Source organism: Micromonospora sp. NPDC049836 (assembly GCF_044465125.1).
In the GTDB taxonomy this organism is placed as follows: Bacteria; Actinomycetota; Actinomycetes; order Mycobacteriales; family Micromonosporaceae; genus Micromonospora.
Map to the genome: position 1 here is coordinate 1 of NZ_JBITLH010000019.1, position 55,241 is coordinate 55,241.

Annotated in this window: 53 protein-coding genes and 1 tRNA gene (1 of these 54 running past the window's edge); 29 read left to right on the forward strand and 25 right to left on the reverse strand. The window is 72.9% G+C overall.

Annotated elements, in window-relative coordinates; genetic code table 11:
- Window positions 1–214: 214 nt before the first annotated feature.
- Entirely contained in the window at window positions 215–706 is a 492-nt protein-coding gene (locus ACIBPB_RS31145) for a hypothetical protein (RefSeq protein ID WP_396842922.1), read from the forward strand.
- Between the two features lie 24 nt (window positions 707–730).
- Here ACIBPB_RS31145 and ACIBPB_RS31150 read toward each other — a convergent pair whose 3' ends face one another.
- From ACIBPB_RS31150 to ACIBPB_RS31160, 3 genes are all read right to left on the reverse strand, one after another.
- Window positions 731–1,495, reverse strand: coding sequence for a hypothetical protein (locus ACIBPB_RS31150; RefSeq protein WP_396842923.1), 765 nt, complete (start codon window positions 1,493–1,495; stop codon window positions 731–733).
- An 88-nt stretch (window positions 1,496–1,583) separates the two neighbouring features.
- Window positions 1,584–2,114, reverse strand: a complete 531-nt coding sequence (locus ACIBPB_RS31155; RefSeq protein WP_396842924.1) for a GNAT family N-acetyltransferase — start codon at window positions 2,112–2,114, stop codon at window positions 1,584–1,586.
- 14 nt (window positions 2,115–2,128) lie between these two features.
- Window positions 2,129–3,442 (reverse strand): XRE family transcriptional regulator, encoded by a 1,314-nt coding sequence (locus ACIBPB_RS31160; protein WP_396842925.1) that lies wholly within the window; start codon window positions 3,440–3,442, stop codon window positions 2,129–2,131.
- Window positions 3,443–3,847: 405 nt separating this feature from the next.
- Here ACIBPB_RS31160 and ACIBPB_RS31165 point away from each other — a divergent pair, with 405 nt between their 5' ends.
- From ACIBPB_RS31165 to xerC, 6 genes are all read left to right on the forward strand, one after another.
- Entirely contained in the window at window positions 3,848–4,060 is a 213-nt protein-coding gene (locus ACIBPB_RS31165) for a helix-turn-helix transcriptional regulator (RefSeq protein ID WP_396842926.1), read from the forward strand.
- 420 nt (window positions 4,061–4,480) lie between these two features.
- Complete coding sequence (locus tag ACIBPB_RS31170) at window positions 4,481–4,912, forward strand: hypothetical protein (RefSeq protein ID WP_396842927.1); 432 nt, start codon at window positions 4,481–4,483, stop codon at window positions 4,910–4,912.
- A complete protein-coding gene (locus tag ACIBPB_RS31175) occupies window positions 4,909–5,163 on the forward strand; it encodes a hypothetical protein (protein ID WP_396842928.1) in 255 nt (84 codons plus the stop codon). The genes ACIBPB_RS31170 and ACIBPB_RS31175 overlap by 4 nt, the downstream gene beginning before the upstream one ends.
- Window positions 5,160–6,653 carry a replication initiator gene (locus ACIBPB_RS31180; RefSeq protein WP_396842929.1) on the forward strand — a complete coding sequence of 498 codons (1,494 nt, stop codon included), beginning with the start codon at window positions 5,160–5,162 and terminating at the stop codon, window positions 6,651–6,653. The genes ACIBPB_RS31175 and ACIBPB_RS31180 overlap by 4 nt, the downstream gene beginning before the upstream one ends.
- Before the next feature lie 80 nt (window positions 6,654–6,733).
- Window positions 6,734–6,949, forward strand: a complete 216-nt coding sequence (locus tag ACIBPB_RS31185; protein ID WP_357824237.1) for a helix-turn-helix domain-containing protein — start codon at window positions 6,734–6,736, stop codon at window positions 6,947–6,949.
- Complete coding sequence (gene xerC, locus ACIBPB_RS31190; RefSeq protein WP_396842930.1) at window positions 6,946–8,106, forward strand: tyrosine recombinase XerC; 1,161 nt, start codon at window positions 6,946–6,948, stop codon at window positions 8,104–8,106. The genes ACIBPB_RS31185 and xerC overlap by 4 nt, the downstream gene beginning before the upstream one ends.
- A gap of 69 nt (window positions 8,107–8,175) precedes the next feature.
- Here xerC and ACIBPB_RS31195 read toward each other — a convergent pair.
- Window positions 8,176–8,247: transfer RNA gene (locus ACIBPB_RS31195), tRNA-Val, on the reverse strand.
- 50 nt (window positions 8,248–8,297) lie between these two features.
- The gene (locus ACIBPB_RS31200) at window positions 8,298–8,831 is read right to left on the reverse strand and encodes a TIGR02611 family protein (protein ID WP_396842983.1); all 534 of its coding nucleotides are present in this window, start codon (window positions 8,829–8,831) and stop codon (window positions 8,298–8,300) included.
- A gap of 272 nt (window positions 8,832–9,103) precedes the next feature.
- Here ACIBPB_RS31200 and ACIBPB_RS31205 point away from each other — a divergent pair, with 272 nt between their 5' ends.
- The gene (locus ACIBPB_RS31205) at window positions 9,104–9,535 is read left to right on the forward strand and encodes an SsgA family sporulation/cell division regulator (RefSeq protein ID WP_007457244.1); all 432 of its coding nucleotides are present in this window, start codon (window positions 9,104–9,106) and stop codon (window positions 9,533–9,535) included.
- Window positions 9,536–9,604: 69 nt separating this feature from the next.
- Here the strand turns inward: ACIBPB_RS31205 and ACIBPB_RS31210 are convergent, their stop codons facing one another.
- On the reverse strand, window positions 9,605–10,384 hold the full coding sequence (locus ACIBPB_RS31210) for an SDR family oxidoreductase (RefSeq protein ID WP_396842931.1): 780 nt from the start codon (window positions 10,382–10,384) through the stop codon (window positions 9,605–9,607).
- A gap of 160 nt (window positions 10,385–10,544) precedes the next feature.
- On the opposite strand from ACIBPB_RS31210, the gene ACIBPB_RS31215 reads away from it, so the two are divergent.
- The 4 genes from ACIBPB_RS31215 to ACIBPB_RS31230 all read left to right on the forward strand — a co-directional run bounded on the left by ACIBPB_RS31215 (window position 10,545) and on the right by ACIBPB_RS31230 (window position 13,059).
- Entirely contained in the window at window positions 10,545–11,456 is a 912-nt protein-coding gene (locus ACIBPB_RS31215) for a helix-turn-helix transcriptional regulator (protein ID WP_396842932.1), read from the forward strand.
- A gap of 7 nt (window positions 11,457–11,463) precedes the next feature.
- A complete protein-coding gene (locus tag ACIBPB_RS31220) occupies window positions 11,464–11,919 on the forward strand; it encodes an Rrf2 family transcriptional regulator (RefSeq protein WP_357327778.1) in 456 nt (151 codons plus the stop codon).
- A 317-nt stretch (window positions 11,920–12,236) separates the two neighbouring features.
- A complete protein-coding gene (locus ACIBPB_RS31225; RefSeq protein ID WP_357327775.1) occupies window positions 12,237–12,416 on the forward strand; it encodes a DUF4236 domain-containing protein in 180 nt (59 codons plus the stop codon).
- Window positions 12,417–12,534: 118 nt separating this feature from the next.
- A complete protein-coding gene (locus ACIBPB_RS31230; protein ID WP_396842933.1) occupies window positions 12,535–13,059 on the forward strand; it encodes a potassium channel family protein in 525 nt (174 codons plus the stop codon).
- On the opposite strand, the gene ACIBPB_RS31235 is transcribed toward ACIBPB_RS31230, so the two are convergent.
- Both ACIBPB_RS31235 and ACIBPB_RS31240 read right to left on the reverse strand, forming a co-directional pair.
- Window positions 13,019–13,927, reverse strand: a complete 909-nt coding sequence (locus tag ACIBPB_RS31235; protein ID WP_396842934.1) for a hypothetical protein — start codon at window positions 13,925–13,927, stop codon at window positions 13,019–13,021. The genes ACIBPB_RS31230 and ACIBPB_RS31235 overlap by 41 nt on opposite strands.
- Window positions 13,928–13,973: 46 nt before the next feature.
- On the reverse strand, window positions 13,974–14,495 hold the full coding sequence (locus ACIBPB_RS31240; protein ID WP_396842935.1) for a VOC family protein: 522 nt from the start codon (window positions 14,493–14,495) through the stop codon (window positions 13,974–13,976).
- 50 nt (window positions 14,496–14,545) lie between these two features.
- Here ACIBPB_RS31240 and ACIBPB_RS31245 point away from each other — a divergent pair, with 50 nt between their 5' ends.
- Both ACIBPB_RS31245 and ACIBPB_RS31250 read left to right on the forward strand, forming a co-directional pair.
- Window positions 14,546–15,007 (forward strand): MarR family winged helix-turn-helix transcriptional regulator, encoded by a 462-nt coding sequence (locus ACIBPB_RS31245; RefSeq protein ID WP_396842984.1) that lies wholly within the window; start codon window positions 14,546–14,548, stop codon window positions 15,005–15,007.
- Between the two features lie 57 nt (window positions 15,008–15,064).
- The gene (locus ACIBPB_RS31250) at window positions 15,065–16,834 is read left to right on the forward strand and encodes a tetratricopeptide repeat protein (RefSeq protein ID WP_396842936.1); all 1,770 of its coding nucleotides are present in this window, start codon (window positions 15,065–15,067) and stop codon (window positions 16,832–16,834) included.
- A gap of 44 nt (window positions 16,835–16,878) precedes the next feature.
- Here ACIBPB_RS31250 and ACIBPB_RS31255 read toward each other — a convergent pair whose 3' ends face one another.
- Both ACIBPB_RS31255 and ACIBPB_RS31260 read right to left on the reverse strand, forming a co-directional pair.
- Entirely contained in the window at window positions 16,879–18,366 is a 1,488-nt protein-coding gene (locus ACIBPB_RS31255) for an ATP-binding protein (protein WP_396842985.1), read from the reverse strand.
- 77 nt (window positions 18,367–18,443) lie between these two features.
- Window positions 18,444–19,100: a response regulator transcription factor gene (locus ACIBPB_RS31260; RefSeq protein ID WP_046565518.1), complete on the reverse strand. Its 657-nt coding sequence runs from the start codon at window positions 19,098–19,100 to the stop codon at window positions 18,444–18,446.
- Between the two features lie 95 nt (window positions 19,101–19,195).
- Between ACIBPB_RS31260 and ACIBPB_RS31265 the strand changes: the two genes are divergently transcribed.
- Window positions 19,196–20,356: an outer membrane lipoprotein carrier protein LolA gene (locus ACIBPB_RS31265; protein WP_396842937.1), complete on the forward strand. Its 1,161-nt coding sequence runs from the start codon at window positions 19,196–19,198 to the stop codon at window positions 20,354–20,356.
- 281 nt (window positions 20,357–20,637) lie between these two features.
- Complete coding sequence (locus ACIBPB_RS31270; RefSeq protein ID WP_396842986.1) at window positions 20,638–22,857, forward strand: HelD family protein; 2,220 nt, start codon at window positions 20,638–20,640, stop codon at window positions 22,855–22,857.
- Window positions 22,858–22,962: 105 nt separating this feature from the next.
- On the opposite strand, the gene ACIBPB_RS31275 is transcribed toward ACIBPB_RS31270, so the two are convergent.
- A complete protein-coding gene (locus tag ACIBPB_RS31275) occupies window positions 22,963–23,385 on the reverse strand; it encodes a hypothetical protein (RefSeq protein ID WP_396842938.1) in 423 nt (140 codons plus the stop codon).
- A 369-nt stretch (window positions 23,386–23,754) separates the two neighbouring features.
- Between ACIBPB_RS31275 and ACIBPB_RS31280 the strand changes: the two genes are divergently transcribed.
- Window positions 23,755–24,132, forward strand: coding sequence for a hypothetical protein (locus tag ACIBPB_RS31280; RefSeq protein ID WP_396842939.1), 378 nt, complete (start codon window positions 23,755–23,757; stop codon window positions 24,130–24,132).
- A 63-nt stretch (window positions 24,133–24,195) separates the two neighbouring features.
- On the opposite strand, the gene ACIBPB_RS31285 is transcribed toward ACIBPB_RS31280, so the two are convergent.
- From ACIBPB_RS31285 to ACIBPB_RS31295, 3 genes are all read right to left on the reverse strand, one after another.
- On the reverse strand, window positions 24,196–25,152 hold the full coding sequence (locus ACIBPB_RS31285) for a sporulation protein (RefSeq protein WP_396842940.1): 957 nt from the start codon (window positions 25,150–25,152) through the stop codon (window positions 24,196–24,198).
- Window positions 25,153–25,348: 196 nt separating this feature from the next.
- On the reverse strand, window positions 25,349–26,125 hold the full coding sequence (locus ACIBPB_RS31290; RefSeq protein WP_396842941.1) for a DeoR/GlpR family DNA-binding transcription regulator: 777 nt from the start codon (window positions 26,123–26,125) through the stop codon (window positions 25,349–25,351).
- A 27-nt stretch (window positions 26,126–26,152) separates the two neighbouring features.
- Window positions 26,153–28,219 carry a beta-galactosidase gene (locus tag ACIBPB_RS31295; protein ID WP_396842942.1) on the reverse strand — a complete coding sequence of 689 codons (2,067 nt, stop codon included), beginning with the start codon at window positions 28,217–28,219 and terminating at the stop codon, window positions 26,153–26,155.
- A gap of 279 nt (window positions 28,220–28,498) precedes the next feature.
- Here ACIBPB_RS31295 and ACIBPB_RS31300 point away from each other — a divergent pair, with 279 nt between their 5' ends.
- From ACIBPB_RS31300 to ACIBPB_RS31315, 4 genes are read left to right on the forward strand one after another with little or no spacing between them, the layout of a single operon-like run.
- Window positions 28,499–29,830: an ABC transporter substrate-binding protein gene (locus ACIBPB_RS31300; RefSeq protein WP_357326712.1), complete on the forward strand. Its 1,332-nt coding sequence runs from the start codon at window positions 28,499–28,501 to the stop codon at window positions 29,828–29,830.
- A 24-nt stretch (window positions 29,831–29,854) separates the two neighbouring features.
- Window positions 29,855–30,811, forward strand: a complete 957-nt coding sequence (locus ACIBPB_RS31305; RefSeq protein WP_357326715.1) for a sugar ABC transporter permease — start codon at window positions 29,855–29,857, stop codon at window positions 30,809–30,811.
- Window positions 30,808–31,716 (forward strand): carbohydrate ABC transporter permease, encoded by a 909-nt coding sequence (locus ACIBPB_RS31310; RefSeq protein WP_396842943.1) that lies wholly within the window; start codon window positions 30,808–30,810, stop codon window positions 31,714–31,716. Before ACIBPB_RS31305 ends, ACIBPB_RS31310 begins: the two co-directional genes overlap by 4 nt.
- Window positions 31,713–33,950 carry an alpha-galactosidase gene (locus ACIBPB_RS31315; RefSeq protein ID WP_396842944.1) on the forward strand — a complete coding sequence of 746 codons (2,238 nt, stop codon included), beginning with the start codon at window positions 31,713–31,715 and terminating at the stop codon, window positions 33,948–33,950. The genes ACIBPB_RS31310 and ACIBPB_RS31315 overlap by 4 nt, the downstream gene beginning before the upstream one ends.
- Before the next feature lie 73 nt (window positions 33,951–34,023).
- Here the strand turns inward: ACIBPB_RS31315 and ACIBPB_RS31320 are convergent, their stop codons facing one another.
- On the reverse strand, window positions 34,024–34,953 hold the full coding sequence (locus ACIBPB_RS31320; RefSeq protein ID WP_396842945.1) for a CU044_5270 family protein: 930 nt from the start codon (window positions 34,951–34,953) through the stop codon (window positions 34,024–34,026).
- Window positions 34,950–35,597, reverse strand: a complete 648-nt coding sequence (locus tag ACIBPB_RS31325; protein WP_396842946.1) for an RNA polymerase sigma factor — start codon at window positions 35,595–35,597, stop codon at window positions 34,950–34,952. The genes ACIBPB_RS31320 and ACIBPB_RS31325 overlap by 4 nt, the downstream gene beginning before the upstream one ends.
- A gap of 409 nt (window positions 35,598–36,006) precedes the next feature.
- Between ACIBPB_RS31325 and ACIBPB_RS31330 the strand changes: the two genes are divergently transcribed.
- Entirely contained in the window at window positions 36,007–37,008 is a 1,002-nt protein-coding gene (locus ACIBPB_RS31330) for a polysaccharide deacetylase family protein (protein WP_396842947.1), read from the forward strand.
- 132 nt (window positions 37,009–37,140) lie between these two features.
- Here ACIBPB_RS31330 and ACIBPB_RS31335 read toward each other — a convergent pair whose 3' ends face one another.
- Both ACIBPB_RS31335 and ACIBPB_RS31340 read right to left on the reverse strand, forming a co-directional pair.
- Window positions 37,141–38,529 (reverse strand): cellulase family glycosylhydrolase, encoded by a 1,389-nt coding sequence (locus tag ACIBPB_RS31335; protein WP_396842948.1) that lies wholly within the window; start codon window positions 38,527–38,529, stop codon window positions 37,141–37,143.
- Window positions 38,530–38,842: 313 nt separating this feature from the next.
- Window positions 38,843–40,912, reverse strand: coding sequence for an NACHT domain-containing protein (locus ACIBPB_RS31340; protein WP_396842949.1), 2,070 nt, complete (start codon window positions 40,910–40,912; stop codon window positions 38,843–38,845).
- 230 nt (window positions 40,913–41,142) lie between these two features.
- Between ACIBPB_RS31340 and ACIBPB_RS31345 the strand changes: the two genes are divergently transcribed.
- The 3 genes from ACIBPB_RS31345 (at window position 41,143) to ACIBPB_RS31355 (ending at window position 43,768) form a co-directional block, all read left to right on the forward strand.
- Window positions 41,143–42,105, forward strand: coding sequence for a TIGR03557 family F420-dependent LLM class oxidoreductase (locus ACIBPB_RS31345; RefSeq protein WP_396842950.1), 963 nt, complete (start codon window positions 41,143–41,145; stop codon window positions 42,103–42,105).
- On the forward strand, window positions 42,102–42,971 hold the full coding sequence (locus tag ACIBPB_RS31350) for an alpha/beta fold hydrolase (protein ID WP_396842951.1): 870 nt from the start codon (window positions 42,102–42,104) through the stop codon (window positions 42,969–42,971). The genes ACIBPB_RS31345 and ACIBPB_RS31350 overlap by 4 nt, the downstream gene beginning before the upstream one ends.
- Window positions 42,972–43,135: 164 nt before the next feature.
- On the forward strand, window positions 43,136–43,768 hold the full coding sequence (locus ACIBPB_RS31355; RefSeq protein WP_396842952.1) for a GAP family protein: 633 nt from the start codon (window positions 43,136–43,138) through the stop codon (window positions 43,766–43,768).
- Window positions 43,769–43,777: 9 nt separating this feature from the next.
- On the opposite strand, the gene ACIBPB_RS31360 is transcribed toward ACIBPB_RS31355, so the two are convergent.
- The 6 genes from ACIBPB_RS31360 to ACIBPB_RS31385 all read right to left on the reverse strand — a co-directional run bounded on the left by ACIBPB_RS31360 (window position 43,778) and on the right by ACIBPB_RS31385 (window position 49,043).
- A complete protein-coding gene (locus ACIBPB_RS31360) occupies window positions 43,778–44,581 on the reverse strand; it encodes an endonuclease/exonuclease/phosphatase family protein (RefSeq protein ID WP_396842953.1) in 804 nt (267 codons plus the stop codon).
- Window positions 44,582–44,591: 10 nt separating this feature from the next.
- On the reverse strand, window positions 44,592–46,082 hold the full coding sequence (locus ACIBPB_RS31365) for a phosphatase PAP2 family protein (protein ID WP_396842954.1): 1,491 nt from the start codon (window positions 46,080–46,082) through the stop codon (window positions 44,592–44,594).
- A 79-nt stretch (window positions 46,083–46,161) separates the two neighbouring features.
- Window positions 46,162–47,163: a YihY/virulence factor BrkB family protein gene (locus tag ACIBPB_RS31370; RefSeq protein ID WP_396842955.1), complete on the reverse strand. Its 1,002-nt coding sequence runs from the start codon at window positions 47,161–47,163 to the stop codon at window positions 46,162–46,164.
- The gene (locus ACIBPB_RS31375; RefSeq protein ID WP_357326758.1) at window positions 47,156–48,160 is read right to left on the reverse strand and encodes a diacylglycerol kinase family protein; all 1,005 of its coding nucleotides are present in this window, start codon (window positions 48,158–48,160) and stop codon (window positions 47,156–47,158) included. The genes ACIBPB_RS31370 and ACIBPB_RS31375 overlap by 8 nt, the downstream gene beginning before the upstream one ends.
- A 101-nt stretch (window positions 48,161–48,261) precedes the next feature.
- Window positions 48,262–48,813, reverse strand: a complete 552-nt coding sequence (locus ACIBPB_RS31380) for a Clp protease N-terminal domain-containing protein (protein ID WP_396842956.1) — start codon at window positions 48,811–48,813, stop codon at window positions 48,262–48,264.
- On the reverse strand, window positions 48,810–49,043 hold the full coding sequence (locus ACIBPB_RS31385; RefSeq protein ID WP_046565558.1) for a helix-turn-helix domain-containing protein: 234 nt from the start codon (window positions 49,041–49,043) through the stop codon (window positions 48,810–48,812). The genes ACIBPB_RS31380 and ACIBPB_RS31385 overlap by 4 nt, the downstream gene beginning before the upstream one ends.
- Window positions 49,044–49,144: 101 nt before the next feature.
- Between ACIBPB_RS31385 and ACIBPB_RS31390 the strand changes: the two genes are divergently transcribed.
- From ACIBPB_RS31390 to ACIBPB_RS31405, 4 genes are all read left to right on the forward strand, one after another.
- Complete coding sequence (locus ACIBPB_RS31390) at window positions 49,145–49,945, forward strand: PP2C family protein-serine/threonine phosphatase (protein ID WP_396842957.1); 801 nt, start codon at window positions 49,145–49,147, stop codon at window positions 49,943–49,945.
- A 153-nt stretch (window positions 49,946–50,098) separates the two neighbouring features.
- Window positions 50,099–50,929, forward strand: coding sequence for a universal stress protein (locus tag ACIBPB_RS31395; RefSeq protein WP_396842958.1), 831 nt, complete (start codon window positions 50,099–50,101; stop codon window positions 50,927–50,929).
- Window positions 50,930–51,055: 126 nt separating this feature from the next.
- A complete protein-coding gene (locus tag ACIBPB_RS31400; protein WP_396842959.1) occupies window positions 51,056–53,458 on the forward strand; it encodes a phosphoketolase in 2,403 nt (800 codons plus the stop codon).
- Window positions 53,455–54,321 carry a universal stress protein gene (locus ACIBPB_RS31405; RefSeq protein ID WP_396842960.1) on the forward strand — a complete coding sequence of 289 codons (867 nt, stop codon included), beginning with the start codon at window positions 53,455–53,457 and terminating at the stop codon, window positions 54,319–54,321. The genes ACIBPB_RS31400 and ACIBPB_RS31405 overlap by 4 nt, the downstream gene beginning before the upstream one ends.
- 27 nt (window positions 54,322–54,348) lie before the next feature.
- Here the strand turns inward: ACIBPB_RS31405 and ACIBPB_RS31410 are convergent, their stop codons facing one another.
- Window positions 54,349–55,241: the end of a heavy metal translocating P-type ATPase gene (locus ACIBPB_RS31410; RefSeq protein ID WP_396842961.1), read on the reverse strand. The gene runs 1,492 nt beyond the window's last position; only the last 893 of its 2,385 coding nucleotides appear in the window; the start codon falls outside the window, past its right edge — the gene reads right to left on this strand; its stop codon occupies window positions 54,349–54,351.

Genomic DNA, 55,241 nt, shown 5'->3' on the forward strand with positions numbered 1-55,241 from the left:
AAACCCGTCTACGATGAGCCCACCGAATCTTCCCTAGGCCACTCCGTCAACCATCAGCTGGGACGAAAACGTCAAGCCTCAGGTGGGACTCGACACGCCGGAGCGTCCCTTCACGCGACGTGCTCGACAACGGCATCGGATCAGTCGCTTGAGATGAGGCACCGGCGCGCGACTGAAAGCAGACCATTGCGGTGCCAACCTGTAGCCTGGACCGATGGACCCTACCGTCCAGGTTGCTCTGTATGGCGTGGCCGGCACCACGCTCGCCGCTCTTGCTGGGGTCGCCGGCACCGTCTTCGGCCCCCTGCTGGCAGGACGGCAATCCGCGCGGGTGGCAAGGAATGGTCAGCTTAGAGACCTCCGCCACGCGCTGTATCTGAAGGCTTTGGCCTACGTCGAAGACGTTGAGGCAAGGCTTGACCGCATTTCAGAACCAATGGCTGATAACCGAGGTTTCGCTTCGACCGTCGCCACCCGTGGAGAGATCACCGCAGAACTGCGTCTACTGGCCGAGTCCGACGTTCTCGACGCCTGGGTGAAACTCGTAGCTGCCGACATCGACCTGGCGTACCGAGAGAATTACGATGACTCGTTAAGACACGGCAATCTTGTCGGAGGCAACGAACCCATGGTGAGAGATGTCGTAAGTGCCGTAGCCAACTTTCGGCAGGCAGTCCGCCGAGCCGTCGGCAGCGACAGTCTTTGACAGCAGCATCTAACGGTTGAGGAGTTAGGAGTTGGCGCGGCGCAAGCCTTCGAAGGCAAGAAGGGCGCGCCCGACAATTCGAACGACGCGGCGGGTAGCCCCGAATGCCGTCGCCTCGCTTCCCTCCACCAACGCAAGGCTCCGACCCGATTCATCGAACGGGGCTTGTTGCTTGGCTCCCAACATCAAGGCCCACTGCTTCGCGTGCGCATAGCCCGAGTAGAGCCGGTATATGAACTGTGCCCGTACCCCCTCCGCGACCTGCTCGTACCGGTCAAAGAGTTCCACCGTGGCGGGAACGGAAACCGAAAGAACCTCCTGCCCCTTGCGGTTGGTAGTCGTGAGTCCCGCCCTTGCCGCCTCATCCATCAGGTCCTTCAAACGGTCAATCGCAAGCTTGCCTGGCGGCGTCACTTCGGTACGCCCTATCGAGTCCTCAAGCTTGCGACGTTCCTCGAAGTCTGCTGCCTGAGCGGCGACGCCTCGCGCACGCCTGTCCTCGACACTGCAGCTAGCCTCGGTTAGCCAGTAGGCAAAGAGAGCGGACTCGTGGGCGGTACGCAGCAGGGACAAATGTGCATAGGCGGGCATGTACCCGGCTGCCAACAACGCCCGCCATGCCTGCAGGTGGTCTATCGCCGCCCCCAGCGCCGTCGCCGCTTGGTCGAAGGCGTAGCCGTCAAGGCGGCTAGCCCGAGCGCGATCCGCTGGACTATTCAGCGCGGGAGGTGTCATAACGATGATGTCCAAGCGGCGTGCCAAATCGTCTATTTTGGCCACGTCCGCCATCAACGCGTCGTATAACTTGCGATCTATAGGAGTCCATACGGGATCGCCGGGTTGGTGCAGAGGGGACATGTTCACTCCCGAAGGATGCTCACCACTCATTTTCGAGGACCGAGTATAGGAGCGAGTCCCGCCAGGCTCCGTTGGTGAAGACGTGGTCACGGATTTGGCCTTCGTATTGCATGCGAAGCCGCTGCGCCACTGCGATTGACGCGGTGTTGTCAGGGCCGATGGCAGCGGAGATCCGGTGTAGGCCCAGTTCCCGGAAGCCGAAATCGATCAGGGTCTGTGCCGCGTCGGTGGCGTAGCCGTGACCCCACTGGTCGGCGCGAATAGCGTAGCCAAGCTTGGCGGCCTTCACCCCGTCGAGCCCGAGTCTGGCGAAGCCGATTAACTCGTCTCCTGGCAGCGTCACCGCTAGGTAATACTCGTTGCGGGGCTCTGACTTGGCGCGGGAGACGGCTCCTTCGATCATCGCCGTCGCAGCTTCAAGGTCGCGGTTGTCGAACGAGAGCCACTGGGTCACGCGCTCGTCGCCTACGAGGGCAAGAGAAGGGGCCGCGTCGTCGCTGCGGAACTCTCGTAGGATGACGGCGCGGCCCTTCAACGTCACGGGGTACATGCCCCGATCTTGCCCTACCTGGGAAGTGCCTTCAGGGGCGTGCTGGTGAAGTCCTCGATCTGCTGGAGCAGGTCACGCCCCTCGACCGACAGCCCAGCGCGGGTGACGGCCTGGTGCACGCGCTGCACCGAGTGGATGATCCCGTTGATGCGCTGGCTCGGCGGCAGTTCAAGCACCGGCCGGACGGCCTCGACGGCGCCCTCCAGATCCCGCGCGGCAATCCGTGCGATCGCCAGGTCTGAGTGTGATCCGGCCTGGTCACCGAAGGCCCAAGCAGGGTCGTTCGGGTTGGCGTAGGCGTTGACGGCGCGGGTGGAGAAGTCGACCGCCTGGTCGGCCTCGTTGGGGAGCCAGGCGAGGGCGTCGGCGGCGTAGTAGAGCGTGCGGGGCTGGTTGAACGTACAGATGCCGCCCAGTTCGTCGACCTCGTCCGGCTCGACGCGGTTCCACGCCTCCTCGGCTGCTCGGATCGCGCTGAGGGCCTTGGCGCTGTTGCCGAGTGCGGCGTAGCCGCGGGCTGCGCTGACCGGCAACCACACGGAGGTCGTGCCTGCGGTGCCGACGGCGATGTTGGTGCCCGCCTCCGCGTATCGGACGGCCTCGGCGTACCGGCCAGCCCAGTAGGCGACCATGGATTGGAGGCCGCGAAGCCAGGCCCTCAGCCCGTTGTGGTCGGCCTGGTCGGCGCAGAGGACGGCGGTGCGCGCTTGCAGCATCGCGGCATGCGGGTCAGCGAGGTCGTGGGACGCCTTGGCAAGGAGCCCGCTCGTGACGGCGGTGAGGAAGTGCAGTTGCCGGGCCTGTTGCGGCGTCTGCCTCCGCTCCAGTAGGGCGAAGAGGGTGTCCTGGGTTTCGACCATGTCGCCGAGCAGTTCGGTGAGTGGGCGCTGCGGGTAGGCCAGCGCCAGGCGCTGGACGTCGTCGCGGAGCTGCTCGACCGCTTCCGGGGTTGTGCTTTCGGCGGCGAGGAGGGTGAAGCGTCGGGCTCGTTCGGCTGCCATTCTGATCAGACTCCTTTCGTTGCCGGGTGACGGCAGCACCAATGAGCCGTCGTCGGTAGCCGGCTGGGCTATGACAAGTTCCGGAGTCCAGGGCCGGAGGAGTTCTTCGAGCGGCATGCCGAACATCGCCTGTAGCGCTCGCCTGGTGGCGGGCGTTGCGCCGGCAGAACCTCGCTCGCCTCTGGCCAGTCGGCCGAGGTGACGGGCGCTGATCGCGGCGGGCTCCTCAAGGCGGAGGAAGGCGTCGGCCATTTCCTCGTAGGTGCGCTCGCGTTGCTGGATGAGGTACTCCAGCATGGTTCGGGGTGCGCGGCGTGTGCTTGCCACCTGTTCCCCTCCTCGCTCTGAGCTCCTACGTCGACGGTCGCGCATTGCATGGCGTCCCTCAACGGATGTCCTCCGGTTGTCCGCCGGTGGTCCGTCAGAGGTCCTGACGGGGGCCTCGATAGGTCCTGGTCGATCACGCCACTCTCAGTGTGAGCCAAAGAGGCACACCGTGACGAGCGGGTAGCGACGGGGAGGGCAGCGCCATGGCTAGTTCTCTGCTGATGCCAGCGATCGCCATGATCGTTGGGACGGCTCTGCTGAGCTTGCAGATCTACATCATGATCCGGATCAACCACGGCGCTACCCGAACCCGGCGGCGGGAGGTTCGTAAGACCAGCGGAAGCGGGGCGAGGGGCAGCATTCGCTACAGCGTCGGTGCTGCCCCGTCCCGTATCCTGAGCAGTGATGACTACGGCGACCGATCCCACCGAGCTGCCCGACGACTGGTGGACAGCGGCGGAATGCGCCGCCTACCTCGGGATCGCGCGCGGCACCTGGACGGCGTACGTGGCCCGGGAGCAGGCACCCGCCCCGGATCGGATGTTCGGCCGTTCCCCTGCCTGGCGGCCCAAGACCGTCAAGACCTGGGCGCAGTCGCGCCCGCGCCACAGCAAATAGCTTCGATCCTTCCGTCTACAGCACCGGTGCTGTAAAGTCGGCTTCAATACAGCACCGGTGCTGTATGCAAGTGAAATAGGTGGCCCCAGCGAGTTGCACCTCGCTGAGGCCGGGCGCATCGGTTCCCCTGCGAAAGGACCACACGATGCCTGTTCAGCGTACCCGCGTCCCTGTCACTGCCGCCTCTGGTCACCCCACCTCGGCGCGTGCCGCCATCCTGTCCCTGTCGGGGCTCTCGGGCGCGTACGTCGCTTCGACCCCTGCTGAGGCTCCCGGACTGCGACCCGTCACCTACCCGATCCCCGTCCCCGACTCTGCTCCTGTCTCGTGCGCCGATCCCTTCAACCCGGGCTGTTCCTGCCCTGCCTGCCTGTCCTGCACCGTTGACGACGGCTTCGTCGTCACCCTCTTGGGTCGGCGGTGATCGCGATGACGGTCACTGCACTGCGGCCTTCCTCCCGTCGGCCGTTGCCGGTTGATGTGGAGTCGCTGTCGCTGCGGGAGTTGGAGGTGGCGTTCTACGTCGCTGACTACCACCGCACGCCTGAGGAGATGGCGGCTGGTGGTGACGTGCTGCGCATGGCCGCCGCTGTCACGGCCGCTGTGGCTGATCTCGGCATCGACCTGATCCGTGAGGTCGCGGACCTGTTCGAACAGGTCACCGTGCGCGGTGACATCGGTTTGCGGGACCGGCTGACCCCGGACCGCGTCCGGCTGTCCCACGCTCAGGGCACCGCCCGGTGCCTGCGCCGGTTGCTGACCGGTTCCGGCTCGGCCCTGGACACCGCTCGCACCGTCGAGCGCTGGCAGATGGCCTTGACCGGTGCCGAGTCTGAGGCGGTGGCGGCATGATGACCGTCGCCGTGATGCACCCGGCCCGGCAGCGTCGTCTGCTGCGCGGGTGGGAACCCGTCCAGCTCATCGGCCGCATGCGTATCGAGGCGGCCAAGGACGGCGTGATTCTGCCCAAGACGTACTTGCTGGTGCGTCTGCTGTTCCTGTGGGAGAACCACCGTCTCCCGCTGCCCGGCTACTACGCCAGTCTGCTCACCCGCATCCTCGGTGAGCTACCCACCGCCACCGACGCGCGGAGTGCCGCGTGACGGTAACCGCAACACCTGTTCTCCCGGGCGACCTCGGTCGCCCGGGACCACACCCCCACGTCTTCACCCGCCGGGCCGTTGACGCCGCCGACACGGGCAGGCTCCGCGCCCAGGACCCGAACTACTTCGCCTGGCTCGACCACGTGCGCCCGGCCGCCGCCTGCACCCGCCCGGTACGGCTGACCGGCGAGTGCGCCACCATCAACCCCGCCACCGGGGAACTGCTGTCGTTGGCGTCGACTGAGGACATGCCGGACGGGCAGATCTACAAGCCGTGCGGCAACCGCCGCGCCGCCGTCTGCCCCTCCTGCGCCGAGGTCTACCGCCGCGACGCCTTCCAGCTCATCCGCTCCGGCCTGATCGGCGGTAAAGGCGTTCCCGCCGCCGTGGCCGGCCACCCGGCCGTGTTCGTCACCCTGACCGCCCCCTCGTTCGGAGCGGTGCACACCCGCCGCACCAGCAAGACCGGCCAGGCCATCCCCTGCCGCCCCCGCCGCACGGAAGCCCTCTGTCCGCATGGGGTGGACCTGCGTTGCCAGCGGCTGCATGCCGCCGACGAGAAGTGCCTGGGGACGCCGCTGTGTCTGGACTGCTACGACCACCACGCCCAGGTCGTCTTCAACGGCCAAGCCGGGGAGCTGTGGCGGCGCACCACCATCGCCATCCGGCGGCACCTCACGAAGACTGCTCGGGCGTTCGGGCTCCCCGCGGCCTCCTTCCGCCTCTCCTACGGCAAGGTCGCCGAGATGCAACGACGCGGCGTCGTGCACTACCACGTCATCATCCGCCTCGACGGCATCGAACCCGACTGCCCCGGCGCGATCGTCGCCCCACCCGCCCCGCTCGGCCTGCTCGACCTCGTCGCCGCCGTCGAGCACGCCGCCGCCTCCACCCGCTTCACCACCGACCCGCACCCACACCAACCGGCCGGGTGGGCCATCGGCTGGGGCGACGAAGGCAAAGGCCGCTACGCCGACATCCGCCCGGTCCACATCGCCGGGGACGGCGACATCACCGACGCCATGGTCGCCGCCTACCTCGCGAAATACGCGACCAAGAGCACCGAGGCCACCGGCCACGCCTGCGGCCGTCTCAACGCCGACACCATCGACCTGTACGCCAACCCCGACGGCACCCACCCCGAACGTCTCATCGACGCCGCCTGGACCCTCGGCGGCGCACACGGCTGGACCCGCCTACGCCGATGGGCGCACATGCTCGGCTTCGGCGGCCACTTCCTCACCAAAAGCCGCCGGTACTCCGTCACCTTCCGCATCCTCCGCGATGCCCGAGTGGTGTGGCGCCGCACCGTCGAGCACGACCAGGACCACGAGCACGACGCCGAGACGACGGTGGTCATCAACACCCTCGCCTACACCGGCACCGGATGGCTCACCACCGGCGACGCCCTCCTGGCCAACACCGCCGCCGCCATGGCCCGCGAACGAGCCGAAGCCGCCCGCGAAGCCCTCCACGAGCACCACGGCTGACACGTACGTGTCAACCAACCCACCCCGCTTGACACGTACGTGTCAACACCCGCGACCCCTCACAGGAAGGACCACCCCGTTTGACCGCACCCGCCGTCGCGCCGGACAAGGCGCTGTACCGGATCACCGAGGCCATGCGACTGCTCAGCCTGTCCCGGACCGTGATCTACGAACAGATCCGCGCCGGTCGGCTACGCACCGTCCGACAGGGCCGTACCCGCCTCGTTCCCGCTGCCGCGATCACCGCCTACGTCGACCTGCTCGAACTGGAAGCCATGAAAGGAGGCACCCGATGACCACCCGCCGCGCCCGAGGAGAAGGCGGCCTGCACTGGGACGAAGCCCGGCAACGCTGGATCGCCACCGTCACCGTCGGCTACACCCCGGCGGGCAAGCGCATCGTGCGCAAAGGCAGCGGCAAGACCAAGACCGAAGCCCGCGCCAAACTGCGGGAGAAGATCCGCGACTACGAAGACGGGCTCGCCATCGCCGAGCACCACTACACCGTCACCGAAGCCGTCACCGACTGGCTCACCTACGGACTCAACGACCGATCCGCCGGAACGAAGACCAAGTACGAGATCCTGTGCCGCACCCACATCATCCCGGCGCTCGGCGCTCGGAAGCTGCGCGAGCTTCGCGCCCAGGACGTCGACCGGTGGCTAGCCGACAAGGCCACCACCCTCAGCACCCGCACCCTCGGTGAACTTCACGGGTGCCTCAACCGCTCGGTCAAGCGAGCCATGGCCCGGGACAAGGTGAAGCGCAACGTCGTCGCGCTGTGCACCGTCCCGCGCGGCCAGGAGGGCAGGCCCTCCAAGTCACTCACTCTTGCCCAGGCTCACGCGGTGCTGAACGCCGCCGAGAGCACACGGCTACACGCCTATGTGGTGCTGTCGCTCCTCACCGGAGCGCGCACCGAGGAACTGCGTGCCCTGCGCTGGGATCACGTCGACCTGGACGGTCGACCCAACCTCGACCCGCCGTTGCCGCCTTCGGTGCAGGTGTGGCACTCCGTTCGGGCTGGCGGCGACACCAAGACGAAGAAGTCACGACGGACGCTCGCCCTTCCCCAGCGATGCGTCACCGCGCTGCGGCTTCACCGCGAACAGCAGAACCGCGATCAGGTTGAGGCCGGAAAGGACTGGCAAGCACTCGGCCTGGTCTTCACAACGGCTGTCGGCACTGCCCTCGACGCGGCCAATGTCCGCCGGGCCTTCCGCCGCGTCGTCGCCCTGGCGGACCTCGACCCGTCAGGCTGGACGCCACGCGACCTACGGCACAGCTTCGTGTCGCTGCTCTCCGACAACGGCGTTCCGTTGGAGGCGATCGCTGACTTGTGCGGCCATTCCGGGACCACCGTGACCGAGAAGGTCTACCGGCACCAACTTCGGCCGGTTCTCCTCGGCGGGGCACAAGTCATGGATGTGATCTTCGGGCCTGCGAACCGGTAGTCACTCAGTTAGTAACTCAGGAATGGAGAGAGGCCCGGATCATCAATGTGATCTGGGCCTCTACCTGCGTGGGCGATACTGGGATCGAACCAGTGACCTCTTCGGTGTGAACGAAGCGCTCTCCCGCTGAGCTAATCGCCCTCAGCGCGGATGACTCTACCTGATCGTCGACGCGGACCAAAAACCGGGCCTCAGTGCGTCGCGAGGTAGTGCATGGCGCGGGCGACCAGGTCGATGCCGAGGCTGTACTTGAGCGACGCCCAGACCACCGCGGAGACGAACACCAGCCCGACGGCGCCGAGCAGGAAGCGTACGGACAGTGATCGACTGGTCACCCAACGGGTCCAGGCCTGGACGTTGCGGCGGGTGAAGGCGAGCAGCCGGCGGGCCCAGTGGAATTCGACGGCCCAGACGCCGAGACCGGCGATGACCAGCAGCCAGCCGGGCCCGGGCAGCGGGATGAGGGCGATGCCGACGGTCACGATGATCGCGCCGAGGACGGCGATGAATATCTTGAGGGCGATCCGGCCGGTGGGGTTGGCCCGGATCAGTTCGAGGGTCAGGTGCGCGCGGGCCCGCCAGCCGCTGCGGCGCCGTTCCACGACGAGGCCGCGTTGACCGGGTTCGACAGGCACTTCGTACCCCCGCCTTTCGGCTGTTCGGGCCGCTCCTTTCGGCGGGTCGGCCATGGTCACGAAGGGTTCCTCTGTGGAGCCGAGGATCATTTCCACCCCCAGTGTCGCGCGGGACCGTCACCCCTGCTGAGGACTGGACGTTACCGGAGTAAGTCGACGACTGAACCACCCGTTGCCGGGCGGGATCATGGACTGGGCGAAGCGGAAATCCTACAAGAATTTTCATGTTCTCGGCGGCGTTCCGACACCCTTCCCACCACTGGGTGAAGTCAGCGTATGGCGGAGCGTAGCCAGGAGTAGCACCTGAGTATGGGAAAAGCGGGACACGCGCGTTCCGCAGCGGTGCCGGGGGGAGAACGTCAATGAGTGTCATCCGACCGACGACCGTAGAGGTCGAGACGTCGCTAAGGCTCGTCGCGCCTGACGCCACCGCATTGCCGGTGCGTGCCAGTCTGCGTTACGACCCTGCTGACCCGTATGCGGTCCATGTCCTGTTCCACGCCGAATCCGCCGGCGGTGAGGCGGTGAGCTGGTCGTTCGCCCGCGAACTGCTGGTCACCGGGCTCGACGAACCGGCCGGCATCGGCGATGTCCGGGTCTGGCCGTGGGCCACCCCGCGCGGCGACTTCGTCGCGCTCGCGCTGTCGTCCCCGGACGGCAACGCCCTCTTCGAGGTCCCGCGCAGCGTGCTGGTGCGCTTCCTGCGCCGGACCTACGTCGTCGTGCCGCGCGGCCGGGAGGCCGAGCACCTGGACGTCGACACCGCGGTGAACCGGCTGCTCGCCGGTCGCTGACACGGCAACCTCCCGGGGCCGCGCGGATCTGCCGAGTCCGCGCGGCCCCGGGCCGTCGCCGTACGCCGGTCAGCCGTGCGTGGTGATCCCGCCGTCGACCGGGATGACCGCCCCGGTCAGGTACGCGCCGGCGCGCGAGGCCAGGTAGATCGCCGTGCCCGCCATGTCCTCCGGCCGGCCGATCCGGCCCAGCGGCACCTGCTGCTCGATCGCGGCCCGGGACGCGGGGTCGTCCAGCGCGAACGCCATCATCTTGCTCTCGAACGGCCCCGGCGCGATCGCGTTGACGGTGATCCGCTCGCCGGCGAGCTGGTGGGCGAGGCTGCGGGTGAGCATGTGCACGGCTGCCTTCGTCGCCGAGTAGGCGTACACCTCCATCCACGGCACGCGGATGCCGTCGATCGAGCCGATGTTGATCACGCGGGCCGGGTCGTCGGGGTCGGCCGCGCCGCGCAGCGCCGGCAGCAGCGCCTGGGTGAGCCGGAAGACGGCCTTGACGTTGACCGCCCAGAGCTTGTCGAAGGCGCTCTCCGGGTACGACTCCAGCGGCGCGCCCCAGGTGGCGCCGGCGTTGTTCACCAGCACGTCGAGCCGGTCGCCGGTGTGCTCCCGCACGGCGGCGGCCAGCCCCAGCGCGCCCTCGTCGTGGCTCAGGTCGGCCGGCAGCGCCTCGCAGGACCCGGCCGCGGCCAGTTCCTTGGCCACCGCCTCGCAGACCTCGGCCTTCCGCGAGGAGATGATGACCTTCGCGCCGGCCGCGACGAAGCCGCGGGCGATCATCAGCCCGATCCCTCGTGAGCCACCGGTGACCAGGACCGTCTTGCCTTCGACCGAGAACAGATCCGTCATGCCCATCCCATCGCGAGTCGGCGGGGGTCGCGGACGTCTCCGCGGACCCAGGCGCTACCGCTCGGTAACCTAACCGTCCCGCGTCCGGCCGGACAAGCCGCCCTGACCGGGGGAAACCGTCGGGGTGCAGGATGCACCGGGGGCGGTTACCGTCGAGTCGATGGTCACTACCGGACATCTCTCCTCGGCCAGCCGCACCGACCTGCCCCCGTTCGGGCGCGACGACCACCTCGACATCGTGGCGCTGCGTGACCTCGCCCCCGGGCCCGGCTGGTCCCGGCCGGTGCTGCTCGACGCGGAGCTGCTGATCCTGGTCACCGGCGGTCACGGCACCGCCGAGCTGGATTTCCGCGCGCTGCCCTGCCGGCCCGGCACGCTGCTGCGCGCGCACCCCGGCCAGGCACTGCGCTGCGTCGGCGGGCACCTCGACGCGACCGTGGTGCGCTGGGGCGCCGGCACGCTGCGCGGGCTGGACGTCGACCCGGACGCGGTGCCCGCCTACCGGCAGCTCGCCGGCGAGGACGAGGACGCGGTGATCAGCGAGGTGACCCAGCTCGCGGTGGACGCCGAGCGGCACGCCGGGGTGCCGGCCGCGGCGGCGCTGCTGCGGCACCAGCTCGCGGTGCTGCTGCTGCGGTTGACCCTGCTGCCCGGCGCCGCGGACCGTCCGGCCCCCCGGCCGGAGCGGGAGACCTTCGAGCGGCTGTGCCGGGAGGTGGAGCGCGGTTACCGGCACACCCGCCGGGTGGAGGACTACGCGGCGCAGCTGGGCTGCTCGGTGCGTACCCTGACCCGGGCCTGCCTGGCGGTGACCGGGCGCAGCGCCAAGCAGGTCATCGACGAGCGGGTGGCGTTGCAGGCCAGCCGGCTGCTGGCCGCCACCGACGAGCCGATCGCCCGGATCGGCCGCCGGCTCGGTTTTCCCGAGCCGACCAACTTCGGGCGCTTCTTCACCCGCGAGGTCGGGGTGAGCCCGGGCGCGTTCCGGGCGGGCCGGGAGCGGCCGATCCCGGTCCGGGTGGTGCGGCCCCGCCCGCCCGCCGACTCCCCCGCCGCGCCGGGGCGGGCATGATGGCAGGGTGCAGATCTCCGCGCGTGGTGACTACGCGGTCCGGGCGGCCCTGAGCCTGGCCACCGCGTACCCCGCCCTGCTCTCCACCCAGGCCATCGCGACCGAGCAGGACATGCCACGCAAGTTCCTCGAGGCGGTCCTGGCGGACCTGCGCCGGGCCGGCATCGTGCGGGCGCAGCGCGGCGCCGAGGGCGGCTACACCCTGGCCCGGCCGCCGCGCGAGATCACCATCGGGCAGATCCTGCGCGCCGTCGACGGCCCTCTCGCCGGGGTACGCGGGCTGCGCCCCGAGGAGACCCGCTACGAGGGCGCCGCGGAGAACCTGCCCCGGCTCTGGGTTGCCGTCCGGGCGGCGGTGCGGCAGGTGGTCGACGAGGTGAGCCTGGCCGAGATGGCCAGCGGGAAGCTGCCCGGGCACGTGCGCCGGCTGATCGCCCGCCCGGACGCCTGGGAGCCCCGCTGAGCCGACCGGTGGCCGGCGCCGCGCCCGGCGGACGGGGGCACGGTGCCGGCGCCGGCGGTCACCGGGTGTGCACCACCTCGTCGTAGCCGAGCCGGGGCAGCCGGTCGTGCCACCCGTCCGGCCCGGGGGCCGGCCGATGTTCAGCAACACCGGATGCCGATCTGACCAGCGTTTATGGACCCACAACACCCACCTGATCAAGGGGGGTTGGGTGGCCGTTGTCCACCGTCCAGTGCGGAGCCGGCCGGTTTGGCGACAACGACGCTTGGGCATGTTCGAACGCGCAGAAGCAGGGAGACACTGAGAGGAGCCCGGTCATGGGCATCGTGTTCCGCAAGCGACAGAAGTTCGGCCCGCTGATCCTCAACTTCACCGAGAACGGCTTCTCGTCCTGGAGCATCAAGATCGGCAAGTGGTCCTGGAACTCCCGGACCCGTGCCCACCGCGTGGACCTACCGGGCCCGATCTCCTGGAAGCAGGACAAGTCCCGGGCATGACGTCCCGAGGTCGAGCGGGGCGCCGGTGGCTCACCGGCACCCCGCTCGGCATGCGGCGCAGGCCGGCCGGCCTTGCCGTTCCGCCGCCGCCGGGAGCGGGACACCGGACAATCGCCGCATGGCCCACGAGTCCTTCCGGCGGGAGCGGCGGCTGGCAGCGCTGGCCGTCGCGCTGCTGCTGATCGCCTACTTCGCCGTCCCGGTGCAGCCGGACCCGAATGGGCTGCGGCTGGCGCTGCGTTCGGCCGGCACCCTGGTCCTGGTGATCGTGGTGGCGTTCCTGGTCACCGGCCAGGTCCGCCGCCAACTCGCCGAACAGCAGCCCACCGGCGAGGCGGAGGGTCGGGCGCTGACCCGACTCGCCGTGACGCTGATCGCCGGGTTGCTGGTCTTCGCGCTCGCCGACTACGTGGTGGCGAACACCCGGCCGGACGAGTTCGTCGGCCTGCGGACCCGCGTCGACGCGCTCTACTTCGCCCTGACCACCCTGACCACCGTCGGCTACGGCGACGTGCACGCCCAGGGACAGGTCGCCCGGGTGGTGGTCTGCGGCCAGATGATCTTCAGCATCGGCGTGCTCGCGACCGGGGCGTCCATAGTGGTCAGGCAGATGATCCAGCGTCCCCGGCCGGCGCGGCGCTGACCACCACGTCGCCGCCGAGCCGGCCGTGCTCCGGATCGCGGGTCACCGCGCCGGCGGCGAGCAGGGAGGCCAGCGCCCGGTTGGCGTCGGCGGCCCGGTAGACCGTCGAGGTGGCGGCGAAGCGACGCAGCTCGGTGACGGTACGCGGGCCGGAGCGGGTCAGCTCGGCCAGCAACTCCCGGCGCAGCGGGCCGGGTTCCGGGTCGAGGGTGATGGCGAGCAGCCGCCCGGCGGGGTCGGCCGGGTCGCGGTAGCGCACGCCGGCGTACTCGTCGACCGCCCAGAGCGCGTCCTTGAGCACTTCCAGCCCCTTGTCGGAGCCGGTGCCGTAGCTGAACAGCCGGGCCGGCACGTCGTCGTCGGGCACCAGCTCCACCTCGGTCACCAGCGGGAAGCCGGCGTCGGTCAACGGCCCGCGCAGGGACCGGCCGGCCGGGGTGACCAGCAGCAGCTCGGCCGGGCGGCCGCCGGCGACGGCCGTGAGCACGCCCGGGTCGGGGTCCCCGCCCTCGATCACGGCCAGCAGCGGGGCGCCGGCCGCGCCGGCCGCCTTGAGCGCCACCGGCAGCCGGTCCGGTGCGCCGGGCACCACGTGCACGGCGACGTCCGTCGGCAGGGCGGCCTCGGCGGCGCCGAGCCGGGCCGGCAGCTCGGTGCCGCCGCCGGCCAGCACGAGCACGGTCAGTCGCCGGCCGCGCAGCCGGTCGGCGAACTCGGCCACCACCCGCAGCGCGGCCTCCGCGCCACCGGCGTCACCCCCGGCGTACGCGAGGGCCAGGGTGGCCCGCCGGGAGCGGTGCAGCGCCCCCGGCAGCCAGTGGTCGAGCTGCCGGACGAGCAGTTCGCGCAGGACGGCGTCGGTCGACATGCTGCCGTTCTACCGCACCGGCCGCCGGGGCGGACCGGCGGTGTGGTCAGGCCGGGATCGAGATGCCCACCCCGCCGCGGGTCTGCCCGCCGTAACGCGCCCGCTCCCGGTCCAGGTCGAGGCGGCCGATCCGCTTGCGGGCGGCGAGGGCGGCGTCGTCGAGCAGGTCGGCCGGAACGATCCAGACGATCTCGAACTCCAGGCCGTCCGGGTCGCGCCCGTAGAGGCTCTTCGTGGTGCCGTGGTCGGAGGTGCCGACCAGCGCGTTCGCGGCGGCCAGCCGCTCGGCGGTGGCGGCCAGCTCGTCCAGGGTGTCCAACTCCCAGGCGAGGTGGTAGAGGCCCACGGCGGTCCGGCCGGCCGGCGAGGGCCCGGCGGCCGAGCCGATCTCGAACAGCCCGAGGTCGTGGTCGTTGGTGGAGTCGGCCGCCTGGAGGAAGGCGGCGCCCCGGAACCCGTCCGGCGTCATCGGCACCGGACGGAAGCCCAGCACGTCCCGGTAGAAGGCGACGCTGCGGTCGAGGTCACGGACGTAGAGCACGGCGTGGTTGAGGCGGTGGATTCCCATGTCCCCCACGGTAGCGCGAAATAGTTGAGCCTTCAACAATCGCGGCTATGATGGGCGTCATGACCCGGTGGCTGGACCCCGACGAGCAGCGGACCTGGCGGGCCTTCCTGGCCGCCTCCCGGGCGCTGATGGACACCCTCGACCGCGAGCTGCAACGCGACGCGGGCATGCCGCACGCCTACTACGAGATCCTGGTCCGGCTCTCCGAGGCCCCCGACCGGCGGCTGCGGATGAGCGAACTCGCCGACGCCACCGGTTCCTCGCGCAGCCGGCTCTCCCACGCGGCGTCCCGGTTGGAGGCGGCCGGCTGGATCCGCCGGGAGGACTGCCCCACCGACCGGCGCGGGCAGCTCGCCGTCCTCACCGACGACGGCTTCGCCACCCTCGCGGCCGCCGCGCCCGGCCACGTCGCCGGGGTACGCCGGCACCTGTTCGACGCGCTCAGCCCGGCCCAGGTCGACCAGCTCCGGCGGATCAGCGAGACCCTCGCCGACCACCTGACCGGATCCTGACCAAACTGATCCACTCCGGGGGTTGTACTTACCGTCGCCGAATGAGCACGATGGGGCGTGTCCTCCGGCTTCGGTGAACTGACGGTCCAGGCGCACCACCTGGTGTCCGAAGGCGACCTGGCCGGCGCCCAGCGGCTGCTCGCCGACGCGCTGACCGACGTCGACCCGCGTCCCGCCAACGCCTCCCCCGAGCTGGCCGACGCCGCCGGCCTCCAGGCCCGGGTGCTCGTCGCCCTCGGCGAGCCGCACTCCGCGCGCGGCTGGGCCGCCTTCGCGTACGCGGCGGCCACCCGGCTGTACGGCCGCTCCGACGAGCGCGCCATCACCGCCGCCGCCACCCTGGCCGCCGTGCTGCACCGGGTCGGCAGCGACGCCCGGGCCGCCCGGCTCTACTCCGACGTCATCATCGAGCTGACCGCCCGCGACGGCCCGGAGTCGCAGCGGGTCCTCGCCGCGCACGCCGACCTGGCCACCGTGGAGTACGCGCGGGGCCAGTGCGTGCTGGCCCGCGACCGGCTCCAGGACGCCTGGGAGCTGCACCGCGAGGTGTACGGCGACGGCCACCCCAGCGGCATCAAGATGCTGGCCAAGCTCGGCGCGATGGAACGCGACTGCGGCCGGTACGCCGAGTCCCACGACCACCTGGCGCTGGCCGAGGAGCTGTCCACGGCGCACCTGGCCGCCGACGACCCGCTCGCCGCGCAGGTGTCGACGCTGGTCCGGACGGCCGCCGATCCGGACCACGTCTGCGAGCCGGCCGCGGCGGCACCGGTGGTGCCGGCCGCCCGGGTCCCCCCGTCCGCCGAAGGCCCGCCCGAGCCGCCGGTCTACCGCCCGCCGGCCCGCACCGCCGAGCCGGCCGACCCGGTCGGCGGCAGCCACGTGCCCACCCCGCGGGTCGCACCCGAGGCCGACGACGACCGCTTCGGCGCGCCGGACGACCAGGACGGCTTCGGCGCGCCGGCCGACCAGGACCCCTTCGCCGGGCCCGACGACGACCGGTTCGGTGGACCGGCCCACCAGGACCCGTTCGCCACCTCCGACGAGGACCGGTTCGCGAGCTCGGCCCACGGCGTGCCCGACGACGACCGGTTCGGCGGACCAACCCACCAGGACCCGTTCGCGAGGCCGGACGGGGACGGGTTCGGCGGGCCTGCCGACGACGAGTGGCCCCCCGACGAACAGCCGGAGGACACCTGGCCGGTGCGGGAAAGCGCCCTGCCGCCGACCGTGGTCGGGCTCACCGACGAGGTGCCGGGCGTCCGCCGGGTACCCGGGGCCGCCGAGCCGGAGTCGCCGTCGCGCTACCTGCCGGTGCACGTGCCGCGCCAGCCCGAGCCGGAGCCCGTGCGCCCCGGCCGGCCCTGGCTGCCGCTGGTGGTGGTCGGCGTGGTCGTGGCGCTGCTGCTCGGCGTCATCGCGGTGGTCGCCGGAGTGTCCCGGGTGGACCGGTCCCGCGACACCCCCGCGCCGGCCCGCACCACCGCGGCCGGTCCGAGCGGCACCGCCGCCGCTCCGACCGGCACCGGCACGCCGGGCGCCGCGCCGGCCTCGCCGGGCAGCCCGCCGGGCGCGGTCCGGCTCGTCGACCGCCGGGACAGCATCCAGCTGAGCTGGACGTACCCGGCCGGCGCGGAGGGGCCGGTGGTGATCGCCGGCGGGCGCAGCCGGGACACCCAGCGCACCTTTCAGGAGTTGCCGGCCGGCACCGACAGCTACGTCGCCTACGGGTTGAGCCGCAACATCGACTACTGCTTCACGGTGGCCGTGGTCTGGTCCACCGACACCGTCGCCCGGGCTGCCCCGGTCTGCACCCGCCGGGGCTGATCCCACCGGCACGGCCGCGGCTGACCGCCGGCCGCGCCCAGCGCTCAGTCCGCCTCGGGCACGTCGAGCGCGGGCAGCCGTACGGTCACCCGCAGCCCGGATCCGACGCCGGGCCCGGCGTCGGCGAGTTCGACGCTGCCGCCGGCCCGGCGGACCAGTTCCCGCACGATGGCCAGGCCCAGCCCGGCACCGCCGTCGTCCCGCGCCCGCGCGTCGTCCAGCCGGGTGAACCGCTCGAAGACCCGCTCCCGGTCCGTCGCCGGGATGCCCGGCCCGTCGTCGGTCACCGTCACCAGGTGGTACGCCCGCTCCCCCGGCCCGGCCGGGCGCGGCGTCGGCACCCGACCCTCCGGCCCCACGCCGGCCCCACCCGGTGTCGGCACCGCGCCCTCCGGCCCCGCGCTGGCCCCGCGCCGCGCCGGCACCGGGCCTGCCCCGCGCCGCGCCGGTTCCGGGCCGGTCACGGTGAGCAGCACCTCGCCGCGGGCGTGCCGCAGCGCGTTGTCCACCAGGTTGGTGATCACCCGGTGCAGCTCGCCCGGGTCCCCCTCGGTCCAGAGCGGCGCGGCCGGCGGGCGCAGCCGCACCGGCGGGGAGGGGTACCGGTCGGCCACCGTACGCAGCAGCTCCCCCAGCTCGACCGGGCCGGCGCCGGGCCGGCGGGCCGGCTGCTCGTCGAGGCGGGCCAGCAACAGCAGGTCGTCGACGAGCCGGCCCAGGCGTTCGGTGTCGGCGAGCAGGTCGTCGGCAACCGTCGGCCAGTCCGTGGCGGCGCCCAGCCGGCGCGCCACCTCCAGCTCGGTCCGCATGTTCGTCAACGGGCTGCGCAGCTCGTGCGCGGCGTCCGCGACGAACGCCCGCTGCCGGGCCCGGGCCGCCGCCAACCGGTCCAGCATGTCGTTGAGGGTGACCGCCAGCCGCTGGATCTCGTCGCGGGCGGCCGGTACGGGCAACCGCCCCGGACCGGCCCGGTCGGTGATCTCGGCGGCGCCCCGGCGCAGCGCCTCCACCGGACGCAGGGTGGCCCCCACCACCCGCCAGGCGACCACGGCCATGCCGGCGACCAGCAGTGGGAAGCCCACCAGCAGCAGGGTCCGGACCACGTGCAGGCTGTGCCGGACGTCGCTGAGCGACTTGGCGACCAGCACGGTGAGCGGTTCGGCCGGGGTGCCGGCGGGCACGGTCACCACCCGCACCGGACCGGCCATGCCCACCCGCCGGCCGTCCACCACCAGCCGCTGGCGCTGCCCGGCGCGGAGCTGATCCGGGTCGAGCATCGGCACCAGCCGGTCGGCGTCGATCGAGGCCGCCCGGACCCGGCCGGCCGGGTCCACCACCTGCACCCGGAGCTGGCCGCCGGCCACCGGCAGCGGATCGGGCAGGGCCTCCGAGGCGGCCAGCAGGGCGACCGCGTCGGCGGTCCGCAGCGCCTCGGCGTCGACGGTGCGTTGCAGCGTCCAGCCGAGGGCGCCGAGCAGCAGCGTGCCGCCGAGCGCAAGGCCGACGACGAGCCCGAGCACGCCGATCGCCATCAGCCGGGCGCGCAGGCCGAGGTTCAGCCGAGGGCGGCCCTGGCGGGGGCGATCCGGGCGAACCCGGTCCCGCCGGCTCATGTGGCGAGGCGGTAGCCGGCACCGCGGACCGTTTCCAGGCGGTCCCGGCCGATCTTGCGGCGCAGGTAGCCGACGTAGACCTCGACGGCGTTCGGGGCGGTCTCCAGGCTGGCGTCCCAGACGTGGTCGAGCAGTTCGGTCTTGGAGACCACCTCGCCGGGCCGGCGCATCAGGTAGTCCAGCAGGGCGTACTCGCGGGCGGTCAGGACCACCTCGGCGTCGGCCCGGGTCACCCGCCGACGGGCCGGGTCCAGCCTCAGGTCGCCCACGGTGAGCACGGCCGGGCGTTCGGGCGCGCCCCGGCGGAGCAGCGCCCGCAGCCGGGCCAGCAGCACCACGTACGAGAAGGGCTTGGTGAGGTAGTCGTCGGCGCCGCAGTCGAGCCCGTCGGCCTGGTCGTACTCGCCGTCCTTGGCCGAGAGCATGAGCACCGGCAGCCAGTGCTCGCCGGCCCGGAGCCGGCGCACCACCTCGTACCCGGACAGGCCCGGCAGCATCACGTCGAGGATCATCGCGTCGTAGTCGCCGTGCCGGGCGGCGTCCAGGCCGGCCGGGCCGGTGGCCGCCACGTCCACCGCGAAGCCCTCGGCCATCAGCCCGCGCCGCAGCGCGGCGGCGAGCCGCGCCTCGTCCTCCACCACCAGCAACCGCACGGTCCAAGGGTGCCACCCGGTGACCGCCCCTAGGGATTCTCCTCAGCGGCCTCACAGCGACCGGGGCGCAGCATTACGGTCAGGAGGTGCACAACATGCCCGTACTGAAGAACCGCGCCGTGCTGCGCTGGCTGGTCCCGGTGACCGCGGGGGTCGTCGTGGTCGGCGGCGGCGCCCTGGTCGGCACGTTCGCCGCCGGGGCCGACCCGGCCCTGCCGCCGCGGACCGCCGCCCAGCTCCTGGACGACCTGCGCACGTCCCGCCTCGATGGGCTCTCCGGCACGGTGGTCCAGCGCGCCGACCTGGGCCTGCCGCCGCTGGCCGGGCTGGCCGGGGCGGCCGGCGGAAACGAACTGACCAGCCTGCTCACCGGCACCCACACCCTGCGGGTCTGGTACGCCGGCCCGCAGCGCCAGCGGCTGGCCCTGCTGGACACGCTCGGCGAACGTGACGTGCTGCGCGACGGCCGCGACCTGTGGACCTGGAGCAGCCGGACCAACACCGCGTCGCACCGGACGCTGCCGGCCGACGGGGCGGAGCGGCCGTCCGACGGGGCGGAGCGGCCGTCCGCGCCGGCCACCCCGGCCGACGCCGCGGACCGCGCCCTGGCGGCCATCGACCCGAGCACCGCGGTCACCGTCGGTCGCTCGTCGACGGTGGCCGGGCGCAGCGTGTACGAACTGGTGCTCACCCCGCGCGACAAGGACTCGCTGGTGCACCAGGTGCGGATCGCGCTGGACGCCAAGGAGCACGTGCCGCTGCGCTTCGAGCTGCTCGCCGACGGCGTGCAGGAGCCGGCCGTCGAGGTCGCCTTCACCCAGGTCGACTTCCGTACCCCGGACGCGGACCAGTTCCGGTTCAACCCGCCGCCGGGGGTGCGCGTCACCGAGGACCGGGGCGACGGGCACGGGCCGGCCGGCCTGCACCGGCCGGACGGCGACCTCGGCAAGACCGGGCCGGGCGGCGACCGGCGCGGGGACGCGCCGCAGGTGCGTACCGTCGGCACCGGCTGGACCACGGTGCTGGTGGCGAAGCTCGACGCGGCCGGCAACGCCTCCGGTGGCACGGCGCCGGCCGGCGCGGCCGGGGCGGACATGCTGGGCAAGGTGCTCGGCGGCCTGCCGAAGGTCAGCGGGGACTGGGGCGGCGGGCGGCTGCTCACCGGGAAGCTGTTCAGCGTGCTGCTCACCGACGACGGCCGGGTGCTCGCCGGCCTGGTCCGGCCGGAGCGGCTCTACGCGGCGGCCAAGGTCTGAGCGGAGCGAGGCCCGTCGGGGGCCCGGTCGGCGCGAGCCGGCCGGGCCCCCGACTGCGCGGCGGTGTGCCGTCGGGTCGGCGGGTCGGCGGGTCGGGCAGGCTTGGTCCGGCGGTGGGCCGCACGGTATCTTGTGCAGTTCAAACACAAAAAGGAATGACCCGAAAGGCCATTCCTCTGCTGGACTATAGCGAATGGGGAGCCGGTTTGTCAACGCACTCCGACGTACCGGGTGGGCTGGACCAGGACGACGAGATCGGCCGCGAGCAGGAGTACGTCTCGATGCTCTACGGCCGGCTGGACGGTATGCGCGAGCAGGCCGCCCGGCGGCTCACCGAGGAGCTGCGCAACACCGGCGGCACGCAGCAGGCCCGCTCCCAGCGGGACTCCGCCGTCGGGATGTACGCCGAGCAGGTCGACCGCTACTCCGCCGTGGAGAGCGGGCTCTGCTTCGGCCGCCTCGACGGCGACGACGGTTCCCGCCGCTACATCGGCCGGATCGGGATCTTCGACACCTCCGCCGACTACGACCCCCTGCTGATGGACTGGCGGGCCCCGGCCGCGCGGGCGTTCTACCTGGCCACCGCCGCCAGCCCGCAGGGCGTACGCCGGCGCCGGCACCTGCGTACCCGGGAGCGGAAGGTCACCGGCCTCAACGACGAGGTGCTGGACATCACGGCCGCCTCCCCCACCGCCCACGAGGAGCTGACCGGCGAGGCGTCCCTGCTCGCGGCGCTGAACGCGGGGCGTACCGGCCGGATGCGCGACATCGTGGAGACCATCCAGGCCGAACAGGACCGGATCATCCGGGCCGACCTGCCGGGAGTGCTGGTGGTGCAGGGCGGCCCGGGCACCGGCAAGACCGCGGTGGCGCTGCACCGGGCCGCGTACCTGCTCTACACCCACCGGGAGCAGCTCTCCAGCCGGGGCGTGCTGCTGGTCGGCCCGAACGCCACCTTCCTGCGCTACATCTCCCAGGTGCTGCCGGCCCTGGCCGAGACCGGCGTGCTGCTGCGGACCCAGGCCGACCTGTTCCCCGGGGTCAGCGCCCGGCGCACCGAACCGGCCCGGACCGCCGCGCTCAAGGGGCGGGCCGTGATGGTCGAGGTGCTGGCCAACGCCGTCCTGGACCGGCAGCGGGTGCCCGACGAGCCGCTGGAGATCGAGCTGCCGCAGCGGGAGATCCTCACCCTCGACCCGGCGGTGGTCCGGCAGGCCCGGGAGCAGGCCCGGCGTTCGCAGCGTCCGCACAACCTGGCCCGCGCGCTGTTCGATGTGGAGGTCGTGCACGCGCTCGCCGCCCAGGTCGCCGAGCGGATCGGCGCCGACCCGCTGGGCGGGGAGAACCTGCTCGCCGAGGCCGACGTCGCCGAGATCCGCCGGGAGCTGCGCGAGGAGCCCGAGGTCCAGGCCACCCTGGACGAGCTCTGGCCGGTGCTCACCCCGCAGCGCCTGCTCGCCGACCTGTACGCCGACCCGGAGCGGATCGCCGCCGCCGCGCCCATGCTCACCGAGGCGGAACGCGGGCTGCTGCACCGGACGCCCGGCGGGTGGACCCCGGCCGACGTGCCGTTGCTGGACGAGGCGGCCGAGCTGCTCGGCGAGGACGAACGCGCCGCGGTGGCCCGCCGGGAGCGGCTGCGCGCCCTGGAGCGCGAGTACGCCGAGGGCGTGCTGGAGATCTGGCGCGGCTCCCGCTCGATCGACGTGGAGGACGAGGCGGACGGCGGCGAGATCCTCGGCGTGACCGACCTGATCGACGCCGACCGGCTCTCGGAGCGGCAGGAGGACGCCGAGCGGTTGACCACCGCGCAGCGGGCCGCCGCCGACCGGAGTTGGGCGTTCGGGCACGTGATCATCGATGAGGCGCAGGAGATGTCGCCGATGGCGTGGCGGCTGCTGATGCGGCGCTGCCCGAGCCGGTCGATGACGATCGTCGGGGACGTGGCGCAGACCGGGGCGCTCTCCGGCACGCCGTCCTGGGCCGAGGCGCTGCGGCCGTACGTGGCGGACCGGTGGCGGCTGGAGGAGCTGACCGTCAGCTACCGCACCCCGGCGGAGATCATGGCGGTCGCCGCCGACGTGCTGACCGTGATCGACCCGGCGTTGCGCCCACCCCGCTCGGTACGCGCCGCCGGCGTGCCGCCCTGGGACCGTACCGTCGAGGCGGGCCGGCTGGCGGCGGAGCTGATCGAGGCGACGGCGCGGGAGGTGGCCGCGCTGACCGACGGGCGGCTCGGGGTGATCGTCCCGACCGGCCGGATCGAGGAGTTGGGCGCGGCGGTGGTCACCGCGCTGCCCGAGGTCGCCGTCGGCGAGCAGCCGGAGCTGGCGAACCGGGTGGTGCTGCTCACCACCGAGCAGGCCAAGGGCCTGGAGTTCGACACGGTGCTGGTGGTGGATCCGGAGCGGATCGTGGCCGAGTCGCCGCGCGGACACAGCGACCTCTACGTGGCGCTCACCCGCGCCACCCAGCGCCTGGGCATCCTGCGCACCACCTGACCCAGGGTCCACGACCGCGGCCCGTCGGCGTGCGGCCGGGCCGGCAGTGCCGACGCGGCCGGCAGGGGACGGCTTCCGCCCCCTGCCGGCCGCGGTACCGGCTGCTCAGCCGGGGTTGGCGCCCTCGTCGGTGAAGTTGCCGACCTGGGCGCCGGCCGACGAGGCGTCGCTGGTCGAGCCGCCGGCCGGGGTGCTCAGGCCGCCGGTGGTGGCATCACCGGTGGTGGTCGGGGCCACCTTGCCACGGTGCTGTTCCGGTTGGCGGGCCACCCGGCGCACGCTGGCCGGGCCGGCCGTCCCGGTGGTGGTGGTCACCGCGCCCTGACCGCCGGTCGGCCCACCGTCGCGGAGCATGGTGGGATCCACCGGAGTGTGCGCCGGGTCGTCCGAGTCGTTCTCCTGGAGCACCCGGGTCTCGTCGGTCTGCGGCACCGTGAGCTCGTCGAGCGCGCCCTCGCCGTACACACCGCCGGCGATCCGCTCCTCGGCCCGCCGCGCGGCCTGCTGCCGGATGTCGTCCTCACGCACGTCAACCACCTCGCAGAACTCTCTCGGGGATCCACCGTGCGTGCCCGACGACCGCCCGCTGAAACCGGCCGCCGGGCGCGGCGGGTGGTCTGTGCCCGGCTGTCCGGTTCGGCGGTCCCGGTCCGTGGGCGGCGCCCGCCAGGTGGGCGGTGGCCGGCGGTCGCCAGGTGCCCGGGGGTCGCCAGGTGCCCGGGGGTCGCCAGGTGGGCGGTGGCCGCGATTCGGCCGGCGGCCGGGGTTACCCCGCCCCCGGGGTCGGGTAGACGGTGGGTGCCCCCGCCACAGAGCGTGAACCGCGCCGTGGCCGACACGCGGCAGCGGGGCGGGCGGTGTGCAGAGAACGACTCATCAAATCCTGAGGAGGACCAGATGAGCACGCAGGCTGCATCCACCAGGTCGATGAACCGGCCGACGCAGGACATGTCCAACCGGACCGCGATGCAGGAGACGCCGACCCGCCCGATGCCGATGTACGACGGGCAGCGGGAGCAGGCGATGCAGGCGCCCGGCACGGAGACCAAGCCGTCGTTCGCGACGACCGAGTTCTGGATCTACCTCGCGGCCGTCGCGGGGGTGCTGGTGGCGTCCTTCCTGGTCGGTAAGAACTCGGTCGGGGTGGACATCTTCCGCGCCCCGCAGGCCTGGTTCTTCATCACGCTGCTGACCATCGGCTACCTGGGTAGCCGGGGCCTGGCCAAGGCCGGCAGCAACTTCCGCAGCGGTGACGAGCGGAAGGCCCGGCACTGACCGAAGCCACGCTTGACCCGACGGTGCCCCCGGGAGCCATCCCGGGGGCACCGTCGTGTGCCGTCACTCGCCGCCGAAGTCACCGAAGTCGCCGCCGAAGTCGCCCTCGAAGGCGTCCTCGATCAGCTCGCCGGCGACCAGGCCGCCGGCCACGCCCAGCGCCGCGCCGGCCACCATGCCGCCCATCCCCGGGCCCCGCCGACCATGCCCGTGGTGCCCGCCGTAGCCGGGCGCCCGCAGGCTGCCGTAGCGGGCCGTGGTCTCCCGCAGCCAGCCGTCCACCACCTGCACCCAGTCGGTCCGCTCGGCGTCGGTGTGCGCGACGGCGTACCGGCCCACGACGTCGTGCCCGGCGCTGAGGAAGCCGCCCCGCTTGTCGCACTCCAGCACCACCTCGACGCCCCGCTGGCTGGTCACGAAGGTCAGCTCGACCTCGCTGACGGTCTGGGCGTACTGCGGCGCCGCGAAGAACTCGATCTCCTGGTAGAACGGCAGCGTCTGCTGCACCCCGTGGATGCGGCCGCGCTCCAGGTCGGCGTGCTTGAAGCGGAAGCCCAGCGCCTGGAACGCGTCGAGGATCCGCTCGTGGATCGGCAGCGGGTGCACCGCCACGTGGTCCAGGTCGGTCTTGTCCACCGCGCGGGCCACCGCCAGCTCGGTCCGCAGCCCCATCGTCATGCCGTGCAGCCGCTGGCCGTACACGTCGGTCACCGGGGTCTCCCACGGCACCGGGAGCTGGAACGGGATGGCGAGCTGCTGCTTCGGGGCGAGTTCGAACGCCCCGCTGACCGGCATCCGGTGGAACTCCATGATGCCGGCGTACTCGCTGTCGCCGCCCTCGATCTCCACCCGGGTGACCAGGCTGACGGTCACCTGCTCGATGCTGGCCGGTGCGTCGCCGCCGACGAGGTTGACCTGCCCGTCGAGGGTCAGGCCGGGCCGGGTGTTCGGGTTGGTCAGCACCGTGTCCACGCTCGGGCCGCCCACGCCGAACGCGCTCAGCATCTTCTTGAAGACCATCGCCACTCCCGCTTCCACCGTTCGGCACTCCACCGTGGAGCGCACCGGGGCCACCGAGGCGACCCTAATCGGGACGGCTGTGAAGTGCCTGTGAGCGGGGACGCTGGGCCGTGTCGGCACGGGGTCGCCGGAACCGGTGCGCCGGGGAAGCCCGCCGGGTCCTCAGGTGCCTCCTCTTCTTCGTCCGCGACGCCGGCTAGTCGACGTCGACGACGATCAGCTCACCGACCTGCTCACCGAGCTGCCGGCGCGCCTCGGCCGGCAACCCGGCGTCGGTGATCAGCACGTCCGCCTCCGCCAGCGGGCCGATGGTGGCGATGCCGATGGTCTCCCACTTGGTGTGGTCGGCGAGCACCACGAGCCGCCGGGCCGCGCCGATCAGCCGGCGGTTGACCGCCGCCTCCAGCAGGTTCGGGGTGGTGAAGCCGGTACGCGGGCTCATCCCGTGCACGCCGAGGAAGAGCAGGTCGACGTTGAGCGCGGCGATGGCCGCCTCGGCCACCGGGCCGGTCAGCGCGTCCGAGGGCGTACGGATGCCGCCGGTGAGCACGACGGTCTGGTCCGGGCGGGGGTTCTGGTAGAGCACGTCGGCCACCGGGATCGAGTTGGTGACCACGGTGAGGCCGCGGACGTCGGCGAGCCGGGCGGCCAGGGTCGCCGTGGTGGTGCCGGCCGAGAGCGCGATCGCCATGCCCGGTTCGACCAGGCCGGCCGCCCGCTCGGCGATGGCCCGCTTCTCGGCCTGCTGCCGGATCGACTTGGCCGCGAAGCCCGGCTCGTCGGCCGAGCCGGGCCCGGCCAGGGTCGCCCCGCCGTGGACCTTGTCGATCAGGCCGCGATCGGCGAGCACCTCCAGGTCCCGCCGGATCGTCATGTCCGACACCCCGAAGCGGCTCACCAGGTGGCTGACCCGGACGCCACCGCGCTGGCGGATCAGCTCCAGGATGGCGCTCTGCCGTTGCTGGGCGAGCATGGACCCTCCTTCCGGCGGCACGGATGGTCAGGCCGCCTCGGTCGTCCGGGCCGCCGCCGGGGTGCCGGCGTCCGGCCCGGTCGGCTGTGCCCGGTCACCGGCGGCGCCGGACGTCTCGCGGACCACGGCCACCTCCCCCGCCGGTACGACCAGTTCACCGTCGCACCAGCCACCGGCCAGCAGTTCGGCGCCGGTCACCGGCAGCCGGGCCGCGTCGTCGGTGTGGTTGATGACGAACAGCCAGCTCCGGTCGGCCGAGCGACGGCGCACCACCTCCACCCCGGGGGGCACGGCCGCCGCCGGGCGCACGCCGGCCTCGGCGAGCAGTCGGGCGACCAGCCGGTCGGTGGCCGCGTCGTCGAGCCGGGTGGCCAGGTACCAGGCGGCCCCGGCGCCGACCGGACGGCGGGTCAGCGCCGGCACCCCGGGCAGCGGCCCGTCGGCGTACGAGGCGAGCACCTCCGCGCCCTCGGCGTGCAGCCACTCGGTCCACACGTCGGCGGTGGAGCCGTCGTCGAGGCGCACCGACTCGCCCGCGCGCAGCGGGAAGAACTCCTCGGTACGCACCCCGAGCAGGTCGCGGAACGCGCCGGGGTAGCCGCCGAGCCGGATGTGGTCGTGCTCGTCGACGATGCCGCTGAAGTAGCTGACCAGGGCGGTGCCGCCCGCCTCGACGTACCGGCGCAGCGCGTCGGTGTCGGCGTCGCGCACCAGGTAGAGGGTGGGCGCCAGGACCAGCCGGTAGCCGGACAGGTCGGCGGACGGGTGTACCACGTCGGCGGTCACCCCGGCCCGCCAGAGCGCGCCGTGCAGGGCCGAGAGCCGGTCGGTGTACGTGACGTCGACGCTCGGGTGGGAGTCGAGTTCGGCGCCCCACCACGCCTCGTAGTCGAAGAGGATGGCCACCTCGGCGTCGACCCGGCTGCCGCGTACCTCGGCGAGGGCCGCGAGGTCGGCGCCGAGCCGGCAGACCTCCCGGAACACCTTGGTCTCCGGGCCGGCGTGCGGCACCAGCGCGGAGTGGAACTTCTCCGCCCCGGCGCGGGAGGCCCGCCACTGGAAGAAGAGCACCCCGTCGGCGCCGCGGGCCACGTGCGCCAGGCTGTTGCGGCGCAGCTGACCGGGCGTCTTGGCGACGTTGCGGGGCTGCCAGTTGACCGCGCTGGTGGAGTGTTCCATGAGCAGCCAGGGCGCGCCGCCGGCGACGCCGCGGGTGTGGTCGGCGGCGAGCGCCAGGTTGATCTGGGGCTGCGGGTCGGCGGCGGTGAGGTAGTGGTCGTTGGCGACCAGGTCCACGTCGGACGCCCAGGAGTGGTAGTCCAGGTACTTGATCCCGGTGCCGATCATGAAGTTCGTGGTGACCGGCTGCGGGGCGAGCCGGGTCAGCAGCTCCCGTTCGGCGCGCAGCTGGGCGCGCTGCTCGTCGGAGGAGAAGCGCAGGAAGTCCAGCTGCTGGGTGGGGTTGGCGAAGGTCGGCGCGGCGCGCGGCGGGTTGATCTCGGCCCAGTCGTGGTAGCGCTGGCTCCAGAACGCGGTCCCCCAGGCGGCATTGAGCGCGTCCAGGTCGCCGTAGCGCTCGCGCAGCCAGCGGCGGAACGCCGCCGCGCTGACGTCGCAGTAGCAGTGCACGTTGTGGCAGCCCAGCTCGTTGGAGACGTGCCACATCAGCACCGCCGGATGGTGGGCGTACCGGCCGGCGACGGCCTCCACCAGGGCCAGTGAGCGCTCGCGGAACACCGGCGAGCTGGGGCAGTACGCCTGCCGACCGCCCGGCCAGAGGACGGTGCCGTCGGCCCGGCGGGGCAGCGTCTCCGGGTGCCGGTGGGCCAGCCAGGGCGGCGGGCTGGCGGTGGCGGTGGCCAGGTCGACGCCGATCCCGGCGTCGTGCAGCAGGTCGATCGCCCGGTCGAGCCAGCCGAACTCGTAGCGGCCGGGCGCCGGCTCGAGCAGGGCCCAGGAGAAGATCCCGACCGAGACCAGGTTGACCCCGGCGCGGCGCATCAGGTCGACGTCCTCGGCCCAGGTCTGCTCGGGCCACTGCTCCGGGTTGTAGTCCGCGCCGTACCAGATGCGCTCGCCCTGCCAGTTCCGCATGACAGCAGAGGGTGCCCCCGAACGACACGTGAGTCAACACTTTCCAACATCGACAGGAATTCCAACGTTTACCAATCCCGCGCCGTATTACCACGGGGATATGGCTGTCCATCCGGCCTCTTGACAGTGCGGAACCAAAGGGTAGCTTCAAGCGCCACCGGCTGTTTGTGTTCGGACATGTGGATTCACGGTGGATCTACCGCTGCCGACGCGAACACCGATCCCCGCCACCCATCACGGCCCTTGGGCGCAGCGCACCTCTTCCACGCAGGAGGCACAATGTCCCGTCCTCGTACCGAAGCCGAGTACCTCGCCCGGCTCGTACCCCCGTCCGTCGCCGGCCTGAACCGCCGCTCGCTGCTCGCCGGCGCGGCCGGCGCGGGCGCGCTGCTCGGCACGGGCCTGCTCGCCGGCTGCGGCGACTCCGACTCCGACTCCGGCGCCGACTCGAAGGTCGTCTCGGTCGGCTCGAACCAGTCGGACCCCAAGCCGAAGGACGTCACCGCCAAGGTGATGGACGGCTTCAAGACGTCGTCCGGCGTCACGGTCAACATCAACACCGTCGACCACAACACGTTCCAGGAGAACATCAACAACTACCTGCAGGGCAAGCCGGACGACGTGTTCACCTGGTTCGCCGGCTACCGGATGCGGTTCTTCGCCGGCAAGGGCCTGGCCGGTGACGTCAGCGACGTGTGGAGCAAGCTCTCCGGCTACTCCGACGCGTTCAAGAAGGCGTCGACCGGCGACGACGGCAAGCAGTACTTCGTGCCCGCGTCGTACTACCCGTGGGCGGTCTTCTACCGCAAGTCGGTCTGGCAGCAGCACGGCTACCAGGTGCCGAAGACGCTGGACGACCTGAACACCCTCGGCACCCAGATGAAGAAGGACGGCCTGATCCCGATCGCCTTCGGCGACAAGGACGGCTGGCCGGCGATGGGCACCTTCGACATCCTCAACCTGCGGATCAACGGCTACCAGTTCCACATCGACCTGATGGCCGGCAAGGAGGCGTGGACCTCCGACAAGGTCAAGAAGGTCTTCGACACCTGGGCCGGGCTGCTCCCCCTGCACCAGCCGGACGCCCTGGGCCGGACCTGGCAGGAGGCCGCCCAGTCGCTGCAGCAGAAGAAGAGCGGCATGTACCTGCTCGGGCTCTTCGTCGGCCAGCAGTTCAACAACGACGAGCAGGACGACCTGGACTTCTTCACCTTCCCCGAGGTCGACTCGACGATCGGGGCCAAGGCCCTCGACGCGCCGATCGACGGCTACATGATGGCCCGCAAGCCGAAGTCCGAGGCCAACGCCAAGAAGTTGCTGGAATACCTGGGCTCGAAGGACGCCGCGAACATCACGGTGAAGAACGACCCGAGCACCCTGGTCGCCAACACCAGCGCGGACACCAGCGGCTACACGGCGCTGCAGAAGAAGGCCGCCGAACTGGTCGGCTCGGCCACCGAGATCGCCCAGTTCCTCGACCGGGACACCCGGCCGGACTTCGCCTCGACCGTGATGATCCCGGCCATCCAGCAGTTCATCAAGGACCCGAAGGACATCAGCGGGCTGCTCACCAGCATCGAGAACCAGAAGAAGTCGATCTTCACCAGCTGACGGCGGAAGGGGGAGGACACCACCATGTCCGACCTGCCCCTGATCCAAGCGGATCGCGCCGTGCCGCCGCCGGCCGCGACCACCACCACGCGTGGTCGCGGCCGCCGGCTACGGCTCCTGTCCCGCACCGACCGCGTGGTGATCACGCTGATGGTGCTGGTACCCCTGCTGCTCGTGGTCGGCCTGGTCTGGCTGCCCGCGGCGGCGACCGTGCTGCTCTCCGGCACCGACTGGGACGGCATCGGCTCGCTCGGCGAGATCGACTGGGTCGGCCTGCGCAACTACGACGACGTGGTGAACATCTACCCGCCGTTCGTGCCGGCCGTGCAGAACAACCTGCTCTGGCTGGCCGCGCTCTTCGTGGTGGCCACCCCGTTCGGCATGTTCCTCGCCGTGCTGCTCGACAAGGAGCTGCGCGGCAGCCGGTTCTACCAGACCGCGCTCTACCTGCCGGTGGTGCTCTCGCTCGCGCTGATCGGCTTCGTCTGGCAGCTCATCTACAGCCGCGACCAGGGCCTGCTCAACGCGGTGCTGGGCGGCCAGACCGACTGGTACGGCGACCCGCACGTCAACATCTGGGCGGTGCTCGTCGCCGCCGGCTGGCGACACGTCGGCTACATCATGCTGCTCTACCTGGCCGGCCTCAAGGGCGTCGACCCGTCGCTGCGCGAGGCCGCCGCGGTGGACGGCTCCTCGGAGGCCAGCACCTTCTTCCGGGTGGTCTTCCCGGTGATGCGCCCGATCAACATCATCGTGCTGGTGGTGACGGTGATCGAGTCGCTGCGCGCGTTCGACCTGGTCTGGGTGGTCAACAAGGGCCGCAACGGGCTGGAACTGCTCTCCGCGCTGGTCACCCAGAACGTGGTGGGCGAGGCCAGCCGGATCGGCTTCGGGTCGGCCCTGGCGACGATCATGCTGGTCGTCTCCCTGGTCTTCATCACCCTCTACCTGTTCACCGTGATGCGGGAGGACCGGCGATGAGCACCGTGACCCTGACCCGTGACGCACCGGAGACCCCGACCGGCCGCCGCCGGCCGCTGCGGCCCGCCCGGGTGGTCCTGCACCTCTTCCTGGGTACGGTGGCCGTCGGCTGGCTCTTCCCGATCCTCTGGGCGGTGCTGACCTCGCTGCGGTCCTACGAGTACACGGCCAGCAACGGGTACGTCTCGCTCGGCGGCTGGACCTTCGACAACTACCTGACCGCCTGGCGGACCGCCGAGTTCGGCAAGCACTTCCTCAACTCGGTCTACATCACCGTCCCGGCGGTGCTGCTGACGCTCTTCCTCGCCTCCTGCGTGGCGTTCGTGATCGCCCGGTTCAGCTGGAAACTCAACATCGTGCTGCTCGGCCTCTTCACCGCGGCGAACCTGCTGCCGCAGCAGGCCCTGCTGATCCCGCTGTTCCGGATGTTCACCGAGATCCCGCTGCCGGCCTGGATGAGCGACTCGGAGCTGCTCTACGACAGCTACTGGGGACTGATCCTGGTCAACGTGGCGTTCCAGTGCGGCTTCTGCGTCTTCGTGCTCAGCAACTACATGAAGGCGCTGCCGCACGAGCTGTACGAGGCGGCGATGGTCGACGGGGCGAGCGTCTGGCGGCAGTACTGGCAGGTCACCATGCCGCTGTGCCGGCCGGCCCTGGCCGCGCTCGCCACGCTGGAGGTGACCTGGATCTACAACGAGTTCTTCTGGGCCACCGTGCTGATGCGTACCGGCGACAAGTTCCCGGTGACCAGCTCGCTGAACAACCTGCGCGGTGAGTTCTTCACCGACAACAACCTGGTCTCGGCCGGCTCGGTGCTGGTCGCCATCCCCACCCTGGTGATCTTCTTCCTGCTGCAGAAGCAGTTCGTCCGGGGCCTGACGCTGGGAGCCTCCAAGGGATGAGCATCGTCCACCTGCGCCGCGCCCGGACCAGCCTGGTGCTCGACGCCCGAGGCCCGGGCCTGCCCCGGGTCGTGCACTGGGGCGCCGACCTCGGTCCGCTGTCCGGCGACGACCTGGCCGCGCTCGTCGCCGCCACCGTGCCGCCGGTGGTGCCGAGCAGCTTCGACGCGCCCACCGTGCTGTCGCTGCTGCCGGAGGCGAGCGCCGGGTGGAGCGGCCGGCCCGGACTCGCCGGCCACCGCGCCGGCCGGGACTGGTCCACCGCCTTCCGCCTGGTCGACCTCGACGTCCGCGACGAGACGGCCCCGCCCGGGGACCCCGCGCACCGGCCCGACCCGAGCCGCGTGGCCGCGGGCGGGGAGGCGGTGCGCGTACCCGATGCCGAGCGGGACCACGGCGGGGCCGGTGCCGCGCGGGTGACCGTGCGGGCATCGGACCCGGGCGCGGGGTTGACCCTGACCGTCGAGATCACCCTGGACCCGGCGGGGTTGCTGACCCTGCGGCACCGGCTGCGCAACGACGGCGACGGCGGCTACGAGGTGCGGGAGCTGACCCCGGTGCTGCCGGTGCCGGCGGTCGCCACCGAACTGCTCGACCTGACCGGCCGCTGGTGCCGGGAACGCGCGCCGCAGCGGCACCCCTGGCCGATGGGCGCCTGGGTGCGCGAGGGCCGGCACGGCCGGACCGGGCACGACGCCACGCTGCTGCTGGTCGCCGGGACACCGGGCTTCGGCTTCGGGCACGGCGAGGTCTGGGCGGTGCACACCGCGTGGAGCGGCGACCACGTCACCGTCGCCGAGCGCCGCCCGACCGGCGAGGCGACCCTGGGCGGCGGTGAGCTGCTCGCCCCGAGCGAGATCGTGCTCGGCCCCGGCGAGGAGTACGCCACTCCCCTGCTCTACGCGGTGCACTCCACCGTGGGGCTGGACGGGCTCAGCGACGTGCTGCACACCCACCTGCGGGGCCGCCCGCAGCACCCGCGCAGCCCCCGGCCGGTGACGTTGAACGTCTGGGAGGCGGTCTACTTCGACCACGACCTGGACCGGCTCAAAGGGCTCGCGGACCGGGCCGCCGAGGTGGGTGTGGAACGGTTCGTGCTCGACGACGGCTGGTTCCGGGGCCGCCGGCACGACCAGACCGGGCTCGGCGACTGGTGGGTCGACGACGAGGTCTGGCCGGACGGGCTGCAACCGCTCATCGACCATGTCCGCAAGCACGGCATGCAGTTCGGACTCTGGGTCGAGCCGGAGATGGTCAACCCCGACTCCGACCTGTTCCGGGCCCACCCGGACTGGGTGCTCCAGGCGCCCGGCCGGCTGCCCCCGGAGTGGCGGCACCAGCAGGTGCTGGACCTGGCCAACCCGGACGCGTACGCCCACCTGCTCGGCCGGCTGGACGCGGTGCTGTCGGAGCACGACGGGATCGCGTACCTCAAGTGGGACCACAACCGGGACCTCACCGAGGCCGGGCACGGCGGCCGGCCCGGGGTGCACGCGCAGACGGTGGCCGTCTACCGGCTGCTGGACGAGCTGCGGGCCCGGCACCCGAGCGTGGAGATCGAGAGTTGCTCGTCCGGCGGGGCGCGGGTGGACCTGGAGATCCTGCGCCGCACCGAGCGGGTCTGGGCCAGCGACTGCAACGACGCCCTGGAACGGCTGTCGATCCAGCGCTGGACCGGGCTGCTGCTGGCGCCGGAGCTGATCGGCACCCACATCGGGCCGGAGCGCTCGCACACCACCCAGCGGGTGCACGACCTCGGCTTCCGGGCGGTCACCGCGCTCTTCGGCCACCACGGCATCGAGTGGGACATCAGCCGGGTCAGCGCCGCCGAGCGGATCGAGCTGACCGCCTGGGTGGCGCTGCACAAACGGCTCCGCCCGCTGCTGCACGCCGGCCGGGTGGTCCGGGTCGACCACCCGGACCCGGCCGTGCAGGCGCACGGCGTGGTCGCCCACGACCGCTCGCACGCCGTGTACGCGGTGTCCCGGCTGACCACCTCGGTGGCCCAGGTGCCGGGCGCGGTCCGGCTGCCCGGGCTGGACCCGGCGCGACGCTACCGGGTCCAGCCGGCGCCCGGGGCGCCGGAGCCAGCGATGCTGCAACTCACCGAGCCCGGCTGGGTGGCCGACGGCGGGGTGACGCTGAGCGGGGTGGTGCTGGGTCGGGTCGGACTGCAGCTGCCCGCCCTGCACCCCGAGCAGGCGCTGCTGCTGGAGGTCACCGCGGTCGAGTGAGGACGACGGCGGTCCGCCGGACTCTGGGCGGCGGCCCGTGGCGGGCCCGGACTGCGGCGGCGGGGCTGCTTCCTCAGGCGGGCTTCTGGTCGGTCCACTCCGCGGTGAGGGTGAACGTCCGGTCCCCCGGGGCAGACACCCGGGCGCCGTCCGCCGTGACGAAGAAGTTCGTCTGCCGGATGCGGGCGGTGGCCGGGTCGACGACCAGTCGAGCCGGCTCTCCACCCAGGCGGATCAGTAGGCCGTGCCCGTCCTCGGTCGCTCCGGTGCTCTCCACCTCGGGATACGCCGCGATGGCCCGGAAGGCCGCGGCGCGCACCGTGGGCGGCGCGGGCAGCTGGGCGACCAGCGAGAGCAGGCCGTCGAAGACCATCTGCTCCCGCATGACGGCTCCGGGCTTCCCGGCGCTCGTGCGGACGTCGCTGTCGCGCACCGAATCGGCGATCCACTCCTTCAGCGCGGCCGGCTCGGTCGGCAGCTTCTGCAACTGGTCGAAGGTCACCTCGGGCCCGCCCAGCCGGAACGACATGGGCAGTGGCAGCTCCTTCACGTCGCCACCGGTCTTGGCTCCGCGTACCCAGGTGCGGCCGTCGCGCCGGGTCCAGCTCTCCGACCGCCAGTCGGTGGACTCGGTCCGGAGGTACCAGTAGGCGCCGGACGCGGCGGGCGTCCGTTCCGCGGTGGTGGCGGCGGCGAGCAGGATCTGTCGGCCGGCGGGATCGGCCTGGGCCGGCGTCGATCGGACGCCGGCATCCCCGGGACCGCCGGCGCCGACCGTCACCACGGCGGCGGTCGCGGCGGCGGCCGCGGTCAGCGCCGAGGCCAGGATCAGCCGCCGGGACACACGGCGCGGGGCCCGCTCGGCCGGGGACTGGGCGGAGTGGATCTGGGTCATCACGAACTCCTGGATCAACCGGTGGCGGTCGCTCGGCAGGTCCCGCTCCGCCGGCGCCGGCAGCAGACCGGCCAGGTCGGCACGTACGTCTCTCGGGTCAGCGGTCATCGGGCCTTCTCCTGAGCGAACCGGACCGCGATCGTGCGGTCGACTGGTACCTGTCCACGGGTGCGGGCCGGTTCCCGGTTCTCCCCGGCCGACCCGACCTTCCCGGCGGTGACGAGCTTGTGCAGCTTGGTCCGCGCCCGGGACAGCCGCGAGCGCACCGTCCCCACTGGCACGCCGAGCGCGGCCGCCGCCTCCGCGTAGTCCAGCCCGGACCAGACGCACAGCGCCAGCACCTCGCGCTCCGGCTGGCGCAGCGCGGCGAGGGCGGTACGCACCCGGGCGAGCTGCGCACGGTCGCCGAGGCGACCGACCACCTCCTCGGCGAAGTCCGGCACCACCTCCGACCGAGGCAGCCGGGCCAGCGCCCCGGCGTGCCGTCGGCCCGCCCGGCGCACGTTGCGGGCGACGTTGGTGGCGATGCCGAGCAGCCACGGGCGCAGCGATCCGGCCTCGGTGTCGGCGTCGACCCGGTCGCGCAGCCGCCAGGCCTCCAGGAAGGTCAGCGACACCACGTCCTCCGCGACCGACCAGTCTCCGGTCAGCCGGAAGCCGTGGTTGTAGACCGAACGGGCGTGGTCGTCGAACAGCTCCCGGAACGCCTCGGGGTCCCCGGCCCGTACCCGGGCCCGCACATTGTTCTCCACACGCACTACCTGTCCGCTCGCCCCGGGTGGGTTCCAGGGCGGCGTGCCAGGCGCACACCGGGTGGTGCCGCGGGTCCGTCACCTACCCGGGCGCCACTCCCGATAGGGGCCTGGAACTTTCGGGGCCGGCAGCCCAGACCGTGGACCCTCATCGTCCCAGCCTGACGGCGGTTGACAGGAGAAACGAGGGCCACGACGGCTCCAGGACTTCCGGAAATTGTTGACACCGGGAGCAAGTCGCGCCAATACTGTCGCCGGCGACATACCTCGATGAATGTCGATGTGAGTCGCCGTGCGGCCTGGCTTGCCGGTCGACCACCACGCCACCGACCACTCCGCCGGGTCATCGCCGCCGTCCCCCTCCCCGCCTGCCCTCGCGAGGAGCGCCCCGAAGGAGGACCCACCCCGTATGCGAACCTCACCACATCCGCCGAAACGATCCCTGGTCGCCGGCCTCGCCGTCGCGGCACTGGTCGTGGCGACCGGCGTCGTCGCGACGCTCACCGCCACCGCAACCCCGGCCCGGGCCGCCGCCTGCAACGGATACGTCGGGCTCACCTTCGACGACGGGCCGTCCAACGACCACACCCCGGCGCTGCTCAACGCCCTGCGGCAGAACGGGCTGCGGGCCACCATGTTCAACGAGGGGCAGTACGCCGCCGCCTACCCGTCCCAGGTCCGGGCACAGGTCACCGCCGGCATGTGGGTCGGCAACCACAGCTACACCCACCCGCACCTGGTCCAGCAGAGCCAGGCGCAGATCGACTCCGAGGTCTCCCGGACCCAGCAGGCGATCGCCAACGCCGGCGGCGGCACGCCGAAGCTGTTCCGCCCGCCGTACGGGGAGACCAACTCGACCCTGCAATCGGTGCTGTCCAGGTACGGCCTGACCCAGATCATCTGGGACGTCGACTCGCAGGACTGGAACGGCGCGAGCGTCGACGCGATCGTGCAGGCCAACTCCCGGCTCACCAACGGCCAGATCATCCTGATGCACGAGTGGCCCGCCAACACCCTGGCGGCCATCCCGCGCATCGCCCAGGTGCTGGCCAGCAAGGGCCTCTGTGCCGGCATGATCTCGCCGCAGACCGGCCGCGCCGTGGCACCCGACGGCGGCGACACCGGTGGCGGTGGTGGTGGCGGTAGCAGTTGCACCGCCACGCTCTCCGCCGGCCAGCAGTGGAGCGACCGCTACAACCTCAACGTCTCGGTCTCCGGCACCAACGCCTGGACGGTCACCATGAACGTGCCGTATCCGGCGAAGATCATCAACGTCTGGAACGTCAGCGCCAGCTGGCCCAACGCCCAGACGATGGTCGCCAAGCCGAACGGCAGCGGCAACACCTTCGGGGTCACCATCCAGCACAACGGCAACTGGACCTGGCCGACCGTCTCCTGCGCGGCCGGCTGACGCCGGGACCGCCGGTCCGCCCACCGGGCCGGCCGGTCGAGACGTACCCAGACGGCGGTGGCCGGGTCCGCGCGGACCCGGCCACCGCTCCGGTTTCACCTCGCGGTGGGCGGACTCGCCACCGCTCCGGTTTCAGCTCGCGGTGCAGGTCACCGCCGGGATCGCGTTGCTACCGTTCCAGCTGCCGATGAATCCGAAGCTGGTGCTGGCGCCGGCGCCGAGCCGGCCGTTGTAGTCCACGTTGCGGGCGGTGTACGTGGCACCGCTGCCGCTGATCGTGGCGTTCCACGACTGCGTGACGGTCTGCCCGTTGGCGAACGTCCACCGCGCCGACCAGCCGGTGATGGCGGCCGCCCCGGCGGTCACCTTGACCTCGCCCTGGAAGCCGCCCTGCCAGGAGTTGACGATCGTGTAGCTGGCCGTGCAGCCGCCCGGCGGCGGGGTGGTCGGCGGGGCCGTGGTGGGCGGGGCCGTGGTGGGCGGGGCCGTCGTCGGCGGGGCGGTGGTCGGCGGAGTCGTCGTGGGCGGGGTGGTGCCGGCGTAGACGGAGGCCTCCTTCGCGGTGGCCTTGATCCCGTTGGCGCCGTTGAAGATCCGCTGGCCCCAGCTGGTCAGCTGGTTCGGGTCGAAGTTGGTAACCATGTCGAGGTACTCGACGCCGCCGCCGTTGCCGCTCCACGACCAGCCCAGGTAGCCGATCCCGTTGGCCTGGCTGTAGGCCATGATGGTGTCCTCGTCGGGATTGCCGTCGGAGTGGTTGAAGCCGAACTCGCCGACCACGATGGGCAGCCCCGCGGTGCGGAACCGGCCCAGGTAGTCGGTGATCTCCGCGGCGGTGTCGAAGACGCCGTACATGTGGATCGAGAAGACGGTGTTCTTCTGCGGGTCGGCGGCGAAGACCGTGCCGGCGTTGTCCCGCATGGTGAACGACCAGTCCTGACCCCAGTTCGGGGCGTCCACCATGATCGTGTGGGTCAGCCCGCCGCTGCGCAGCCGCTTGATCGCGTTGCCGGTGTCGGTGGCCCAGGTGGCGTAGCCCTGGTTGCCGTAGGGCTCGTTGCCGATGTTGACGATGACGTACTTCTCCTGGCCCTGGAGCACGCTGGCGATGCTCAACCAGTAGTCGACCGCCCGGTCCAGGGTGATCGCGCCGCTCTGCTCGCCGTAACCGGTGGTGTCGTGCACCTCCAGCACGCAGATCAGCTTGTTGGCCTTGCAGAGCGAGATGACGTTGGCCACGTCGGAGGCGCTGTTCTTGGTCCAGCGGTCACCACTGGACAGCACCACCCGGACGCTGTTCGCGCCGAGCGCCTTGATGTTGGCGAACGAACTGGTCTGCTGCGGGTACCAGGTGTGCGCGTGGCTGACCCCGCGCATCACGAACTCGGTGCCGTTGGCGTCGTAGAGCCGGCCGTTGGCGACCGAGAAGCCGGCGGCGGCGTGCGCCGGCTGCCCGAAGGCGAACACGGCGGCGAGGACCGTCAGCAGGGCGACGCCCGCGACGGAGAGCAACTTCTTCATGGTTGTCCTCAGGAGATCTCCCCCGGTGCCCAGGTGGGGGTGCGATGTGCTGACTGGACGCGACGGCTGAGCCCGACAGCCGCCGCCGACTCCCGGCGGACGCAGGCATCAGCGTAGGGCGATGGAACGCGGAAGGCAACCGGTTAAGTTGACCGCCGGTACGGGGTGGTTGCCGGTGGCGGCCCATGTCGCCACGGACCGCCACCGGTGCGGTCATCCCCACCACAGGATGTCGCGCCACTCCGGTCTGAACCGGTTAAGCCGGACTGTAGGCAGCGCCGTCGCGGGCGTCAAGGGAGCCGGGCGTCCGGTCTCAGCCGCCGACCGGGTCGGTCACCGGGTCGCCGCCGGCCACGCCCTGCCGGACCGCGGCGGTGGGAACGCCCGCCGCCGCGGCCAGGTGGCTCTGCAACGTGGAGTGGCGGAACTGGTAGACGCCGCCCGCCTGGCGCAGCACCCCCCGGTCGTGCGCCTCGTCGAGGAAGGCGAGGATCCGCAGCGGCGTCTGTCCGGTGCAGGCCAGGTAGAGCCGGACGAAACAGAACGGGCCCCACTCCGACCAGGAGAACGCGACCGCGACCGTCACCGCCACCACCAGCGCGACCAGCGCCGCCGGGGTGGTGATGTCCCAGAGGATGAAGGCCACCCCCCAGAAGATCCCCCAGCCCACCCCGGTGGCCACCGCCAGCGCACGGTCCTCGTGCAGCAGCCGGCGGGGACTGACGCTGCGGCCCACGTCGACGTAGACCTCCAGCCGCCCGGTGAGGAAGAACGCGAAGCCGGCGACCGCGCCGACCAGCCCGGCCACCAAGCCGTAGCCGGCGCCGGAGCGGATGGTGACGCTCGCGCCCAGGGTGGCACCGACGAGCAGCGCGGCACTGCCGGGAATCAGCAGCGTACGGGCCCGGACCTGGGCCAGGTCGAGCCGCTGCGGCCGGGTCGGCAGCGAGGTCAGGAAGCCGAGGAAGGCGGCCGCCACCCCACCACCGACCGCGCCACCGACCGCCCCGAGGGCGGCCAGGGCGACCAGCCCGAACGCCGCCCCGCAGAGCAGGCCGACGAACGGGCGCACCGGCCACGGCCCCAGCTCCCACCAGGCCAGGTCCAGCGTCTTGCGGCCCTCCATCCGGCGCGCCAGCCTGCCCAGCCAGGCGAGCGCCGCCTGCGCCTCGGCAGGGCTGCGCCGGGGCCGGTCGCCGACCGAGGTGCCGTAGACCACCGGTACGAACCGGGCGAACAGGTGCTGCTCGAGCGCGGTCCGGTCGGTCGACCGGTCGGCCGCCAGCAGCTCGTTCGGGTCGGTGCCGGCCTGCTGGTACGCGACCCTGGCCAGCTGGGCCATCAGCGGGGTGGAGAGCGTCTCGGCGAGCACCCCCTCGCCGCGCTCCAGCGCGCCGGTCACCTCGCGCCACCGCGCCGGCCGCTCGGTGCCGTCCACCAGGTAGGCGATCACGTCGCCGACCGGCAGCGGCAGGATCTCCACCACGGGCGTCTTGGCCAGCAGGCCGAAGCCGGCCGCCTCCTCGTACTCGGTGCTGCGGCTGGTCAGCACCAGCTGCCGGCGGGGCCCCAGCACGTCGTTGATCGCCGCGATCGCCGACGACCGGTGCTCGCTGGCCATCTCGTCGAAGCCGTCCAGGATGGGCAGGACCCGGCCGGTCGCCACCAGCTCCTGGGCGAGGGTGCGGTGCGTGCCGTCCGGTCCGGGCACCAGCCGGGCCAGGGTGCGGTTGTCGGTGGCCAGCCGATCGGCGATCCACTCGTCGAGCCCGTCCGCCGCCGGATGCCAGCCGGAGATCGACAGGAGCACCGGCACCGGGTCGGCCGGCGCCCGCCGGGCCAGCAGGTCGAGGGTGAGCCGCAGCACGAGAGTGCTCTTGCCGGTGCCCGGTTCGCCGATCACCGCGAGCCGGCGGGGCGAGCCGTCGCGCAGGAACACCTCGGCGACGTCGGGAAAGGTGCCGTCCAGCGGCACCGCCCCCGTGCCGGGCGCGCCGTGGATGGACGGCCAGCTCACCATGACGGCCCGACTCCGGGCGGTGACCGCCCAGCGCACCGGCAGCGGCCACGGATCGCTCACCTTGCGGGCCGCCTCCTCCGCGCTCCACTGCTCCTGCTGCGCCCGGGCCAGCGCCGCGACGGCCGCGTCGACCGCGCCGGTCACCCCGCTGCCGGCCGCCGTGGACTCCTTGCGCCAGAGCCACACCAGCAACGACACGAGCGCGAGCAGGGAGGCCAGGTAGAAGCCGATCGTGCTGGACCACTGGTCGGCCTTCGCCCGGCCCTCGCCACGCAGGAACCTGGTCCACCCGGAATAGCCGGTGAGCGCGGCCACGACGACAACGACGAACCATACGCGTGGCCGCCGCCACCATCTCCGCATGCAATCATCATCGCCACTGCGTCAGGGGCACACAACGCGCTCCCGCTCCGATCTCGGGCCACCATCGACCGCCGTTCGCCGGCACCGGCCGTCCGGGTCGGTGGCCCCGGACGGCCCGCCCGGGGGTTGCGCCCCGCCGCCGGCCCGATCGACGTGGCCGAAGCGGACACCAGGGTTGACCGCCGCGCGGCGGGGTATCCGGTGACGATCCGCCCGGAAGGAGTCGAGCCATGGTCCACGTCGGCTACACGCTCATGTGCGAACAGTCCGGCCCGAAGCAGCTGGTCGACTACGCCGTCCGCGCCGAGGCAGCCGGCTTCGACCACCTCGTCACGTCCGACCACTACAGCCCCTGGCTGGACAGCCAGGGCCACTCCCCGTACGCCTGGTCGGTGCTCGGCGCGGTCGCCCACGCCACCAGCCGGGCCGAGCTGCTGTCCTTCGTGACCTGCCCGCTGCGCCGCTACCACCCGGCGGTGGTGGCGCAGAAGGCCAGCACGATCGGGGTGCTCTCCGACGGGCGGTTCACCCTCGGCCTCGGCGCCGGGGAGAACCTCAACGAGCACGTGGTCGGCGGCTGGCCGCACGTGCAGCAGCGGCACGAGATGTTCGAGGAGGCGCTCCAGATCATCCGGCCGCTACTCAACGGGGAGACACTGACCTTCTCCGGCAACCACTACGAGGTGCCCGACGCGTACCTCTGGGACCGGCCGGAGCGGCCGGTGCCGATGGCCGTGGCCGCCTCCGGCCGGCAGTCGGCCACCCTGGCCGCCGAGTACGCCGACGCGCTGATCGCCACCGACCCGCTGCCCCACCTGGTGGAGATGTACGAGGAGGCCGGCGGCGCCGGGCGGCCCCGGTACGGCCAGGTGGCCATCTGCTACGGCCCCGACGAGGCCGAATGCCGCAAGATCGCGCACGAGCAGTTCCGCTGGTTCGGCCTGGGCTGGAAGGTCAACACCGACCTGCCCGACCCGGAGGCGTTCGCCGCGGCCACCCAGTTCGTCCGGGAGGACGACGTGGCCGAGGGCATCCCCTGCGGGCCGGACGTGGACCGGCACGTCGAGGCGGTCAAGAAGTTCGTCGACGCCGGCTTCACCCACGTGGCGCTCCTGCAGGTGGGCGGGGACAGCCAGCCGATGTTCCTGGACTGGGCCCAGGAGCAGCTGCTGCCCCGGCTGCGCGAGCTGTGACGCTGCGACCCGGGCGCGGGGCGGCGCCGGGCCGCGTCCCCCGGCCGACGTCACCGGGCCGCTTCGGCGCCGCCGAGCTGCGCCTCGCCCTCGCCGCGCCCCAGCCGGCCGCCGGCCTGACCAGCGAGTTCCGGCTCGTCGACGGGCTGCGTACGCACACCCGCCGGGGCGGCGACCCGGGCGGCGGTCCGGCCCTGGTGCTGGTGCACGGGCTCGCCGTGTCGCACCGCTACCTCACCCCGCTCGCCCGCGAGCTGGCCGGCACCGGCCCGGTGTACCTGCCGGACCTGCCCGGCTTCGGGCTGACCGAGCGCCCCGCCGGGGCGTACGACGTGCCCCGGCACGCCGCCTTCCTGGCCGCCTGGCTGACCGCGTACCGGCTGGGGCCGGTCTGTCTGCTCGGACACTCGTTCGGCGCGGAGGTGGCCGCCGCGCTCGCCGCGCGCCGGCCCGACCTGGTCGGCGCGCTGGTGCTGGCCGCGCCGACCAGCGACCCGGCGGCCCGCAGCCGGCGGGCGCAGATCGGCCGGTGGCTGGTGGACACCGCGCGCGAGGCCGGGCTCCAGGCGCCGCTCCTGGCCCGGGACGTCTGGGACGCCCGGCCCTGGCGGGTGTTCGCCACCCTGTCCCACTCGGTGCGCAACCGGGTCGAGGCCGACCTGGCCCGGGTCGCCGCACCCACCCTGGTCATCACCGGCGCCCGGGACCCGGTCGTCCCGCCGGGCTGGCGGGAACAGGCGGCCCGGCTGGTCCCGAACGCCCGGGCGGTGGCCGTGCCCGGCGCCGCGCACAACGTCGCCACCACCGCGCCGGGACCGGTCGCCGACGCGATCCGGCACCTGCTGGCACCCGCCCTGGAAAGGTGAGTCCATGCGTATCGGTAACACCGAGATCCGGCCCGCCGGCGGCGGTCTCGGCTGCCTGCTGATGATCCTCTTCTCGATCGTCGCCTCGGTGGTGCTCACCGTGCTGCTGAATCTGCTGCTCTGAACCGGCCGCACGGCCCGCCCCCCGGCAACAGAATGGGGGCGTGGACCTGCTGACCGTCCTGCCGTTGGCGGTCGTGATGGTCGCCGGGCCCCAGCTGATCAGCGCGATCTTCCTGGCCGCGAGCCGGCAGCCGCGGCGCAGCTCGCTGGCCTACCTGGCCGGCACGGCGCTGGGCATCCTGGTCCCGCTGACCGTCTGGTACGTGGTGTTCCGCGCGCTCCGGCACGGCATCGGCGGGACCGGCGGCCGCGGCAGCCGGCACCTGATCGACTGGCTGGTGCTGGGCCTGCTGGTGGTGCTGGCGGTGCTGACCTACCACCGCCGCGGGCGCAGCCGGCCGCCCCGGTGGATGGTCCGGCTGGAGGCGCCCCGGCCCGCCTTCGCCTTCGGTCTCGGCGTGCTGCTCTTCCTGGCCATGCCCACCGACGAGGTCATCATGGCCACGGTGGCGGGCACCCTGGCCGGGCACGACCGGCCGTGGTGGCACCTGCTGCCCTTCCTGGCGCTGGCCATGCTGCTGCTGGCCCTGCCCCTGCTGACGCTGGTGCTGCTCGGCGACCGGGGCGCGGCCGCGCTGCCGAAGCTGCGGGACCGGGCCAACGCGCACTCCTGGGTGGTCAGCGAGTTGGTCATCCTGATCTTCGTACTCATCGTCGTCGCGGACCTGGCCTAGCCGGACCGGTCAGCCGGGCGTCAGCGCCAGGTCGGCGACGACCGGGTAGTGGTCGGAGGCGGTGTCGGCGTCGCCGCCCCGCACCACCCGGACCGCCCGGGCCAGGGCGGCCAGCGCCGGGCTGGCCAGCAGGTAGTCCAGGCGCATGCCGGCGAACTCCGCGCCGCCGTGGCGGGTCGGCACGGTCAGCCCCGCGGGCTCGCCGCCGCCCAGGTGGGGCCAGAGGTCGACCAGGCCGGCGTCGCGCAACCGGGCCACCGCCCGGGTGTCCACGGTACGGCCGTCGCGGCGCAGGTGACGCCGCCGGTAGAGGGTCGACAGCCCGGCCAGGCGGGCGGTGTGGTCGACGCCCGGCTCCAGGGTGTTCAGGTCGCCGACGAGCAGCGCCAGCGGCCCGCCGCTGGATCTGACGGCGGACGCCAGCCAGTCCGCCTCCAACCGGCGCCGGCCCGGGGAGAAGGGGTTCAGGTGGGTGCTGAGCACGGTCAGCGGCCCCTCCCGGGTGGCCAGCTCGACCCGGGCGGTGGCGTGGTGGAACGGGCGGCGGACCCGGCCCGAGCGGAGCACCGGCAGCGGCGCGCGGACCAGCACCGCGACGGGCTGGCCGAAACAGGACCGGGCCAGGTGCGGCACCATGCCCACCCGGCCGGCCAGCTCGGTCAACCGGCCACCGCGGTCGAGACCGCGCAACTCCTGCAGGGCCAGCACGTCGGGGCGCTGCGCGGTGACCACCGCCAGGATCCGGTCCCACCGGTCGGTCCCGTCCGGGTCCCGCCCGCCGGTGCGGACGTTCCAGGTCATCACCCGCAGCATCGGCGCCCGGTCAGTCCTCGCGGCCGGCCTTGGCCAGCTCGTCGTCCAGCTCGTGCACCTGCTCGGACTCGATCGCCGGCTGGTTGCCCGCCTCGACGTCGGCGTTGGGCCGGACCACCCAGTAGAGCAGCGAGAGCCAGAGGGCGGCGAGCACGATCGCGCCCATGAAGTCGGTCGGGTGGTGCATGCCCCGGTACATCCGGGAGGTGGCCACGCCGACCGGCATGAGCACCGCCAGCGCCACGAAGAGCCACCGCCACCACCGGTCGGTACGCACGAACACGATGATCGCGATCGCGCTCCACAGGCAGATGCTGGCCGCGATGTGCCCCGAGGGGAACGACGAGGTCGGCATCTGCCCGTCCAGGTTCTCCACCGGCGGGCGGGGCCGCTCGACCACCCGGGCCGTGGCGAGGAAGAGGCTCAGCTCGCCGAACATGGCCAGCGCCACGAAGAGCACCGGCCGCCAGCGCCGCCAGACCGCCAGCACCAGGGGGCAGAACACCAGCGACACCAGCAGGATCGCGTGGGTGTCGCCGAACTTGCTCCACCACCAGCTCAGGTCGTCGAGGCCGGGGCTGCGCCGGGCGGCGAACCACTGCGGGACCTCGGTGTCGAGGGTGTCGAAGACGGTGCCCTTGGCGTGGTAGCTGACGTACATGCCGAAGGCGTAGAGGGCGCCGAAGACGAGCACCCAGCCGACCACCAGCTCGGCGACGGCCGAGCGGGGATGCTCCAGCACGTGCTCCTCGGCCGGCGCGGGCGCGATCTCCCGCCCCGCCTCCGGCTCCAGCCCTTCGGTGACCGGCGGCACCGGCCGGCCGCGTTCCCGCCGCCAGAGCCGGAAGGCGTACGCGGTGATGCCGAGCCACAGGGCGCCGAGCAGCCAGCCGGCGAGCACGTCGGAGACGAAGTGCACGCCCAGCGCGATCCGGGTCAGCCCGATCAGCGCCACCAGCACGCCGACGCCCGCGATGGCCGGCTTGCGCCAGCGGGGCGCCATGGCCGGCAGGAAGACCAGCAGCAGCGCCCCGTACGCGACGAACGAGCCGAGCGCGTGCCCGCTCGGGAAGCTGTTGCCGGGCGCGTGGGTGATCGGCACGTCGACCACCGGACGCAACCGCCCCACCAGCGCCTTGAGCGACGGGTCGAGGATGAGCCCGCCGACCCCGGTGATGATCAGGTAGACCGCCAGCCGGGACTGCCGGCGGATGAGCAGGCTGACCACGGCGATGGTGACCAGCCAGATCAGCACCGGCCGCCCGCCCAGGTCGGTCACCGCCTGCAGGACGGTGACCAGGGGATGGTGTGGCGCCACCAGGTTGTTGAACCACTCGGCCGCCTCGTGATCGGCGTGGTAGAGCGGCTGCCAGTGGAACCGGACCAGCATGAGCAGCACGCCGAACCCGACCCCCGCGCCGGCGACGGCGACCAGCCCCGCGACGCTGCGCTCGGCGAAATGGCCGAGCGGCCGGCGGATGGCCTCCTTGACCGCGGTCACACCGCACCTCCCTCGTGGTCCTGCGAGGCGCGCAGTACCCGATCCGGCCGTCCCGTACACGCCGCCGCGGGGCGGGTCGTCAGAGCGCGGACATGCCGCCCGTGTCGAGGGCCTCCGCCCGCTCGGCCTCCGGCTCCCAGAGGTCGGGCTGGGCGGGCTCCTGCACGCCGATCCGCATGGCCTCCAGCTGGGCGGCGAAGGCCAGCCCGCCGAAGAGCGCCATGCCGGTCAGGTTGGCCCAGAGCAGCAGCGCCATCATCCCGGTCAGCGCGCCGTACGTCTGCCCGAAGCCCCCGCTGGTCTTCACGTACGCGGCGAGCAGCAGGCTGGCCAGCCACCAGAGCGCGGTGGCGATCCCGGCGCCGAAGAAGAGCCAGGACAGGCCGGGCTGCCGCCGCCGGGGCGCGTGCCGGAACAGCAGGGCCACGGCCAGCACGGTCAGGCCGAGGCTGAGCGGCCACCGGATCACGTCCCAGGCGGCGTTGGCGACCTGGCCCCACTCGTAGTGCCGCTGCACCGACTCCCCGACCGCCCCGCCACCGACCAGGATCAGGAAGCCGGTCAGCGCGGGCACGCCGGCGAGCAGCGCGAGCACGGCGGCGCGCACGTACTTGGCCAGGGCCGGCCGGTCCCGCTCGACGCCGTAGATCCGGTTCGCGCCCCGCTCGATCTGGGCCATGGTGGTGGTCAGCGCCACCAGGCCGGTGAGCAGGCCGAGGGTCAGCGCCAGCTCGCCGGCCCGCTCGGTGCGGTCGCCGTCGGCCAGCAGCTCCTGGACCACCGACTCGCTCTGGCCGGGGGTGATCGCCAGCACGGTGTCGGCGACCACCTTGCCGCCCTCGTCCGCGCCGAGGTCGCTGATCAGGCCGGTGAGCGCGATGAGGAAGGGCACCACGGCCAGGCAGAGCTGGAACGCGAACGCGCGGGCGTGGCTGAACCCGTCGCCGTAGCGGAACCGGATGAAGGCGTCCCGGAGCAGGCACCAGCCGCCGTGCCGGCGCAGGGTGTGCCAGGCGTCGTCGGCGGAGAGCTCCTCCCGGGCCATCAGCCGGGTCTCGGGGACCAGCTTGGTGCTACTCACGGCGGGCCTCCTCGACCAGCCGCTCGCCCCGCTCGGCCGCGGCGTCGGCGTCCACGGACAGGTCGGGATGCTGCTCGGGCCGCGGTACGCAGAGCCAGAGCGACTCCGGCCGGATCTCGGCGGTCAGCGACCGGCCCGGCTCGATCAGGTCGCCGTCGAGCTGGCGGGGCTGGGCCCGGTTGCTGGTGATCGCCACCCGCCGGCCCCGGAACACCTCCATCCGGGGCACGCTGCCGCGCCGCCGCAGCACCGCCCAGCCCATCGCCGCCCAGTGCCGCAGCCGCCGGGGGGTCAGCACCGCCACGTCGAGCCAGCCGTCGTCGGGCTCGGCGTCGGTGAGCAGGCGTACGCCGCCCTGGAGGCGGCCGACGTTGGCGATCAGGACCGAACGGGCCCGGCGGCGCAGCGGTGGCCCGTCGTCGATCCGGATGGACACCCGCATCGGCCGGTCCCGCAGGTGTTTGGCCGCCCCCACCAGGTACGCCGGCCAGCCGAACCGCCGTTTCGTGGTCTCGGAGGTGGAGTCGAGCATCTGGGCGTCGAAGCCCATGCCGGCCATGACGGCGAAGCACCGGTCGTCGACCGCGCCCACGTCCAGCCGCCGCATCCCGCGCTCGACGGCGATCTCGAGCCCGGCGGCCAGCTCGTTGGAGAGGCCGAGGTTGGCGGCGAGCAGGTTGCCGGTGCCCTGGGGCAGTACGGCGAGCGCCACCTCGGTGCCGGCCAGCGCGGTCACGCAGGCCATCACGGTGCCGTCCCCGCCGCAGGCGAAGACCACCTCGGCGCCGGCCCGGACCGCCTCTTCCGTCTGGCCCCGGCCGGGGTCCTCGGCGGTGGTCTCGTACCAGGTCGGGGCGGGCCAGCCGGCGGCGTCGAGGGCGCCGTCCACGATCCGGCGGAACTCGTCCAGATCGGTCACCTTGGTGGGGTTGACGACCACGGCCGAGCGCGGCGCGGGGTTGTCGGCGGTCACCGGGCGTTTCTCCTCACCGTTCACGGCGCAAGTGTGCAGCAACCGCGGTGCCGGGGCGACCCGACGGGCCCCGACGTCGCATGGATTGCAAACAGGTTTGTCGACCGCGGCGACCGGGCAGGGGCTCAGGCCGCCGGCCGGCGGGTCGCCGCCACCTGCCCGCGCAGCCCGGCGAGGTCCGCGCCGGCCTCGGTGAGGGCCCGCGCGGCCGGGCCGGAGCCCTCGCGGAGCAGGCCGAGCAGGAGATGCCCGGTGTCGATCCGCCGGTGGCCGAGCCGGGCGGCCTCGCGCCGGGCGAGGGTGAGCGCCCGTTTCGCGGCGGGCGAGAGCTCCGGTCCGCCGCGCCGGGCGGGTGGGGCCGCACCCAGCGCGCCGGGCCCGAAGGACTCCTCGACCCGGGCGAGCACGGCGGCGAGGTCGATGCCGATGGTGCGCAGCGCCGCCGCGTCCGCCTCGGTGAGGCCGGCGGCGCCCCGGACGGTGTACCGGGCCGCGGCGGCCCGCAGCTCGTCGGGCCGGATGCCGGCCGCCTCCAGCAGCTCCAGGACGGGGTCCCGGTCGGCGAGGAGCGCGAGCAGCAGGTGTGCGGTGCCGGCGGGTCCCCGGCCGGCGGCGCGAGCGTCCTGCCCCGCCCGTCGGACCGCCGCGCGGGCGCGGTCGGTGAATCGTTCGATCATCGTTCCTCCCAGGTGCCGGGGACCGCGGGTCGGCCGGCGTGCCGGCCGCGGACGGTGTGCCGGCTGACCTCCAGGGCCTCGGCGATCTGCTGCCACGACCAGCCCTGGCAGCGGGCGTTGTCGACCTGGACCATCTCGAGCCGGTCGAGCAGCTGGCGCAGGGCGCGCACCGCGCGCAGGCCGTCGCGGGGGTCGGTGCCGCCGGCGGCCGCGATCGTCGTCTCACTCATACTGTCAATATAGGTTGACGAGGCCGTTTCGTCAACCTCAGTTGACCCGACACGCGGGTCGACGCGCCGACCCGGCCGCTGACCGGTGTTACCGTCCGCTGGTGTTCCGCCGCCGTGACCTGGACCGACCCGTCGAAGCCGCGCATCGGCTGAGCGCCGGGCGGCTCACCCTGGAAGTCGCCGGCGGCAGCGTCATCGGCAACCGCTACCCGGAGAACTTCGACGTGCTGCACCTCGACCCCGAGCTGCCGCTGGTCGCGGTCGCCGACGGGATGGGCGACGGCGAGGGCAGCCGGGTCGCCGGCCGGACCGCGATCACCACCCTGGTCGACCGCGTCCGCGCCGACTGGCCGGGCGTCGGGGCGGCGCAGCTGCGCGCCGCGACGGCACAGACCCAGCTCCGGGTACGCCAGGCCGGCGCCGCCCTGAGCGGACTGACCGGCTGCACGCTCACCGCCCTGGTCGTCGAGCCCGACGGCGGTCAGGGCTGGCTCGTCCAGCTCGGCGACTCGCGGGCGTACCGGCTGCGTGACGGGCTGCTCGAGCTGATCACGGTGGACCACACCATGGCCTGGCTGGGGGTGGTGCACGGCTGGTGGCCGGCCACCAGCCCGGAGGCCGCCCGGGCCCGCTACCAGCTGCTGCGCTACGTCGGCCACCCCGACAAGCCGGAGCCGGACGTGCTCGCCGTGCCGCTGCGTACCGGCGACACCTGGCTGCTCTGCACCGACGGGGTCAGCGACCAGCTCGGCTACCACCGGCTGCGCGACCTGCTGGCCGCCCGGCGCGACCCGGCGCGCACCACCACCGCCCTGCTCAGCGCCACCCTCGACGAGGGCGGCGACGACAACGCCACCGCCGTGGTGGTGCGGGTCCACCCCGCCGTGCCCGGCCCGCGCTGACCGCCGCCCACCGGTACGGCCGGCGCGGCGGGAGACCGCAGCCGGCGCGGCGGTCCGCGCCGAGGCCCGGCCCAGTTCCGCCGACCCGCTCCGGCCGGGCCACCCGTCCGATTACCGTGGGTGAGGAGGGGCACCGTCGGGAGGTGAGGCGGGATGGCCACACCCACCCACGGCGCGGTGGTGGTCGGCGTCGGCCGGTCGGACCAGGGTCTCCAGGTGGTCCGGACCGCCGCCACGGAGGCGGCCGCGCACGACCGGGCCGTGCACCTGCTGCACGCCTTCAACTGGGCGGCGGCCCTGGACACGTTCTCCGTCAGCGGTCCCCGGGACGTGGCGGAGGAGCTGCTGGAGCGGGCCGGGCAGGTGGTCGCCGAGGTCGCGCCGGCGGTGCCGGTCAGCGGCGAGATCGTCGAGGGCTCCCCGCTCGAGGCGCTGGTCCGGGCCTCCGACTCCGCGTCACTGGTCGCCCTGGGCGACGGCGGGATCGCCGACTGCGTGGGGTGCGTACCCACCGACGTGCTGGCCGTGCAGGTCGCCGCCCGGGCCGGTTGCCCGGTGCTGGTCGCCCGGACCGAGCCGCCACCGCAGGGGCCGGTGCTGGTCGGCTTCGACGGCTCGGACAGCTCCCCGGCCACCCTCGGCTACGCCTTCGACTGCGCGCGGAGTCGCGGCGCCCGGCTGCTCGCCATCCGGGTCGTCGAGCCGGGCCAGCACGACGGCGGCGACGAACTGCTCGAGGCGGCGGTGGCCCGGTACGCCGCCCGGTACCCCACGGTGGCGGTCGAGTGCCACACCATCCGCGGCGATCCCGACGCGGTCCTGATCGAACACTCCCGCTCCGCCCAGGTCGTCGTGGTCGCCGCCCGGGGCGACGAGCCGCTGCGCGGCATGCTGGGCGCGGTGAGCCAGTCCCTGCTCTACCACTCGCCGGCCCCGCTGATCGTCGTCCGTGGACTCGACGTGGCCCCCGCGGAGGGGGCATGACAGCCGCCTGTCCCGGGACCAATGGCCCTGATCCACCCACCGCCCGGGGGCGAGGCTGAGGGTGCCCGGGTGAAAATCGACCGTCCGGGTGGCAGATGACCCCGAGTCGCGAGAGGCTAATGCAGCATGGACACCGCTCTCGACCTGCAAGGCCCCCTGACCGAAGAGCAGCTGCGGCGGCTTGACGCCTACTGGCGGGCGGCGAACTACCTGACCGTCGGGCAGATCTACCTGCTCGACAACCCGCTGCTCCGCGAGCCGCTCAAGCCCGAGCACATCAAGCCCCGCCTGCTGGGGCACTGGGGCACCAGCCCCGGGCTCAACCTGATCTACGCGCACCTTAACCGGGTCATCGTCGACCGGGACCTCTCCGCCATCTTCGTCACCGGGCCGGGCCACGGCGGCCCCGCCCTGGTCGCCAACACCTGGCTGGAGGGCACGTACAGCGAGCTGTACCACCACATCGCCCGGGACGAGACCGGCATGCAGCGGCTGTTCCGCCAGTTCTCCTTCCCCGGCGGCGTCCCCAGCCACGTGGCCCCGGAGGTGCCGGGTTCGATCCACGAGGGCGGCGAGCTGGGGTACGCGCTGAGCCACGCGTACGGGGCCGCGTTCGACAATCCGGACCTCCTGGTGGCCTGCGTGATCGGCGACGGCGAGGCGGAGACCGGACCGCTGGCGGGCAGTTGGCTGTCCAACGTCTTCCTCAACCCGGCCCGCGACGGTGCGGTGCTGCCCATCCTGCACCTCAACGGCTACAAGATCGCCAACCCGACGGTGCTCGACCGGATCCCCGAGAGCGACCTGCTGGAGCTGATGCGCGGCTACGGCTACCAGCCGTACGTGGTGGCCGGCGACGACCCGGCCACCGTGCACCAGACGCTCGCCGCGACCCTGGACCGGGCGGTCGAGGAGATCGCCGAGATCCAGCGCCGGGCCCGCTCCGGCGGCGAGGTGACCCGTCCCCGCTGGCCGATGATCATCCTGCGGACGCCGAAGGGCTGGACCGGCCCGAAGGAGGTCGACGGCACGCAGGTCGAGGGGACCTTCCGCGCCCACCAGGTGCCGATCGCCGCGGTACGCGACAACCCGGCGCACCTGGCCGAGCTGGAGCGCTGGCTGCGCAGCTACCGGCCGGAGGAGTTGTTCGACGCCACCGGCGCGCCGGTCGCCGAGCTGACCGCCCTGCCGCCGCGCGGTGACCGGCGGATGAGCGCCAACCCGGTGGCCAACGGCGGGCGGCTGCTGCGCGACCTGGAGCTGCCGGACTTCCGCGACTACGCGGTCGACGTGCAGGAGCCGGGCCAGCCGATGGCCGGCGCCACCGGTGCCCTCGGCCCCTGGATCCGCGACGTGATCGTCCGCAACCCGCAGACCTTCCGCCTCTTCGGCCCGGACGAGGTCGCCTCGAACCGGCTCGGCGCCGCCTTCGAGGTGACCGACCGGGCGTTCGTCGGCAGCGAGGTCCCGGGCGACGACCACCTCTCCCCCGACGGCCGGGTGATGGAGGTGCTCTCCGAGCACCTGTGCCAGGGCTGGCTGGAGGGCTACCTGCTGACCGGCCGGCACGGCGTCTTCACCAGCTACGAGGCGTTCATCCACATCGTCGACTCGATGGTCAACCAGCACGCCAAGTGGCTCAAGGTCACCCGGCACATCCCCTGGCGGGAGCCGGTGGCCTCGCTGAACTACCTGCTCTCCAGCCACGTCTGGCGGCAGGACCACAACGGCTTCTCGCACCAGGATCCCGGCTTCATCGACCACGTGGTGAACAAGAAGGCCGAGGTGGTCCGGGTCTACCTGCCGCCGGACGCCAACACCCTGCTCTCCACCATGGATCACTGCCTGCGCAGCCGGCACTACATCAACGTGGTGGTGGCCGGTAAGCAGCCCGCGCCGAACTGGCTCACCATGGAGGAGGCCATCCAGCACACCCGCCGCGGCCTCGGCATCTGGGACTGGGCCAGCAGCGACGACGGCGACGAGCCGGACGTGGTGCTCGCCTGCGCCGGGGACGTGCCGACCCTGGAGACCCTCGCCGCGGCCGACCTGCTGCGCCAGCACCTGCCCGACCTGAAGGTCCGGCTGGTCAACGTGGTCGACCTGATGCGCCTGCAGCCGCCGTCGGAGCACCCGCACGGCCTGCCGGACAGCGAGTTCGACACCATCTTCACCCGCGACCGGCCGGTCATCTTCGCCTACCACGGCTACCCGTGGCTGATCCACCGGCTCACCTACCGCCGCGCCAACCACGACAACCTGCACGTGCGCGGCTACAAGGAGGAGGGCACCACCACCACCCCGTTCGACATGGTGATGCTCAACGACCTGGACCGCTTCCACCTGGTCATCGACGTCATCGACCGGGTGCCCGGGCTGCGGTCCCGCGCCGCCCACCTCCGCCAGGAGATGGTCGACGCCCGGCAGTCCGCCCGCGACTACACCCGCCGGTACGGCGAGGACGACCCGCAGGTCGCCGAGTGGCGCTGGATCCGCGAGAACGACCCCGCGCTGCGGAGCGGGCAGTGAGCGGCGACGAGATCCTGGTCGGCTACGACGGCTCCGCCGACGCCGCGGTCGCCCTCGCCTGGGCGCTGGACGAGGCGGGCCGGTCGGGCCGGCCGGTGCGCCTGGCGTACGTCTTCGAGTGGCTGACCGTGGCCGGGTGGATCGGCCCCGGGGTGGCGCCCGGGATCTGGCCGGACGAGAACGCGCGGCACGCGGTCGAGGAACTGGTCCGCACGGCGGCGGCGGACGCCGCCGCCGAGCGGCCCGGCCTCACCGTGCACGGCGAGGTGTTCGACGGCCCGCCCGCCCTGGTGTTGCAGGAGCGGTCCGCCGACGCCGGGATGCTGGTCCTCGGCAGCCGCGGCCACGGCGGCTTCGGCGGTCTCGTCGTCGGTTCCACCGCGGTCGCCGTCTCGGCCCACGCGCACTGCCCGGTGATCGTGGTCCGGGAGGGCACGCCGGCCGCCGCCGGGCCGGTGCTGGTCGGCGTGGACGGCTCCCCGTCGTCGACGCAGGCGCTCGGCTTCGCCGTCGAGCGGGCCGCGCAGCGGGAGGTGCCGCTGCGGGTGCTGCGGGTCTGGGAGCCGCCCGGCGAGCGCTGGGTGCCACCGGACTTCGACCCGGCGGAGGTCACCGCCACCGAACGGGCCGCCGTGGAGACGGAGCTGGCCCAGTGGCGGAAGAGCTTCCCCGACCTCGCGGTGGAGATCCAGGTGACCCCGGGCAACCCGGCCGCGCTGCTGGTCGAGGCGAGCCGGGAGGCGCAACTCGCGGTGGTCGGCACCCGGGGCCGGGGCGGCCTGCGCGGCATGCTGCTCGGCTCGGTCAGCCAGCAGCTCATCCACCACGCCCGGTGCCCGGTAGCGGTCGTCCGGGAACGCTGAGCCGCCGGCTCGGTCGGCGAGGGACGGTCAGCGGGTGTCCGGCTGGCCGTCCCCCGGGCTGAGCGAGAAGAAGTCCTCCTCCTCCTGCGCCAGGTGCAGGCGCAGCACGGCGTCCAGCCCGTACAGGGCGGCGAGCAGGTCGGGCACCTCGTCGCGGCGCAGCCGGCCGTCCGGGTGCTGGGCCAGGTGACCGCCGATCCGGTCCACCAGCCGGCTGATCTCCACGTGCGCCCGGCTCATCGTCGAGGTGGCCTCCGCGCTGCCCAGCGGGCCGGCCAGGGCCGGGTAGAGCTGCCGGTCCTCGGCCGCCTCGTGCGGCAGCACCTGCTCGACCAGCCGGCGGTGCACGTCCCGCAGCGCCGGCATGCACTCCGCCGCCTCCGGATTCGTCGCCACCAGGTCGGCGGTGTCGCGCAGCCGGTCCAGCACGTCCCGCACCTCGCCGTGCTCGCCCGCGTACCGGTCGAGGAGGGCGCGGGTCTGCGGCGGGACGTCCCGGCGGCGCAGGCCCCCGCCGAGGGCGCGCAGCGCGTTGAGGATCACCAGCACGTCGATGCCCTCCTGGAGGAACGCGCCGGCGACCGGGGGCAGCTTCCCGGCGGCGGCCACCAGCATGGCCACCACGGCCAGCCCCATCCCGACGGCGGCGCTCTGCACGGCGATCCGGCGGGCGTACCGGGCGATCTCCACGGCGTCGGCGAGCCGGTCCAGCCGGTCCACGGTGAGCACCGCGTCGGCCACGTCGGCGGAGGCGGTCGCGCCGGTGGCGCCCATGGCCACCCCGACGTGCGCGGCGGCCAGCGCCGGGGCGTCGTTGACCCCGTCGCCGACCATCACGGTGACCGCCCGGTCGGACTCCGCCCGCACCCGGGCGACCTTCTCCTCGGGCGAGCACTGGGCGATCACGTCGTCCACCCCGA

Bases quoted from the DNA above. Each gene is read 5' to 3' on its own strand.
- ACIBPB_RS31330 (WP_396842947.1), top strand. From the start codon at position 36,007: ATGCGAACCTCACCACATCCGCCGAAACGATCCCTGGTCGCCGGCCTC.
- ACIBPB_RS31380 (WP_396842956.1), bottom strand. From the start codon at position 48,813: ATGATCGAACGATTCACCGACCGCGCCCGCGCGGCGGTCCGACGGGCG.
- ACIBPB_RS31225 (WP_357327775.1), top strand. From the start codon at position 12,237: ATGGGCATCGTGTTCCGCAAGCGACAGAAGTTCGGCCCGCTGATCCTC.
- ACIBPB_RS31290 (WP_396842941.1), bottom strand. From the start codon at position 26,125: ATGCTCGCCCAGCAACGGCAGAGCGCCATCCTGGAGCTGATCCGCCAG.
- ACIBPB_RS31205 (WP_007457244.1), top strand. From the start codon at position 9,104: ATGAGTGTCATCCGACCGACGACCGTAGAGGTCGAGACGTCGCTAAGG.
- ACIBPB_RS31310 (WP_396842943.1), top strand. From the start codon at position 30,808: ATGAGCACCGTGACCCTGACCCGTGACGCACCGGAGACCCCGACCGGC.
- ACIBPB_RS31235 (WP_396842934.1), bottom strand. From the start codon at position 13,927: ATGTCGACCGACGCCGTCCTGCGCGAACTGCTCGTCCGGCAGCTCGAC.
- ACIBPB_RS31315 (WP_396842944.1), top strand. From the start codon at position 31,713: ATGAGCATCGTCCACCTGCGCCGCGCCCGGACCAGCCTGGTGCTCGAC.
- ACIBPB_RS31305 (WP_357326715.1), top strand. From the start codon at position 29,855: ATGTCCGACCTGCCCCTGATCCAAGCGGATCGCGCCGTGCCGCCGCCG.
- ACIBPB_RS31200 (WP_396842983.1), bottom strand. From the start codon at position 8,831: ATGATCCTCGGCTCCACAGAGGAACCCTTCGTGACCATGGCCGACCCG.
- ACIBPB_RS31155 (WP_396842924.1), bottom strand. From the start codon at position 2,114: ATGTACCCCGTGACGTTGAAGGGCCGCGCCGTCATCCTACGAGAGTTC.
- ACIBPB_RS31395 (WP_396842958.1), top strand. From the start codon at position 50,099: ATGGCCACACCCACCCACGGCGCGGTGGTGGTCGGCGTCGGCCGGTCG.
- ACIBPB_RS31280 (WP_396842939.1), top strand. From the start codon at position 23,755: ATGAGCACGCAGGCTGCATCCACCAGGTCGATGAACCGGCCGACGCAG.
- ACIBPB_RS31385 (WP_046565558.1), bottom strand. From the start codon at position 49,043: ATGAGTGAGACGACGATCGCGGCCGCCGGCGGCACCGACCCCCGCGAC.
- ACIBPB_RS31215 (WP_396842932.1), top strand. From the start codon at position 10,545: ATGGTCACTACCGGACATCTCTCCTCGGCCAGCCGCACCGACCTGCCC.
- ACIBPB_RS31300 (WP_357326712.1), top strand. From the start codon at position 28,499: ATGTCCCGTCCTCGTACCGAAGCCGAGTACCTCGCCCGGCTCGTACCC.
- ACIBPB_RS31345 (WP_396842950.1), top strand. From the start codon at position 41,143: ATGGTCCACGTCGGCTACACGCTCATGTGCGAACAGTCCGGCCCGAAG.
- ACIBPB_RS31150 (WP_396842923.1), bottom strand. From the start codon at position 1,495: ATGGCGGACGTGGCCAAAATAGACGATTTGGCACGCCGCTTGGACATC.
- ACIBPB_RS31165 (WP_396842926.1), top strand. From the start codon at position 3,848: ATGACTACGGCGACCGATCCCACCGAGCTGCCCGACGACTGGTGGACA.
- ACIBPB_RS31230 (WP_396842933.1), top strand. From the start codon at position 12,535: ATGGCCCACGAGTCCTTCCGGCGGGAGCGGCGGCTGGCAGCGCTGGCC.
- ACIBPB_RS31245 (WP_396842984.1), top strand. From the start codon at position 14,546: ATGGGCGTCATGACCCGGTGGCTGGACCCCGACGAGCAGCGGACCTGG.
- ACIBPB_RS31320 (WP_396842945.1), bottom strand. From the start codon at position 34,953: ATGACCGCTGACCCGAGAGACGTACGTGCCGACCTGGCCGGTCTGCTG.
- xerC (WP_396842930.1), top strand. From the start codon at position 6,946: ATGACCACCCGCCGCGCCCGAGGAGAAGGCGGCCTGCACTGGGACGAA.
- ACIBPB_RS31240 (WP_396842935.1), bottom strand. From the start codon at position 14,495: ATGGGAATCCACCGCCTCAACCACGCCGTGCTCTACGTCCGTGACCTC.
- ACIBPB_RS31400 (WP_396842959.1), top strand. From the start codon at position 51,056: ATGGACACCGCTCTCGACCTGCAAGGCCCCCTGACCGAAGAGCAGCTG.
- ACIBPB_RS31210 (WP_396842931.1), bottom strand. From the start codon at position 10,384: ATGACGGATCTGTTCTCGGTCGAAGGCAAGACGGTCCTGGTCACCGGT.
- ACIBPB_RS31340 (WP_396842949.1), bottom strand. From the start codon at position 40,912: ATGCGGAGATGGTGGCGGCGGCCACGCGTATGGTTCGTCGTTGTCGTC.
- ACIBPB_RS31270 (WP_396842986.1), top strand. From the start codon at position 20,638: ATGCTCTACGGCCGGCTGGACGGTATGCGCGAGCAGGCCGCCCGGCGG.
- ACIBPB_RS31295 (WP_396842942.1), bottom strand. From the start codon at position 28,219: ATGCGGAACTGGCAGGGCGAGCGCATCTGGTACGGCGCGGACTACAAC.
- ACIBPB_RS31335 (WP_396842948.1), bottom strand. From the start codon at position 38,529: ATGAAGAAGTTGCTCTCCGTCGCGGGCGTCGCCCTGCTGACGGTCCTC.
- ACIBPB_RS31360 (WP_396842953.1), bottom strand. From the start codon at position 44,581: ATGCTGCGGGTGATGACCTGGAACGTCCGCACCGGCGGGCGGGACCCG.
- ACIBPB_RS31265 (WP_396842937.1), top strand. From the start codon at position 19,196: ATGCCCGTACTGAAGAACCGCGCCGTGCTGCGCTGGCTGGTCCCGGTG.
- ACIBPB_RS31175 (WP_396842928.1), top strand. From the start codon at position 4,909: ATGATGACCGTCGCCGTGATGCACCCGGCCCGGCAGCGTCGTCTGCTG.
- ACIBPB_RS31255 (WP_396842985.1), bottom strand. From the start codon at position 18,366: ATGGCGATCGGCGTGCTCGGGCTCGTCGTCGGCCTTGCGCTCGGCGGC.
- ACIBPB_RS31145 (WP_396842922.1), top strand. From the start codon at position 215: ATGGACCCTACCGTCCAGGTTGCTCTGTATGGCGTGGCCGGCACCACG.
- ACIBPB_RS31285 (WP_396842940.1), bottom strand. From the start codon at position 25,152: ATGGTCTTCAAGAAGATGCTGAGCGCGTTCGGCGTGGGCGGCCCGAGC.